The organism is Nostoc sp. 2RC, from assembly GCF_014222165.1.
Lineage (GTDB): Bacteria > Cyanobacteriota > Cyanobacteriia > Cyanobacteriales > Nostocaceae > Nostoc > Nostoc linckia.
Map to the genome: position 1 here is coordinate 1 of NZ_JACKZU010000024.1, position 40,672 is coordinate 40,672.

33 protein-coding genes are annotated in these 40,672 nt (G+C 39.8%); 15 read left to right on the forward strand and 18 right to left on the reverse strand.

Translation table 11 applies throughout. The annotated features are described in order from the left end of the window. The first annotated feature begins 684 nt into the window (after positions 1–684). The gene (locus GNE10_RS04820; protein WP_185563903.1) at positions 685–3,252 is read left to right on the forward strand and encodes an NACHT domain-containing NTPase; all 2,568 of its coding nucleotides are present in this window, start codon (positions 685–687) and stop codon (positions 3,250–3,252) included. 48 nt (positions 3,253–3,300) lie between these two features. Here the strand turns inward: GNE10_RS04820 and GNE10_RS04825 are convergent, their stop codons facing one another. The 10 genes from GNE10_RS04825 to GNE10_RS04870 all read right to left on the reverse strand — a co-directional run bounded on the left by GNE10_RS04825 (position 3,301) and on the right by GNE10_RS04870 (position 13,223). Beyond that, the gene (locus tag GNE10_RS04825; RefSeq protein ID WP_260446804.1) at positions 3,301–3,642 is read right to left on the reverse strand and encodes a hypothetical protein; all 342 of its coding nucleotides are present in this window, start codon (positions 3,640–3,642) and stop codon (positions 3,301–3,303) included. An 87-nt stretch (positions 3,643–3,729) separates the two neighbouring features. After that, positions 3,730–3,858: a hypothetical protein gene (locus tag GNE10_RS36475; protein ID WP_397324819.1), complete on the reverse strand. Its 129-nt coding sequence runs from the start codon at positions 3,856–3,858 to the stop codon at positions 3,730–3,732. Positions 3,859–4,032: 174 nt separating this feature from the next. Continuing rightward, a complete protein-coding gene (gene infC, locus GNE10_RS04835) occupies positions 4,033–4,524 on the reverse strand; it encodes a translation initiation factor IF-3 (protein WP_185563923.1) in 492 nt (163 codons plus the stop codon). A 346-nt stretch (positions 4,525–4,870) separates the two neighbouring features. Then, positions 4,871–6,868, reverse strand: a complete 1,998-nt coding sequence (locus GNE10_RS04840) for a GAF domain-containing protein (protein WP_185563904.1) — start codon at positions 6,866–6,868, stop codon at positions 4,871–4,873. A 214-nt stretch (positions 6,869–7,082) separates the two neighbouring features. Further along, positions 7,083–8,291 (reverse strand): precorrin-6y C5,15-methyltransferase (decarboxylating) subunit CbiE, encoded by a 1,209-nt coding sequence (gene cbiE / locus GNE10_RS04845; RefSeq protein ID WP_185563905.1) that lies wholly within the window; start codon positions 8,289–8,291, stop codon positions 7,083–7,085. A gap of 39 nt (positions 8,292–8,330) precedes the next feature. Beyond that, positions 8,331–9,860 (reverse strand): tetratricopeptide repeat-containing serine protease family protein, encoded by a 1,530-nt coding sequence (locus GNE10_RS04850; RefSeq protein ID WP_260446805.1) that lies wholly within the window; start codon positions 9,858–9,860, stop codon positions 8,331–8,333. Positions 9,861–10,005: 145 nt separating this feature from the next. Further along, positions 10,006–10,731: a hypothetical protein gene (locus tag GNE10_RS04855; protein ID WP_185563906.1), complete on the reverse strand. Its 726-nt coding sequence runs from the start codon at positions 10,729–10,731 to the stop codon at positions 10,006–10,008. Between the two features lie 233 nt (positions 10,732–10,964). Continuing rightward, on the reverse strand, positions 10,965–11,813 hold the full coding sequence (locus GNE10_RS04860) for a serine protease (protein ID WP_185563907.1): 849 nt from the start codon (positions 11,811–11,813) through the stop codon (positions 10,965–10,967). 10 nt (positions 11,814–11,823) lie between these two features. After that, the gene (locus GNE10_RS04865; RefSeq protein ID WP_185563908.1) at positions 11,824–12,603 is read right to left on the reverse strand and encodes a serine protease; all 780 of its coding nucleotides are present in this window, start codon (positions 12,601–12,603) and stop codon (positions 11,824–11,826) included. Between the two features lie 71 nt (positions 12,604–12,674). Then, a complete protein-coding gene (locus tag GNE10_RS04870) occupies positions 12,675–13,223 on the reverse strand; it encodes a COP23 domain-containing protein (protein ID WP_185563909.1) in 549 nt (182 codons plus the stop codon). 210 nt (positions 13,224–13,433) lie between these two features. Between GNE10_RS04870 and GNE10_RS04875 the strand changes: the two genes are divergently transcribed. From GNE10_RS04875 to GNE10_RS04885, 3 genes are all read left to right on the forward strand, one after another. Continuing rightward, positions 13,434–14,696 (forward strand): proton extrusion protein PcxA, encoded by a 1,263-nt coding sequence (locus GNE10_RS04875; protein WP_185563910.1) that lies wholly within the window; start codon positions 13,434–13,436, stop codon positions 14,694–14,696. 435 nt (positions 14,697–15,131) lie between these two features. Then, positions 15,132–15,608 carry a hypothetical protein gene (locus GNE10_RS04880; RefSeq protein WP_099070104.1) on the forward strand — a complete coding sequence of 159 codons (477 nt, stop codon included), beginning with the start codon at positions 15,132–15,134 and terminating at the stop codon, positions 15,606–15,608. Between the two features lie 13 nt (positions 15,609–15,621). Continuing rightward, positions 15,622–16,494, forward strand: coding sequence for a polyphosphate kinase 2 family protein (locus GNE10_RS04885; protein ID WP_099070105.1), 873 nt, complete (start codon positions 15,622–15,624; stop codon positions 16,492–16,494). A gap of 104 nt (positions 16,495–16,598) precedes the next feature. Here GNE10_RS04885 and GNE10_RS04890 read toward each other — a convergent pair whose 3' ends face one another. Next, positions 16,599–17,858 (reverse strand): alkaline phosphatase PhoX, encoded by a 1,260-nt coding sequence (locus GNE10_RS04890; RefSeq protein WP_185563911.1) that lies wholly within the window; start codon positions 17,856–17,858, stop codon positions 16,599–16,601. A gap of 489 nt (positions 17,859–18,347) precedes the next feature. On the opposite strand from GNE10_RS04890, the gene GNE10_RS04895 reads away from it, so the two are divergent. The 3 genes from GNE10_RS04895 (at position 18,348) to GNE10_RS04905 (ending at position 21,075) form a co-directional block, all read left to right on the forward strand. After that, positions 18,348–19,520, forward strand: a complete 1,173-nt coding sequence (locus GNE10_RS04895; protein ID WP_185563912.1) for an RNA-guided endonuclease TnpB family protein — start codon at positions 18,348–18,350, stop codon at positions 19,518–19,520. A gap of 538 nt (positions 19,521–20,058) precedes the next feature. Next, positions 20,059–20,655 (forward strand): tRNA-(ms[2]io[6]A)-hydroxylase, encoded by a 597-nt coding sequence (locus tag GNE10_RS04900; protein WP_099070107.1) that lies wholly within the window; start codon positions 20,059–20,061, stop codon positions 20,653–20,655. Between the two features lie 15 nt (positions 20,656–20,670). After that, positions 20,671–21,075, forward strand: a complete 405-nt coding sequence (locus tag GNE10_RS04905; protein ID WP_099070108.1) for a VOC family protein — start codon at positions 20,671–20,673, stop codon at positions 21,073–21,075. Between the two features lie 196 nt (positions 21,076–21,271). Here GNE10_RS04905 and GNE10_RS04910 read toward each other — a convergent pair whose 3' ends face one another. Next, on the reverse strand, positions 21,272–22,126 hold the full coding sequence (locus tag GNE10_RS04910; protein ID WP_185563913.1) for a phosphate/phosphite/phosphonate ABC transporter substrate-binding protein: 855 nt from the start codon (positions 22,124–22,126) through the stop codon (positions 21,272–21,274). Between the two features lie 183 nt (positions 22,127–22,309). On the opposite strand from GNE10_RS04910, the gene GNE10_RS04915 reads away from it, so the two are divergent. Then, positions 22,310–23,224 (forward strand): DUF3365 domain-containing protein, encoded by a 915-nt coding sequence (locus GNE10_RS04915; RefSeq protein WP_185563914.1) that lies wholly within the window; start codon positions 22,310–22,312, stop codon positions 23,222–23,224. A 160-nt stretch (positions 23,225–23,384) separates the two neighbouring features. Here GNE10_RS04915 and GNE10_RS04920 read toward each other — a convergent pair whose 3' ends face one another. Beyond that, positions 23,385–24,770, reverse strand: coding sequence for a serine/threonine-protein kinase (locus GNE10_RS04920; RefSeq protein WP_185563915.1), 1,386 nt, complete (start codon positions 24,768–24,770; stop codon positions 23,385–23,387). Positions 24,771–25,410: 640 nt separating this feature from the next. Beyond that, entirely contained in the window at positions 25,411–25,629 is a 219-nt protein-coding gene (locus GNE10_RS04925; protein ID WP_185563916.1) for a DUF4278 domain-containing protein, read from the reverse strand. Positions 25,630–25,884: 255 nt separating this feature from the next. Between GNE10_RS04925 and GNE10_RS04930 the strand changes: the two genes are divergently transcribed. Together GNE10_RS04930 and GNE10_RS04935 are read left to right on the forward strand one after the other, a co-directional pair. After that, entirely contained in the window at positions 25,885–26,139 is a 255-nt protein-coding gene (locus tag GNE10_RS04930; protein ID WP_099070113.1) for a hypothetical protein, read from the forward strand. Between the two features lie 3 nt (positions 26,140–26,142). Then, positions 26,143–27,426, forward strand: coding sequence for a murein transglycosylase A (locus tag GNE10_RS04935; protein ID WP_185563925.1), 1,284 nt, complete (start codon positions 26,143–26,145; stop codon positions 27,424–27,426). Between the two features lie 268 nt (positions 27,427–27,694). Here the strand turns inward: GNE10_RS04935 and GNE10_RS04940 are convergent, their stop codons facing one another. Both GNE10_RS04940 and GNE10_RS04945 read right to left on the reverse strand, forming a co-directional pair. After that, entirely contained in the window at positions 27,695–28,564 is an 870-nt protein-coding gene (locus tag GNE10_RS04940) for a DUF5895 domain-containing protein (RefSeq protein WP_185563917.1), read from the reverse strand. Positions 28,565–28,885: 321 nt separating this feature from the next. Beyond that, positions 28,886–29,650, reverse strand: a complete 765-nt coding sequence (locus GNE10_RS04945) for a haloacid dehalogenase type II (protein ID WP_185563918.1) — start codon at positions 29,648–29,650, stop codon at positions 28,886–28,888. Between the two features lie 340 nt (positions 29,651–29,990). Between GNE10_RS04945 and GNE10_RS04950 the strand changes: the two genes are divergently transcribed. Together GNE10_RS04950 and GNE10_RS04955 are read left to right on the forward strand one after the other, a co-directional pair. Continuing rightward, complete coding sequence (locus GNE10_RS04950) at positions 29,991–31,748, forward strand: ScyA-related TPP-binding enzyme (protein ID WP_185563919.1); 1,758 nt, start codon at positions 29,991–29,993, stop codon at positions 31,746–31,748. Positions 31,749–31,761: 13 nt separating this feature from the next. Continuing rightward, complete coding sequence (locus GNE10_RS04955) at positions 31,762–32,898, forward strand: 3-oxoacyl-ACP synthase III family protein (RefSeq protein ID WP_185563920.1); 1,137 nt, start codon at positions 31,762–31,764, stop codon at positions 32,896–32,898. 13 nt (positions 32,899–32,911) lie between these two features. Here GNE10_RS04955 and GNE10_RS04960 read toward each other — a convergent pair whose 3' ends face one another. After that, positions 32,912–36,475, reverse strand: a complete 3,564-nt coding sequence (locus GNE10_RS04960; RefSeq protein ID WP_185563921.1) for an NB-ARC domain-containing protein — start codon at positions 36,473–36,475, stop codon at positions 32,912–32,914. 442 nt (positions 36,476–36,917) lie between these two features. On the opposite strand from GNE10_RS04960, the gene GNE10_RS04965 reads away from it, so the two are divergent. Then, a complete protein-coding gene (locus tag GNE10_RS04965) occupies positions 36,918–37,097 on the forward strand; it encodes a RepB family protein (RefSeq protein WP_099070119.1) in 180 nt (59 codons plus the stop codon). Between the two features lie 229 nt (positions 37,098–37,326). On the opposite strand, the gene GNE10_RS04970 is transcribed toward GNE10_RS04965, so the two are convergent. Further along, positions 37,327–37,473 (reverse strand): ribbon-helix-helix protein, CopG family, encoded by a 147-nt coding sequence (locus tag GNE10_RS04970; RefSeq protein ID WP_096538967.1) that lies wholly within the window; start codon positions 37,471–37,473, stop codon positions 37,327–37,329. A gap of 913 nt (positions 37,474–38,386) precedes the next feature. Between GNE10_RS04970 and GNE10_RS04975 the strand changes: the two genes are divergently transcribed. After that, positions 38,387–38,887, forward strand: coding sequence for a sterol desaturase family protein (locus GNE10_RS04975; protein WP_185563922.1), 501 nt, complete (start codon positions 38,387–38,389; stop codon positions 38,885–38,887). 588 nt (positions 38,888–39,475) lie between these two features. After that, positions 39,476–40,570: a phosphotransacetylase family protein gene (locus GNE10_RS04980; RefSeq protein WP_099070121.1), complete on the forward strand. Its 1,095-nt coding sequence runs from the start codon at positions 39,476–39,478 to the stop codon at positions 40,568–40,570. Positions 40,571–40,672: the final 102 nt, after the last annotated feature.

Here is a 40,672-nt window from a genome sequence, read left to right on the forward strand (position 1 = left end):
GTTTGTATCAACCTTAAGTGGACGCTACCACATTTTCATGCTTGGCGGTGAAATTTTTTTCATTGGGACTGCCTTCTGAACAATTGTTTTTGTTGAAATTGCCAACAAACAAGATGAAGAAATTGAGGTAAAAACTCAATACTGTTATTATGACCTTGATGGTTGCGATCGCAACCATGTACCCGAAAATAATTTTACTTATCAAGCATTTTTACGGATTTTAAAAGACCAGGAAATTGGCTGGCTTGCCTGGAGTTGGTGGAAGGACAATTGCACAGAACGCCAGATATCCCAAAATGGAAATTTTTCCAGTCTCACACTCTATGGCAACGATATTGTCAACAATTCTGTTTACGGCTTGAAGCTGACAGCTCAAAGAGCAAAATTTTAATCTTACAGCGGCCTTACTTTTTATATCATGTCCGGCAATCCTGGTAAACGGATAACCCCAGTATCGGCAATACAATTAACTGCGATCGCATTATCAGGAAATCCACCCCAAGAAATTACTGCTGAGTCTACATTAATATTGGAGTAGCATTAGCGCTAATCTGCAAAAAATCCGAAAAACTAGAACTTCAGTGAGTAGATAAGTGTATCTTTACCAAATAGAGAGATATACCCAATCATCTCTAGATAAAGGTTGTTAGGTACACCAATACCAATTTTATCGAGATCGTGCAGATGCAAAAGATTACGCAGGCTTTGATTAAATGGCTCCCTACTGGTGCTGGATTCGGTGTAACGGCTCATTTTCTCTTTAACCATCAATGGACGCAAGCTGTAATCTCAACGTTTATCACTGCTGGTTCATCTGTCTGGGTCAAGTTTAGCGGCAAATTCATGGAAGCCCTAGAAAAAAAGGCAGAAGAAAAAGGGGAACAAGCCGGACAATGGGTTGGCGAACAAGTAGACAATTTACCAGCCAAAGTTCGTAAGTTCACTTCAGGTTTTCAGGGAAACTATCAGCAAACCTTGGTCGATTTTTATCGGGACTATAAAACAGAGGGCTTCAGAATCGGTTTACCTGTGTTGGATTTAGAGGATGTATTTGTACCGCTAAAAGTCCAGACAGAAACGCCAGAAAATATCCCTGGAGCAATGGTATCACTGCAAAATTCCTTTAGGACTTCCAAAAGTCAGGAAATTTGGGATTTTTTAGCTGCCATCTCCAGAGAACCAGTTTATCGATGTATGGCTGTGATTGCCCCACCTGGATATGGAAAAACGACGCTACTTAAGCATTTAACTCTGACTTATGCCAAAAATGCTCATGGCAAGTATAAAGCACCAAAATTTGTACCAGTACTTTTGTATCTACGGGATGTGCGCGAACAGATTACAAGTCAGCAACCTCCGACTCTGCCACAATTAATTACTGACTATCTCAAAAATCAACCTGCTTTTGCAGAACTTAATCCACCACCTAATTGGTTTCAAGAGCAGTTAAAACTTGGCAATTGTTTAATAATGTTAGATGGACTAGATGAAGTTGCTGATGAAAAAGAGCGCATTTCTGTCAGCCAATGGGTGAGTCAGCAGATAATATCTTATCGGAGAACAGCCTTTATTCTTACATCCCGTCCTTATGGCTACACTAGTGCGCCAGTGGATGAAGTGGGAGTTATCTTACAAGTACTACCCTTCACCCTAGAGCAGATGAAGCAATTTATTTATAGCTGGTATCTGCAAACCGAAATTAGATGTCGGGCGGGAAGAAATAATTCAGTAGTGCGGGCAGAAGCTAAAACTAATGCAGATGATTTAATCGAACGCATTATCAACAATCGTGCCATAGCAGATATGGCTACAAATCCGCTGCTGATAACGATGATTGCCACAGTTCACTACAGCGGTAGTGCATTGCCAGGACGCAGGGTAGAACTATACCAAAAAATCTGTGAGTTGCTATTGGGAACGCGACAAGCTGCGAAAAAAATTAAAGCTCCTCTGACAGTGGAACAAAGTAAATCGGTGTTGCAAGTCTTGGCGCTCGATTTGATGCGACGAAAAACTCGTAGTTTTACAGTAGTAAAAGTGCAAAATTTAATTGGCAGCGAATTACAAAAAATAGTAGGCACGACGTTAACACCAGCAGGATTTTTAGAGCAAATTAAAGATGTAAGTGGATTATTAATAGAAAGAGAGCAAGGTATTTTAGAATTTGCTCATTTAAGTTTTCAAGAATATTTGGCGGCGGCTGAAGTGAAAGAATTGCAGCAAGAAAATATATTAATTACTAATTTTGATAATCCTTGGTGGGCTGAAACCATTCGCCTTTATGCAGCTCAAAGTGATGCCACAAGCTTAATTCAAGCAGCGCTAAAAAATCAAAGTGTTGCCTCATTAAGCCTTGCTTATGATTGCCTGAAAGAAAGCAAAAAAGTAGAATCAAACACACAGCGACAACTTGAACAAATCCTAGAAGCTGGATTGGCATCTAAAAATCCACAAATTGCTAAGATAGCTGCACAAGTAAGATTAGCACGCAGGCTGAAAAGTTTATTGAGGATTAATGACACTCAAGAAATCGATCAAAGCTACATTACTTATGCAGAGTATAAGCTGTTCATGACAAATAACTTTGGAGTGAGTGAAGCTAGCGCTGACCGTAGTTTATTACCCACTAATTTTAAATTTACTGATGCTACTAAACCTATTACTGGAATAAGTTTCCAAGCCGCAAATAGGTTTTGTGCATGGCTGAGCGTAAATTCTCCTTTAAGGCAGTCAACTGATAAGCTGACAAATTATAGATTGCCAACAGAGGACGAAGCGAGACAGTATCTTGCAAAAGATAATAAGGATCTTTCTTGTTGGACACAGGAAAACCGCAATGACGGAGTAGGAATTCGGATTGTTCAAGACCAATGGCCAGATCGATACATTCAACTTTTAGATTACTTAGCGGCGGGTCAGTGGCGTGAAGCAGACGAGGAAACCACACGAATGATGCTGAAGGTGGCTAACCGAGAAAGGGAAGGCTACCTTGATGTTGAATCTATTGAAAAATTTCCCTGCTCTGACCTTCGCACCATTGACCAACTTTGGGTGTCATACAGCGAAGGTCATTTTGGATTAAGTGTACAGAAGCGTATTTATGAGGAAGAGGGGAGAGACTGGGAAAAGATGTACGATCGCATAGGATGGCATGTAGGACTGTGGACGACTAGTGCCCCTGTGGGACACCTGCCTACATCGGATAGCGCATCGATCGGTCTCTTCTCTCGCGCAGAGACTTGTAAAGTGTAACATATAACGGTTCCAGTCCAAAAAAAATTTCTCCATAAAATTGGTTCTCTACGTATTCATAGGCTTTTCGGGGTTTTGATACCTGGCACGACCAACTTTTGGGCAATTCGCCAAGACAAACTTTTGCGCGATAGCCTGAATCTCTGGGTCTGACGCTTCCCATTGGTTCCAAGGTAAGCTCATTTGACCTGGTGAAGACTTCTTGTTACTCGGCTTACCTTTGAGCTTCATTCCAGCTAGCAGCCTACTACCCCAATAGTTTCGCTTTTCTGGCTTAAGTTGGGGCTTGTACTTGCGGCAAAACCCTCGATACTTAGCCGCGCACTCATCTAGCGTCTTCCCTAGCTGCAAAAATGCGGGGTGCCATTGAGTTAACCCGTCATTACTCAATCGGTCATGAGTACCATTATGTGCGGGACATCAATAAACACCTCAATACTCGACACAAATTTTGTTATTTTACAACTACCCATTGCGTCACACCTGCCATTCCTCGCCAGCCCAAAAATTTCCCAATAGGTTCCCCTGGTAGGCGTTATCTGGTAATCTTGGTAAACGGATAACCCCAGCATCGGCAATACAATCAACTGCGATCGCATTCAACACTGCAATTTTAGTTTTACTCCAAGATGCAGCGATACCTTAGACAATTTTTTCATGAATCCCATCCCTTCAGGCGGTAGAAGTCTCATAAAGCATCACTTCTCCCCAAAAAGCTGTGGTGCGCTGAAGCATAAAGCCTAAACGCACCACAGAATTTAAGATATTTAGAAAATTAATTTAGGCTGGAACAACTTGAGCTACCAAGGAGCGTTTATCAAGGGTGTGAACTTTACCTACTTCGCTCAGAGCATTTACAATTCGCTCTAGCATTTCTCCAGCCTGTTCGCGATATTGATTTTCGCGACCTCGTAAACGAATAACAAACTTCACTGAATCGCCTTTTTTCAACCAACCAACCGCTTGTTCGATGCGTAAATTATAATCAGCTACTCCCACATTGGGACGCAGCCGCACTTCTTTTACCGTTGGTCTGGCACTTTGTGTCTGACGCTTTTTCTTTTGATACTGAAACTTGCCATAGTTGAGGATCTTCGCTACTGGAGCTTCTTTGCCTTCGGAGACTACAACTAAGTCAAGTTCCACGCTCTGCGCTAGCTGTAGAGCTTCATAGGTATCAGTCAAACCACGATTGTTATTTTCATGGTCGATCAAGAACACTTGAGGTGACTTGATTTGCGAGTTAATTTGTTGCTTTTGGATTGCGATAATGTTTTCTCTCTATCTACTATTGTTCAATCTTTTGCTTTGCAAGCAATCAAATTCTAACACAAGCTTCATGTGAAGACATTGAAGCTTGTGTTAACCTTTCTTTCACAATAGACTTCTAAGAGAAGTGGGGAAAAGGGTAAGGGGTAAAGGGGAAAGGGCAAATAAAAACCCTTTTCCCTTTCCCCCCTATGAGCAAAAGTTACTTTTGCAAGAGGTATGATGTTAGATTTTACAACTAGGTACATCGGTGTGAATATTTATCGTTGCAATGAGGCATCTCTTTGCGTCCCCGTGTCCCCGTGTCCCCGCGTCAGTCTTAATGATAAGTCTTCAATGGAACATGATATTATTGATGACTGCTTAACATTTGCATAGGAATTTCAATTTGAAATTCAGTACCCTCACCTAATGCAGAAATACAATTGAGTTTCCCTTGGTGCTTTTCCACAACAATCTGATAACTAATTGATAACCCTAAACCAGTTCCTTGACCAACAGGTTTTGTAGTGAAAAAGGGATTAAAAATTTGTTCTTGAACCTCTGGCTTGATACCAGAGCCATTATCCTTAATACTAATCAAAATCCTTTGGTTATCTACAACTGAAGTTTTGATTTGAATGGTTGGAATCTTCATGGAAGACTGCCAACATTCCATATTCTCCTTGAGAACATAAATCGCATTATTGATAATATTCATAAAAACCTGATTCAATTGATTGACATAACAACTAACCTTGGGCAGTTGACCATACTCTTTAATTATCTGGATATCAGGCATTTTGTTGGGTAATGCCAACTGATGATTTAGAATCATCAATGTATTATCTATGCCTTCATGAATATCTACAGATTTAATTTTTGCTTCATCTAGTCGTGAGAAGTTCCGTAAGCCCAGAACGATGTCTGTAATTCGCTCAGCACCTGCTTTCATAGATCCCACTAACTTAGGTAAATCGTTACACAAATACTCTAAATCGATAGATTTTATTTTGGCTGCTACGGCAGGAGTTAATTCAGGATATTCATCACGATAAACTGCAATTAAATCTAATAAATCATCGATATACTGATTTGCATATTCAAGATTACCAGCAATAAAACTAACAGGATTGTTAATTTCATGGGCTACCCCTGCTACCATTTGCCCCAGACCAGACATTTTTTCACTATGAACTAGTTGAGCTTGTGCTTTTTGTAAATCGAGCAGAGCTTTGCTTAATTCTGATGTTCGTTCTGCAACTTTTATTTCTAATTCATCGTTTGCCTTTTGTAAAGCCATTGCGGCTCTGTAGGTTTCTGTAGCAATACTAGCAATATGGGTAGCGGTTTTGAGAATTTCTAAATGATGCCTAGTAGGATGACAGGGAAATTTATGAGATATGGCAAATGTTCCTAAAACTTCACCAGTTTGCGAAACAAAAGGTGATGACCAACAAGCTTTGATGTTGTGACTCAAAGCAAAATCTCGAAAATCAGCCCATAAAGGATCGTTAGCAATATCATTTACAAATACTGAATCTCCTCTATAAGCAGCAGTACCACAAGAACCAGAACATTCACCAATCATTAAACCATCAACACCCTTAGCAAATTCTTCTGGAAGAGTGGGTGCTGCTCCTCCCCTTAAGCGACGCTTGTCTTGGTCTACAACTAAAATAGAACAATACGCTCCAGGTAATTGTTGCTCTAGCAATACACAAAGATTGTTAAAAATTTCATATAAATTGACTCCAAAGGCTACTTGCTCTAAAACTTGACTTTGGGTGTAAACTAATGCTTCTGAACGCTTGCGTTCGATCGCTGTTGCTAAGATATGAGTTACAGATTGTAAAAAATGAACATCATCTGGAGAAAAATTCCTGGTCTCAGTAGCATATACTTCCAGAAAACCTAAAGGTTTACTCGCACCTTGAATTAGTACACTCAAACCAGTAACGCTGTCGGGAGGAGAAGAAATAATTAAATCTTCTGTCTGACAATCGGGTATGTTGCAATTAAGAATTTGCTGAGTATTTTCCAACCATTTTTGTTGTTGCTCAATATCTGTGATATTAATTTCACAAGAGTCCATTTCTAAAGCTTTATCCCCAATGCTAGCTACTTTCCGCAAAGCATTACTATCTGAAAGTATTTGCCAAATTCTACTGTATTTGACATTGAGTATTTGAGCTACTAAAGTAACTGTATTTTGGAATAAATCTGATAATTCAAGCCCGGAAAGCGCTTTTTGCCCGATTAAATTCACTGCTGCTTGATAGCTGAAATTCATCGATGCATGATCGTCATTCTGCCACTTATTGTTGGAATAAGTTGTTTTATTTGATGCCCCTAAGTGTAAATTCATAAATCCAATATCATTTTTATGTGTATCTCATAGTTCCCTAAAAAATTTGAGATCTCAACTTAATTGTCAAAACTTTAATGATAATGGAATTTTTATAAATCAAAGATAAAGTAGTGCCAAAGCATCTAAATTCATCTTGACAAAAATATTAGTTGATGTTTTCAAGAATGCAGAATTCTAAATCATCAAGTTTTTAAATGCCACATAAATGTTGTTATTTGATAACTACCCATTGTGTAACACCCGCCATTCCTCGCCAGCCCAAAAATTTACCAATGGGTTCCGCCCGCTGAATAGCAATACGAATTAAATCACCACCGACTCGTTGATGCCATTGAAATAAAGTTTGTTCGCCTTCTACCGTCACCACATTGACCACCAAACGTCCACCCGGTTTTAGTGCTTCCCAACAAACATCAAAAAGTCCCGTTGCTGTTACCCCGCCACCAATAAAAATCGCATCTGGTGTTGGCAAGTCTTTCAAAGCAGCAGGCGCTTTACCCGCGATGATTTGCAGATTTGGAGTACCGAGAGTGGCGGCATTATCAGCAATATATAATAATCTAGATGAGTTTTGCTCGATCGCCACCGCCCGACACCGTGGATGAGTTCGCATCCATTCAATGGAAATGGAACCGCAACCCGCCCCCACATCCCACAATAATTGTCCCGGTGTCGGTGCTAAAGCTGCTAAAGTGATTGCCCTAACTTCACGTTTGGTTAATTGTCCATCGTGGTGGTAGGCATTATCTGGCAATCCTGGTAATCTTGGTAAAGGAATAACCCCAGCATCGGCAATACAATCTACTGCCATCGCATTCAACGCTGCAATTTCAGTTTCACTCCAAAATGCAGCCATACCCTCCACAATTCTTTCATGAACGCCGCCCATACGCTCCAAGACGGTGATTTTGCTGCCACCATAGCCGCGATTTGTCAAAATTTGGGCAACAACGGCGGGTGTGTCCTTTCCTTCGCTCAAAATCAACAGCTTAGCTCCCGGATAAATGTAAGATTGCAGCAGTGAGGATGGACGAGCATTTAAACTCAAGGTTTCCACCTCAGTTAAAGACCATCCCAACCTGGCACAGGCGAGGCTAAAAGTTGAAGGTGCGGGGATAATGGTGATTTCGGAAATGGGAATTCGCCTCGTTAAAGTAACACCAATGCCGTAACACATAGGATCGCCACTTGCTAGTACGCAAATCGACTCACCGCGACGCTTGATGATTTCCTCTACAGAAGTGGCGATGGGAGATGCCCAGATTATTTTCTCACGTTGGTCATCCGAAGGCAGCATTGCTAAATGGCGATCGCCTCCCACAATTACTTTAGCTTGGGCGATGACCGAAAGAGCGATGGCACTTAATCCCTGCAACCCATCTTCTCCAATACCGATAATAGAAAGCCATTTCTCTGTCATGCTAGTTCATGATTAATATTTTTCAGCCAGAATTATTTGTTACTGCTGAAGCTGTTTAATTAACTCCAGCATTTTTTGGTATTGCTCTGTGTTTCCCTGTTCTAGAAAGAGATTAGCTGCTTTTTGTAAATCAGCGATGGCACCTTGTTTATCTCCCAATTGATAACGGACAATCCCCCGTCCACTGTAGGCTGGAGCAAAGTCGGCATTGAGTCGCAAAGCTGTAGTAAAATCAGCGATCGCTCCCTTTTTGTCTCCCAATTCAAAGCGGGCAATTGCGCGTGCGGCGTAGGGTGGGGTCAGGTTGGGATTAATTTTTAATGCTTGATTAAAATCTGCGATCGCTTTTTGTTTATCTCCCAATTGATAATAGGAAATACCCCGTCCACCGTAGGCTTCGGCGTAGTTGGGATTAATTTTTAATGCTTGGTTAAAATCTGCAATGGCGTTTTTGCTATCATCCAAACTATTACGAGCAATCCCTCGGTTATTGTAGGCCAACAGATAGTTAGGATTAATTTCTATAGCTCGATTATAATCGGCGATCGCACTTTTTTTATCTCCCAAAGCAGAACGAGCTAAACCCCGATTATTGTAAGCATCGGCATCTTTAGAGTTAATTTTCAAGGCTTGGTTAAAGTCATCAATTGCGCCTTGAAAGTCTCCTAAATTATAGCGGGCAAGACCGCGATTATTGTAAGCATCGAGATATTTGGGATTGAGTTTAATTGCTGTAGTATAGTTGGCGATCGCACCTTTAAAATCTCCTTTGTCGTAGTTATCGCCAGCTTGAATATAAAAATCGTCTGCTTTCGGCGTTTTTGGTGTTGAGATGCTGGGAGGAGTAACACCTAAATCTATCCCAGCTTGAGTTGATAATCTCAAAAAAGTATTAATGGGAATGCCTAAATTAAAACCTGATTTCACATAAGCAACTGTGGAATTTATCTTCGATGTTTCGATATCTGCTTCATCTCCTCTCCCATGAATGCCAATCAATTCACCTTTGTCATTTAACACCGGGCCGCCACTCATACCTGGTAAAGTGACATTGTTGTAAACTAGGGCATAACCATCACGCAAAGGCTGAGAGGCATTAGCAGTAATTCTTCCATCAGTGAAGTTGTAAATTGTGTTGGAAATTGCTGCTGTGGCTTGGGGAAAACCAGCCACATAAGCAGTGGTGCCTTCTGTGATTGTATTTGAGTTGCCGATTTTAGCCACGGTATAACTTTGAGGGCTGGTAAATTGGGCAATGGCCAAATCTACTTCTGGCAGTTTTTTCACAGTGTCATAATTTAGTTGATGGCGTTGATTATCTGGGGTGACGATTTCATATTTAGCTTTAGTTTCAATTACATGTTTAGCTGTAATAACTGTGTAAATATTACCTTCTTTTTGAATAATTATCCCAGTGCCAGAACTATTTTTATTATCAATTAATACTGTGATTCCTTTGGCAATTTTACCCACTTCAGTTGATGATAAAGCCATTGCCGATTGCGGTTGCACAAAGGTGATTGTGACTCCGATAATTGCTGGAGTAAGTAAATAATCAAGTTGCATCATTTAATTTTTTTATTTTAATTTTTGTTTTTATAAGGTTTCCAAGTCTCATGAAGTACAGACCAATTTATTCACTGTTCCCTGTTCCCTGTTACCCAAAACGAAAAAACTTTGTACCTCACGAGCATGAGAACGGCTATACCTAGCTCTATTTTGGCGCAGTACAAGAATTATTAAAACTATATGCTTCCTGCCAACGTTGAACATTTTTTTTGCCGATAGGAAATACTTTAGTATCACCATTCACAAAAGTTAAACGACCTTTAACTTCTTTTGCAGGTGCAGTCCTGAGCATATTAGCTGCATCAGCATTAATAGCAAATGAAGTATCTGTCATATACCAAGTGCTGGAACGTTCATAATTTGTATTGTTTTCGTATACACTATATGTGTATTTTCCTGAAAATCCTCTGGGCTTGATATTTGGACTGGGAGTTAGTTGGAGAATTTGACCATCAATTCCTAATTCTATGAGTTGGGGAACAAGTTCGTCTAAATCGGCTTGACCATTAAAAGGAGCTGATTGAACAATTATTTTCACAAAGCACCCTTCAATTTTGCTACCCCATAAGGAAACTACAACAAACCTTCCAGGGCGGGGACTATCAAAGGGACTTTTAAATATACCTCCAGATTTATCTTCTCCGTGGCGCTCAATTACTACTTTTCCTAAAAGCGAATTGACAAGACTATCTTGAATATTGACAACTGCATCAAAAGGCAATTTATCACCAGCCCAAGACATTCCATTCACAGTATTGAGTTCATCTTCTCCAATTGAAGTTTCGGCAATGACACTTTCTTGACCAAGATTAAGCAATGCCGCAACCAGCAATAAACTCAAAAAGCTTGATTTGAAAATTCTTTGAAACATAGTAATTACACACAAAGTATATAATTTATTTTATACAGCATATTTACCGAAAAGTGAAGTACACAAAGATTCACCCTTCAGGTCTGTTTCATATCATGTCCGCATAATTAGTTATGATTCCCACAGCCATTGCACCGCACCCCTTAACCCCCTCCCTTAGCAAGATACAGCTAGCACCCGATGTAGAGACGTAGCATTGCTACGTCTCCACTAATTGCGTATTTTGAGTGTATTTAACAACGTTTACCAGGACAACCATACCCTGTAGTTCCCGCAGAACCATTAATTGTGGGAGGTCGTCCTGTAATGGGAGGAGTAGACGGTTCTGCAAATCTTGTTGGTGCAACTCGTGTAACTGGTGAATTTTGGATTGTCAGTCCCAAATTCTTGCCTATTTGGGAGTTAGTCAAGATTTTGATGGGAATTCCTAGATTAAAACCTGATTTGATAATAATGTTGGGATTTCGATCGGAGATTTGAAAGTTCTCGGTCATATCGGCTCTTCCGTGGATTCCCACTAGTTCGCCTTTATCATTTAATACTGGGCCACCACTCATCCCTGGCAAGGTATTATTGGTGTAAACTAAGGCATAACCGTCGCGCTGGGGTGCATTAGAAGAAATTTGCCCGGTGAGGAAACTGTAACTTGAATTAGAAATTGCTGCTGTGGTTTGTGGGAACCCAGCTACATAAACTGCTGTACCTTCTGTTGCTTCGTCTGAGTTGCCGATTTTAGCAACAGCGTAACTCTGGGTGCTGGTAAACTGCACAATGGCTAAATCTACATCTGGAAATTTTTTGACGGTGTTGTAGTTGAGTGGATAACGTTGAGCATCTGGGGTGATAATTTCATATTTGGCTTCAGTTTCAATTACATGTCTAGCGGTCAGAACAGTGTAAGTATTGCCGTCTTTTTTGAGAATTACGCCACTACCTGGGCCACTTTTTTTGTAAATCTGCACCGTTATTGCTTTGGCAAGCTTCCCGACTTCTACTGTGGATAAGGCTATGGTGGTTTGTGGTTGCACAAATGCCATCGTCACCCCTATAATTGCTGTTGCTAATCCACCATCCAGCCTCATTATCTGACCTCTAATCAGCATTATTTAATAAGGAAAAATCTAGAGTTTTTGTAGATTTTGGTGTTAGCTGCACAATCTTTTCCATTGACACAGCCCAACTCAGGCGAATAATCATTTTATGTAATTGCTCATCTGTCTTGGAGCCGTCCTGAAAAACAGAAGGGACATCCCACACAGGATAAGCGTGCATTCCATTTACACCCACAACCTTGCCCTGACGATTCAACAGCGGCCCTCCACTCATGCCCTTTTCAAGATTATTCGTGTACCCTAACTGATAGCCTCCTTCTAAAGGTTTGGGTAGCACCAATAAAACTTTACCTGTAGTCAAGGCAAAATTTTTTACTAGAGAACTGTCTTCTGTGGCAGGAAACCCGCCACTAAACACTTCATCGCCCACTAGTGGAGAAGAACCAACAGATGCTACAGCATAGATTTTGCCTTTACTGTGAAATTTCAATAAAGCTAAATCGTTGTTGCCAAAGTTTAAGCCTTTAGGTAAATCTGCTGCATAGATTTTACCATCTGGTGTTTGAATGCGATAGGGGCGATCGCCTGCTTCTAATACATGAGCATTGGTCAAAACTGTATAACTAAAATTTTGTTTTTTCAGTATAATTCCTGAACCTAAAAAATCTGCTGCTAAAATTTTGACAGTGATAGACTGGGCTTTTTGGTAAAGTTTCTGGCTTTGATATTGAGCAGAAACACTGAGAAACGGTGTCGATGCTGACAATGCCATCGATACACTGCCAATCCAAATAACCAATCTCAATTTACGCCAATTCATGTCGGTTTCCAGGTAATATGAAATTGCTGGCGTAGGCATAGCCCGTTGGAGACATGAATATTATCTGAATCTTAATTTGACTCACTGTTTAGCTCATCTGTAGCGTTGTTCAGATACTCATCAAAAATAATATTTACGGTGTCTTCACTAGTTTCATTCAATACATTTCCAGCTACCAATCCCCGACGATTCAATAGCCTTCGCATAGTCAGTTTAGCATTACTACCGCGCTTGAGAGTGAATAACAAAGTGCTATTTGTACAAGCAGCATTTTGGTTAGGAGCCGCGCATACAACTGTTTCTCCTCTGAGCGTTCCAGTTTTGATGTACTTTAGCGTACCATTATCATAGCTCCTTTGAAATCTCCGAGATACCTCCTGACAACGGCGTTCATTTGTCCACTCTTTGGGGAAATAATCTTGAGAAACCCATCTAATCATTGGCACTTTTCTGCCATCTTGGGTACGTGCAAATGTGATGGGTACACCATTACTCTTGGCACAGTAAAATGTTGTACCACTAGCATAGCTAGGCTGATTGATGGTTGCAGTTGTAGTAAATGCACTCAGCGCAGCTGTAACAATACCTATCAACCTTTGATTAAATAACTGGAATTTCATTATTTTACTTTTCATACCGATATGGTTGAGTTAAAAATCCGGGTCAATGGCCCTTTGATTGTATCTAACACATTAATAGGTGTACAATCAAAATAACAGATTTATCATCTAAGTGTTGGGTAATATTTAATAATGTTTTTCTTTCAGTTTTACCTATTATTAATGCTTATTTAAATCTGGTAAATTTTGTAAATTAATGATACGTATATAATGAAAAAGTCATTCGCAATCAGAGCAGAATTACTTTATCAAAAGGTGAAACAATATTGGCGATCGCCCAACCGTTGGTTTGTAGATACACCAGAAAGGGCACTCATAGATGCTTACGAAGCAGCTCAGAGAATTAAAACAATTGAACTCGAACATTTTAATGGCAAAAAAATCTCTTCTGCTTCCGGAAAATACACTGAAAATGTCATGTCTTATTGGCAAATATACCTTGATAAAAATTTAGCTATTATCAAGATTAGACTGGCGGAATTCACACTCAGTCGGACAATTATCGACATCTCTAATTCTGCCTTATTAGAAAAATTGCAAGTAATTGATGAAATTGTAGAAAAATACGCCATTAAAAATCAACTCATTGATTCTCAATCACAAGAAATTCACAAAACCAAAACCAAAAATACTTCAGAATCAGTTGATATTAATGAAATTAAAAGTACATCTCCATTTGAGAAGACTGGAGTCTTTCCTGGGTCTATTGGTAGGAGTATCAATGTAATTAAAGGAGATTTTTCACCCCATGCAGAAGAAAATTTTGCCAGAAATTATCGATTATCGAGAAATAGGACAAGAATTGCCCTCAGATTTTTTCTGATTTTAATTCTTGTACCCCTTGTAACTCAGCATTTATCTAAAGAATTATTAGTAAATCCCATAGTAGAAAAAATTCGAGGTGAAAATATCAATCAAATCTTTATTAATTCTGACATGGAAGAAGAGGCTCTCCAAGAATTACGTAATTTTCAAGCAGAATTAAGATTTGAATATTTACTGCATCAAGCGCCACAATTATCATCCCAAGAGGTACAAAAAAAACTCAAAGAAAAAGCATCTGAGATAGCTGAAGAATTTAGGATCAAAAGTAATAGCAGTATTAGTAATGTTTTTGCTGATTTAATATCCTTAATTTCTTTTGCTTTAGTTATCAATTTTAGTAAAAAAGAAATTGTAGTTGTTAAGTCATTTATAGATAATATTGTCTACGGACTGAGCGATAGTGCTAAAGCCTTTTTAATTATTTTGTTTACAGATATATTCGTAGGATTCCACTCACCACATGGATGGGAAATTCTTTTAGAAACATTGGCAGAACATTTAGGTTTGCCAGCCAATACCAGCGCTATATATTTATTTATTGCTACATTTCCTGTAATTTTAAATACTATCTTTAAATATTGGATATTCCGGTATCTGAGTCGCCTATCTCCTTCAGCATTAGCTACATTAAAAGAGATGGATGAATAACTATAGCAGTCTGATTTGATTAATAGACTTCTTGTATAAGTCGGGAAAAGGGGCAAGGGAAAGGGGGAAAGGTTTGGTATTTTCCCTTTCCCCAATAAAGATGTATCCCTTTGACCACAAGAGTCCAAAAAGCAATTGATTGCAAGAGGTCTAATGAACTGAACTGTATAAGCAGGGAATAGAGTTCTGCGCCGCTTAGACTTCTCTTGGGGTCGCCGTGTCGCCGCGTCAGTCCATTATTCATTCACCAGTCGGACTCCAATACCAACTGACTCCTGACTTCTGAATTCTGTTTTGAGAACTCAGAATTTAAAATTAACCAGACTTGGATATCCAAGGTCAATAATTTGAATAAAATGTAGTAATCCAGATGACAAGCCTTTATCTTGAGATATGGGGTTGTTCTCTTGTCCCCTTGTCCTTGTGAGGCCTGGTATGGATTTTGAAAGCAAAGCTAAAACTTCAACTACAACAAATAATGTAGATTTTGCTCAACCAACTACCACTCGTAAGTCACTAGAATTACTGCGAGACACTGAGGCTTTGTTTCGTCGCCCAACTGTAGCAACACTAGTACCAATCTTACCACCAAAACTCAGCGATAGATTGCAAACAGCTTCGTCTTTAGCAGATGACTCTTTTAAAGAACTGTCAGAAATTGACCTAGACAATATTAGTGATTTGGAACTGCGGCCTGCACGAATTTTTCTCGGCTTAAGCTTTATCGGTTTTAGTGCGTTGATGATATTAGTACTTTTATTGTACTTAAATACTTTACATCCAGAACTGAATGCAATAGAGCAGATTCGACAATATTGGTATGAATATGTTTGGTTTGTTAGTTTAGGGATCGCAGGAATGTTTATGTTGGGTCGTGAAGCCATGCGTCCGATTCCAAAACGCCGAAAATGAGGAGACTTTATACATGAATTATGATGCTTTTATTGTTCCACCAGGTTCCAAGATTTCCTTGAAAAAAAACTATGACCCAGCTTATAAAAGCGATTTGTATCAAAAAGTAGATGCTCTAACTAAATTAAAAGCAGATATTGAACGACTAGCAAATTACCAAAATATTCTCTATGCTCAAAATACTTATGCTTTGTTAATTATTTTTCAGGCTATGGATGCTGCTGGAAAAGACAGCACAATTAAACATGTGATGTCTGGCGTTAACCCCCAAGGATTCCAAGTATTTAGTTTTAAGGGGCCGAGTGCCGAAGAATTAGACCATGACTACCTATGGCGAACAATGAAAGCTTTGCCAGAAAGAGGCCGAATTGGTATATTTAACCGTTCTTATTATGAAGAAGCTTTAGTGGTTCGCGTCCATCCAGAAATGCTCAAAAAGCAACAACTACCGAAATTTCCGGAGGGAAATCAGATATGGAAACAGCGCTTTCAAGATATTAACAACTTTGAAAAATATCTAGTAAATAACGGTGTAATTATTTTAAAGTTTTTTTTAAACGTCTCCAAATCAGAGCAAAAAAAGCGATTTTTGCAAAGAATTGAATCACCGGAAAAACATTGGAAATTTTCCGCTAGCGATGTTCGAGAAAGAGCTTTTTGGAATGATTACATGGATGCTTATGAAGAAGTTTTTAATCACACTAGTACAAAATGGGCACCTTGGTATATTATTCCTGCCGATCGCAAATGGTTTACTCGCTTAATAGTTGCCAATATCATCTGCACAAAACTAGAAGAACTAAATCTAAAATATCCGATAGTCACAGAGGAACATAAACAACAACTTTTAGAAGCAAAACGCATTTTAGAACAAGAAGATTCCTAAATCAAGGAAACTCCAAAAAATCAATTATTTTGGTTCTATTCGTTGACCGTCAACAGTCAACCGTCAACAGTCAACAGTCTTCTATGAATTATGTTGAATTGGTATTACCAGGGGCCCCAAATAGCAAAGGTTATTCCTGGGGTTTGTACGTTGACAAACATTGTCTGACCATCCAGAGAGAAGCAAACCCCAGCGAATTCTGATGTGTTGAGGGCATTCCTGGCAAATTTGTAAAGGCTACCACTGGGAGTAATGCCGAGAATGTAATCCGTTCCATCCCCATCTTCACAAAGAAAGATGTCCCGGTTAGGGAAAATCACAATATTATCTGGATTATCTAGCACACCAGAATTGTTGGGTTCAATATAAAGTTCAACAGTATTATTAGTGGGCGAATAACGCCATATCTGCCCATCTCCAGAACTACCCCCACTCTTGCAAGTGAAGTAGACATAACCACCGCCATAAAAAATGCCTTCCCCACCTGAAAATCTGGCAGCACCTTTGTTATAACCTTCTGTTCTCACAGTATCAGTGGTGGGATCGGGATTGGTAATCTGTACCCATTCCACCGCCTTGGGGGTATTTTTTGGAAAACCTGTAGCTGTGTTAATTCCAGACGACCCTGTAATCTTTAGGGCGTATAGTAAACCGCCTGCACTCAAGTTGTTGCTTTGGTTGGGAATAAAGCGGTAGAACAACCCGTTCCCCTGGTCTTCAGTCATGTAGATATACCCTGTGTTGGGGTCTACAGCAGCAGCTTCGTGATTAAAACGCCCCATTGCGGTGAGTGGGACGGGAATAACAAAAGTAGTTGCACTACTGGGAACTTCAAACACATAGCCATGCTTCTTGCTGTTATTGGTTTCAAAGGTTTCTTCACAGCTTAGCCAAGACCCTGAAGGCGTAGGGCCACCGGCACAATTGCGAATGGTTCCCGCTAGAACTCCCCGATGTTCTATCAAGGTGCGGGAAGAACTAACAACCAATTTAGTGCAACCGCCTCTGGCATTTGTGTTGTACTTCCTGCTATTGGGAGCGCCCAAACCATTGCTAGAGGAAGGAGTGAGTTCGTGGTTGCGAATTAGAATCGTATTTCCATTAGCTCCGGCAAAAGCACCCATACCATCATGACCACCGGGTACTTGGTAACCATCATTCATCGTTTGGCCTGTTTCTGACAGCCTGCGGTAAGTGAATCCAGCTGGCAAATCTAATACTCCGTTGGGATCGGGCACTAAACTGCCGTAGGGGCCTGCTGCGATCGCTGGTTTAGCATAAAAGGCTTGTAAAGGAGATAGCAGGACGGCCCCTGTAGCTGATGCCCCTGCCAAGGTAAAAAACTTACGTCTTGATAGATTCAATGTATGCTTCCTAAAGATTTTCTATGAGGCTTTAGCCAGCCTCAATTATCTGGGATGAGCAGTTTATTTGAATTTAATAAGAGGTTAAAAACAGTTTATTTAATGGATTAAATTTATTTAGAAAATATTTAGCTTAAACAAAAAGAAGCCTCATATCCGACCCGAAGGGCGGTGTGGGATGAATTTTTGGGCGATGACGAATTGACCCATAACCAATTCAATCCGCAGGATTGACAGGACGGGGGGTCGATGTTAGCGAAGCGGTAGCAACGAAGGAGCGTCGGAATCGCCATTTTTAACTTTGAGGGAGTCAATAAAGTCTTCAATTACATGAGTCATAGTTTTGTCGTTTTGACTCGCATATAATCGTAATTTATTTAATCTGCGCTCAGATATCCTTAAATTTAATGTTTTATTTTTCATTAATACCAGTACAACGTCCTTACATTTATGTAACCCTAAATATAGGTCGAAAACAAGGATAAAGTAATGAAAACGTCATATCAGTACAAAATCAAACCCACTAAAGAGCAAGCACAAAAAATAGATAAAACTTTGGAAATGTTACGTTGCCAGTATAATTATTTGCTTGCTCAAAGGTTTGACTGGTATGAGTTTAATCGCTGTTCTATCGATAGATGTCCGCTAATTTGCCACTTACCAGAATTAAAGGAACAACCTAACTACTACAACCAAAAAGCGTCTTTGGTGCAACTCAAAATAAATAGACCCTGGCACAAAGAGATTCACTCCCAAGTATTACAGGAAGTCCCTAAAAAAGTTGAATTAGCTTTTGACAGATGGTTAAAAGGTGACGTTAACGGGAAGAAGTCTGGTAGACCTAGATTCAAAGTTAGAGGACAATATAAAACTTTTACTTATACTCAATTTAAACAGCATCACTTTGTTAACAACAAAATTACGCTGTCAAAGATTGGAGAAGTTAAGGTAATTTTCCATAGACCAATACCAGATTGCTTTGACATTAAGACTGTATCTGTTACAAAGAAATCAGATGGTTACTATGTGACCCTGAGCCTTGATGATAAAACAGTCCCCACAGTTAAACCTGATTTCAATCCTGATAATATCGTTGGTATTGATGTTGGATTAATTGATTTCTATGTGGCTTCCGATGGTTTTAGAATTGCTGCACCAAAACATTTACGTAAAGCTGAACGTAGATTAAAGTCAACACAGCGTAAAGTGTCAAGATGTAAAAAAGGTTCTAATCGTCGTAAAAAAGCTATTCAAAAACTAGGTAAACAGCACAAAAAAGTTGCAGATACTAGAAAAGATTTTCACTTTAAAACAGCCAAATCACTACTTGATAGATATGATGTAGTTGCTGTTGAAAATTTGAATATTAAAGGACTAGCTAAAACAAGACTGGCTAAAAGCGTCAATGATGCCGGATGGGGACAGTTTATAACAATACTTTCAAACAAAGCCGAAAATGCTGGTTTGAAAGTAATAACTGTTAAACCAAATGGTACTAGTCAAGAGTGTTCTAACTGTGGTCACATAGTTAAAAAGCCATTATCTCAAAGAATGCACAATTGTCCTGTTTGTCATACTAGTTTGTGCAGGGACTTGAATGCAGCTATAAACATAAAGAACCGTGGGGCACACGGTCTTAAAGCTCAGTTAATGTCCTCATAGAGGAGTCGCTGAGAAGCCTACACTTGCCCGAAGGGAAGTGTAGGAGATGTCACTGGTCTTTTTTCATTAGTTCTGAGAGTTTTAAGTAAGGAACCGCAAAGTACGCAAAGTACGCAAAGAAAGAGAAAGATTTTCTTCCTTTGCGCTCTTTGCGTCCTTTGTGGTAGCCTGCGGCAAGCCGCTACGCGTCTACGTTTTTTTTACCTTCAAAATTAATACGATAGACCACTAGCTTGGTGAAAATAAAATATGATTTTTAGATAAGTTCTTAATAGCTTTATTGGATAAATAAATCAAGAAGAATTAAGAATTGCAAAACTTCAAAAATAGTAAAGTTAGTCTACTGCCAGCGCCAAGTTGATACACAAAAAAATCAAAATATTAGAAACGAGATAGTGGAAACTGCGAAATTTTAATACATCCTGTTGACAATCCTCTAATTTTAGTTATGGTAATTTCCCTATTCCCTTGGAAAATTCTGCTGTAAAATCAGTTTGCTGGGGTACTCAGCAAAATTGCAATTTTAGATTTTTGTGATGTGCTTAGTCAGTTACCAACTATCAACGCCCTAAAACAGCCCACAAGTTCTGCTTGGATCGAACAAGCGATCGCTAACTTAGATATCATCTTACTCGACCACTCCCACTGCGAACGCAAAGCCGCAGGCGTGGCCTTGAACTTTATGTTCCGCTACCCTTCCAATACTAAAATGGTACGGGAACTAACAGCGATCGCCCGCGAAGAATTAGAACACTTCGAGCTAGTTAACCAATGGCTAGAACGGCGGAATATTCCCCTAGCTCCCCTACCACCACCACCTTATGGAGCGGGTTTAAAAGCTGCTGTACGTCCTCAAGAACCCCAACGATTTTTAGATTCCTTACTAGTCACTGGCTTAATCGAAGCTCGCAGTCACGAACGTCTGGGATTATTGGCTGCTTACTGTCCAGAGCCAGAATTAGCAAAATTTTATCGCGGTCTCATGGCGTCCGAAGCGCGCCACTACGGTATATATTGGGTTTTAGCTGCTACTTACTTCGACAAAGAAATTGTCATGCAACGCCTTGATGAATTAGCAATTGTTGAAAGTGAGCTGCTGGCGACTTTGCATCCAGAACCTAGAATTCACAGTTAGTAGACCAAGGTCACTATGAAGCTTCAGCTAACACACTTGAGATTGCTTGTCTCCAACTACAAAGATTCTTTTTTGTTCTACCGAGATCTGCTAAAGTTTGATGTCGATTGGGGCGATGAAAATAGCGGATATGCTGAATTGAACACCGGACATCTCAAACTCGGTTTATTCAAACAGGAATTAATGGCTCAAGTAGTCCCAAGAATCGATCAACCTTCCTACGTTGTCAATCGAGATAAAATTGTCTTGATTTTCGCAGTGGATAACGTGGATGAGGTCTATGAACAAGTTAAAAATGGTAATGCGATCGTTGTCACTCCACCCACAGACCGTCCAGATTGGGGAATCCGCACAGCCCATTTTCGCGATCCTGATGGAAATTTAATCGAAGTTTATAACAATTTGGGAATTGTTAGTTAAAAATAACTCACAACATTTTAGATTTTAAATTTTGGATTTTGGATTACAAATTCAAACAAAATTTAAATATTTGACGGATAGTTTAGTACATAAATAAGCTGCTTGGAAAACCTCTATATCCAAAGCCTTTATTGCTCTATTGCCCCTTGCCCATTGCCTATTCCCTATTCCCTATTCCCTATATTGACTTTTCTAATTAAAATAAACGCACAGGTTTAGTCTGCAAATTAGAAGCAATTGAACTCACTCGATCCACCACAGAAATCATATATTTATAATCCGGTACTTGTCCGTTGGGTACATAGCCAACTTCTTGAGCTAAACCTGAAGGTAAATCACTCATTACTTTGCGGATGAATTCTTGACGGTTACGCTCTACATTAGGCCCAATTAAAACCACACCCAGTGGTACGTAGTGGGGATCTTTAAATAGGACTCGGAATTCTGTCCCTCTCAACTGTGGAGCGTAAATACTCAAATCAGCTTCGGATACTGCACAAGCGCTGGCTTTACCTTGAGCTACTAATTCCAGCCCTGCTTTTGGTGTAGGTGCAAACAATATTTCAGATAAAATCGTACCATAAAGGTTGTAAAGGGGAAAATAATATCCAGTTGCTGAACCTAACTGACCTAAAGCTAGTGTTTGATTTTGTAGTTGTTTTAATTCAGAGATTGAACTGTCCTTGCGAACAACAAAAATTGAACGCAAATTACTAATACCTACTAAAGGAAATAAAGGAATATATTGGTAACGTGCGATGCTGATAGCTGCTAAACCTGGTGGCGCAAAGACCAAAGACCAAGCACGAGCCTGAAGGCGCTCAACTGCTTTGTTTTCATTAAAAGCAGGCTCTAATTGAATATATGAGCTTGTTTTTTCACCCAAATAATTATTAAATTTAGCATATTGATTAATTATTTGTTCGCCTCCACCATAGTTAATAACACCAATAGTTAACGGGCCTTGAAACTTTCGTCTTGGTTGACAACTAGCGAATGTCAAACCTAGCAAATGAAACAGAAATAAACGACGGGGAAATCGCGAAACCATCACTAAATTATGATTGAGAAAATAACTTGAGTTAGAGAACTAAATTTAAATAAACTTATTTCCAGCTTCAAGAGACGAAAATACGACAAAAAATTAATATTTATTAATTGGGCGATCGCCACTTTTTTAATAGGTATAAATAAATATTAAACAATCTTGTATGCCACCTTTGTTACTTAAGTTATGTTAAACAACATTACGTTAAAAAACTTAAAAATAGGGTCGAAATTTAATTTACTTTTAATATTAGTTTTCATCGTGAGTATTTTGGGAAGTGGACTTGCCTTATCCAGTGTACTTCAGGGAAGAGCGCAAAATGAAGTTACTTCCCAAGCGCAGATTCTCATTCAAATGGTGAATGCAGTTAGAAACTATACACAGGTTCGGATAGATCCCTTATTAGCACCTAGACTAGAAACCAATCCTACATTCATGCCTGAAATAGTGCCAACTTTTTCATCAAAAGAAGTTTTTGAGAATTTTCGCAAAAAAGCTGAATATAAAAACTTTTTTCATAAAGATGCAACACTTAATCCCACAAATTTAGCAGATAAAGCTGATACCTTTGAAACTCAACTTGTAGAGCGTTTTCGCAACGAACCAAACACCTTAGAAATTACTGGCTTTCGCACCTTGTCAGAACAGGAAGTGTTTTACATTGCGCGACCACTCAAAATTACACAGCAGCAATGTTTACGATGTCATTCTACACCAGATCAGGCCCCTAAAAGCCAATTGGCAACTTATGGCTCAGAAAATGGTTTTGGCTGGAAACTCAATGACATTGTCTCTGCTCAAATAATTTCTGTGCCTTCAGAAGAAATTTTTGCCAATGCCAAACGTACTTGGATATTGATTATGGGGCTTTTGATTACTATCTTTGCAATTATAATTTTCTTGATTAATTTTTTAATTAAAAAAGCCGTAATTCAACGAATCAAAAGAATTGAAAAAATTGCACAAAGAGTTAGCACTGGTGACATGACTGCTGATTTTGAAGAGATATCTAATGATGAAATTGGTGGATTAGCAGAAGCATTTAATCGTATGAAATCCAGCTTAAGAATAGCTATGGATATGTTGAATAATCAGAGTTAAAGAGTTGTGGACAGGGGAAAAGGTTAAAGGGAAAAGGTTAAAGGTTAAAGCAGGGATCTTTCTTTTCCCCTTTGCCCTTTGCCCTTTGCCCTTTGCCCCTTGCCCTTTGCCCTTTGCCCCTTGCCCTTTCTCCTTTCCCCTTGCCCTTTATTTGCCCAATTTAAGAAAGTAAACGTTGCTCAAATTGCAAGGCTTTTTGAGCTTCAGGAATTTTTGAGGCTAAAATTTTTACTAGTTCTGTGCGAGAAATTTGTCCAGAAGATTTAAGAGCTTTTTGGACTAGAAATTTTGCGATTGGGCCGATTAAATCAGCTAATTCGCGTTCGCATTTTTCGATAAATTTGTCGTTAATAGCTTCTTCTTGATTTGGGGAATTATTTGAACTAATGGATGAATATTCAGATTTAACAGTTAATTCTTGGATTAAAGTAGGTTTCTCGAATAAAAATGTTGTTTTGTTATGAAAATCAACAAGTTGATTCCCTCGCAAATAAACTTTCAATTGACTAATTAATTCTTCGTAATTGGCTGCTGAAGTTGTAACTTGTTGCAGTAATCTTGGGGCAACAGGGCCGACTAATTCCAAAAGAATTTTTTCTAAGCGTTTGTAATTTTCTGGAGACAAGATAGCAGCAGCCGAATAGCCAATTGAGTTTTGTTGAGCAAGTGAAGTTTGAGGGGGTTGTGTAAAATGTGGAGGTTGGGGCGATCGCACTTCTACTTTGCGATGGAGATGCTCAAGTATGCGTAGAACTTCAGCCGCAGACTGATAGCGTTGTTTAAAGTGGTGTAGCACCATCTTAGATATAATCAAAGCCAACTCAGAACTGATATTAGTCTGATGCTGCCAAGAAATTTCTCCTGTATCTGAATCTTCCTCAAAGTTTGTCGGATGTAAACCCGTCAACGCTTGGATAGCAATAATACCCAACGAATAAATATCACTGTTGGGGCGTGGCTTACCTTGTCCCTGTTCTGTAGACATGTAACCTGGAGTGCCAATAATAATACTAGCCCCAGAATGCCCTGAAACAGTCAGGAGTTGAGTTTGCATTTGTTTGACTGCACCAAAGTCAATCAGCACTAACTTACCATCTTGTTGCCGCCTAATTATATTGTCTGGCTTGATATCCCGATGAATAACGTTATGGCTGTGAATAAATTGCAGAATATCCAATATTTGTTTGAGGAGTTGAATTACTTCATCTTCTGTCCAACGTCCGTTGGGAGGTAGTTCTGCTTTGAGAGTATGCCCTTCAATGAAATCTTGCACCAAGAAAAACTCTTGGTTGTGTTCAAAATACGCTAAAAGCCGAGGAATTTGGTCATGGGTTCCCAGTTGTTCTAGTGTTTCCGCCTCACTGGTAAATAGCCGTCTGGCAGTTTGGAGAAATTCAAGACTGGGAGTGACTGGCTTGAGGTGTTTGACTACACATTTCGGAAAACCCGGCCTGTGGGTATCTTGGGCAATGTAGGTTTGACCAAACCCTCCTCCACCTAAAACTTGAAGGACTTGGTAACGTCCGTCTAATAACTGTCCTAACATTGTGTTACTTGCTTAAGTCCTCAAATTTATCTTGGCACAACTACCAGCTCTAGAAAAATTTTTTGAACAAGTAAGTAATCAACCTTAAAAAATGTAGGATAGATTTTTTGCGATTCCTTCGCTATACTACGTTCAGTTTGTAATTAAATTTGACGTTTAATTATGTTGAATTACTTAAATACAAATTCAAAAATTCAAAATTCAACAATTATGACTCTATCTAAGTTTGGGGCTTTAAATATGTTGGCAAATTTTAGATAATTGGTGTAAATATAGCAATCATATTTCAATTACGAAGAATATCGGTGTTGACTGTTGACAGTCAACAACTCCAATACGTAATATTTCACAAATTATTTGGGATTGCTATATTTAATTATTGTTAAAATTCCAGAATTTTTTAAATATTTATTTTTCCTGAAAAATTATGTTTAAATTTGAGCCTAAGAGCTAATGGGGTAAACTTAAGTAAAGTACTTGTCTAATAACGGTTTCAGTAAATTAATTCCATACAACATTTATTTACTGAAACTCAGACTTAGCAATTAGTTTAGTATCCTTAAGATTTTTTTGACGAATTAGCTCTTAGTATCCAGAATTCTTTAGTACTTATTGGTTTCAAAACTAAAGTGAATTCTGTTTATGCAGTTTTATTTACAAAGTAACCGCTTCCCCTAAAGCTCAACTTATAAGCTAGCGGTGCTTGAGGAACTTCGTTGAATGTGGAATTTTCCTCAACAAGATAACTAACGCCACGATATGTCAAATTATGACCAGACGTAAGCGCTTGTTGTGTTTTTTTACTGCCAACTTGCCTGGGGTTATATTCATAACTCAAACCACGATAGTGAAGTTTCATAATTTTTGCCTCCTGAATAAATGTTATCCAATAATGTTGATGAATTATCAGAAGATAATTGGACAGTTATGCAAACTTTTTCAGGAACAGGTTAAAGCATTAGCCGTCTAAAGTGAAAAGTCATAGGGCATAGGGCATAGGGCATGGTGCATTTGCTTCCCCTGCCCCCTTCGCCATCTCCCGTATGCCTACCCTTTGCATTCTGGGGTAACGTGGTTAACAATGGGTTGAATGTTTTTTAAATGATTCAATCTTATGCCTAGAACTCCAAATGAGTACGCCGTATACCTTCTACTGGAAACTGGCCACCGTGAAGAAGTACGTTTTCCTACTATTCAAGAGTTTCAAAAGTGGTATAGTGGCGAACTTGTGCCCAAATCTGGTTCCAGTGACTTTATTAGCGTCCCGATCAAGAATATTCAGGGGGAGTATATGGTAGTACGCCCTTCTCGGATTGTCGCAATCCGGGTAGAACCTGTTTTTAGTTCCAGCGTTGAAAGATTCAACTAAATGATGAGAAAAACCCTTGCTTTACTTTCCATGAGTCTGGGAATCGCCTTTGTAAATCCTATGCTGTCGGGTATTGCTCAGGTTCCTAATTTACAGCCCTTGCCAATACCGACTACTCCCGAACTGCCACCTCTGCCAGCGCCAAGTACACCTGAGGTAACACCACCGCTAAAACCAGTTGCCATCGGAACTGATTGTACGCTGCGGCAGAGTTGCTTGGGTTGGGATGACCAAATTTGGGGTCAAACGGGTAAAACAGGCGTTGGCGCTTCGCCCACCGGAGGCGATCGCCTTGCTCTATTGGCTTCTATTGACAACAGTTTGCGTTACTTAGCAAAGGACGAGGCGATCAAAGCATATCAAAATTATCCTATTAAGGAAATTACGCTGGATCGCGTGCGCCGCAGTTTATTACGTTTTCGCCAACTAATTGTTAGTTCTAAGTCTCCAGCCCAATTACAAGCTGCTGTGCGGCGGGAGTTTGATTTTTACCAGTCTGTAGGCAATGATGGCAAGGGTACTGTTAAATTCACTGCCTACTACGAGCCTGTTTACACTGCTAGCCGTGTCAGGACTGCAACATATAAGTATCCTCTTTATCGGTTACCACCTGATTTCAACCAATGGGCTAAACCCCACCCCAAACGAATTGATTTGGAAGGAAAGGATGGTTTATTAGGCAAAAAAAGCCAACTGAGCGGTTTAGAAATACTTTGGTTTCGCGATCGCCTAGATGCATATATGATACATATTCAAGGTTCTGCCCAAATTAAATTAACTAATGGCAAAACAACCTCTGTTGGTTATGCCGGCGGAACTGATTACCCTTGGACTAGTATCGGCAAAGAACTAGCTAAAGATGGCAAACTCCCCTTAGAAGGATTGACAATGCCACGTTTGATTAGTTACTTCCGGCAAAAACCCCAGGAGTTGAATAATTATCTGCCACGGTGGGAAAGATTTATTTTCTTCCAAGAAACAGGAGGTAGACCAGCTACCGGCAGTATTCATGTGCCAGTCACAGCAGAACGTTCCATTGCCACAGATAAGTCTCTCATGCCTCCGGGAGCGCTAGCACTAATTTACAATTCATTCCCCTACCCCGCCACTGGCGGCAAACTCGAAAGGCGTGCTGTCAGCCGCTTTGTCCTCGATCAGGACACAGGAAGCGCCATCAAAGGCCCCGGACGAGTAGATTACTTTATGGGATCTGGGAAATTAGCAGGCGATCGTGCTGGCATCACAGGCGGTAATGGTTCACTATATTATTTATTGCTCAAAGAATAAAGTTAGGAGTTAGGAGTTAAAAGTGAGAAGTTAAGAGTTATAAGTTATGAGTTAGGATTTTGGAGTTTAGAGTTATTAATTCATAACTCCTAATTTTTCACTCCTCATATCAAGTTCGGATAATCACTTATTGTTAAAAATTCTCCCTTGTCTCCGCGTCTTTGCGTCCCCGCGTCAGTCCTAATGATAAGTCTTCACCCGAACATGATATCACTCCTCACTTCCAACTCCTCACTCCTCACTCCTAACTCCTAACTCCTAACTCTCCCTAATACGGCGGATAAGCAAAATCATCTTCATCAGCATATACGTAAGAACCAGAAACCCCTGCCATTGCCATTTTCGGGGTTTCTGATTTCACAGGTTCCTTGCCAAATTCTTTGTGTTCTTCAAAAATTTTGCAAATCATTGCAGACTCTACAGAATCCGAAGCAATTAAATATTGTGTTAAAGTTCCTACCGTTGGATGTTTGTAATCCACAGTTGAAGCTACTAAAACGGTATTTGGTTCAATGCCTCTTTCTTCACACTCAATAATCGGGCAAAAAATTCCGTGGGCGTGGAATAAAGGGCCTTTTGGTGACAAGGGTTGCTTGCGATATACAGCATAAGCCTTTTCCAGTTCTGCAAGGAATCCACTAACTATTTTCCCTTGTTGAAACTCGCAGTAAGTTTTGCTGAAACTAGCTCCAGCCGCGCCATTAAGTGTTAACTGTAGTGGTGATTGATGTAAAAACTTTTTATTCTCTCCCACTATAAAAATTAGATAACGAGTAAAAGTTTTAAATTTAAGTTTGTCTGCTAAAAAAGCATCATAGTTATCTTTGAGCGTACCCAGTTTGAGACCCGTTTCCCGGTCTTTCACAGATAACGGCCCCCGTCGCACTATAACCAAGCGTGGAGTCGTGCTGATAAAGACAGTTTCCACACCAGAGCTAAATTCATGCTCTACTTGCTGCCAATTTTCATCTGGTACAAAGCCCACAGCATTGGCATTGTCAAGTTTCAGCGCCAAACCGTAAGATTGCATACCATCTGCGCCATACCGAGGATTAATCATCTGACACCAGGGGATGACTTGAGAAGGCGGTGCATTAAATTTATCGTCTTCAAAGTCGAAATTAGCAGATGCTTTCATCGTTTTAGGCTATCAAAGTGTTTTCTTGAACAAGTTTATCGGCAGGAAGCTGATTTTGGTGAGACAGTTATGTGCTGTCTTCAAATTTAAAAACAACTAGGTTACAGTTAGTCCAACGCTATGGTGTAATTTAATGCCAAAAAGAGCTACCGAACGTCGCACCAAACTGCCATAGTAGTTTTTCCAGAGTAAGGCAGAATCAATCTATGTTGCAATCCCTGTTTCGTTTTTTAACAACAGGCATGGGGCATGGGGCATGGGGCATTGGGCATGTTGACTGTTGACTGATGACTGATAACTGATGACTAGTACAATCAGGATTTATTCTCTTGTCTCCCTTGTCCCCTTGTCTGCCCCCTCTCCCTCATCTCCCACACTCCCCACTCCCCACTCTCCCAAACTCAAAGCCGCGAGGGTCTTCAAATCAGGGACTTCTAAATCAGGTTGACTCAATGCTGATACAGTAGCACCTGTTCCTTGTTGCCCTGCTCGACGGTTTACCCAGATTGTCGATAGTCCTAAAGATTTGGCTGTAACAATATCGTGATAAACACTAGCCGCAACGTGTAATATCTCTTCCAAGGGTAGATTAATTCTCTCAATAGCAACTTTGAAGTTATTTAAGGAAGGTTTGTAACTTTTTACTTGTTGTGCCGTGATGATTTCATCGAATTCCACCTCCAAATGCTTTGCTGAAAAAGCGAATAAATCGTCATCTATATTTGATATGATTACCAGCCCGAACTTTTGCTTGAGAGTTTTAAGTGCCTCAACTGTATCTGGGAAAGGTTGCCAATACTGAATTGAATCAGGAAGTGAATTTATCTGGTCATTAGTTGGCTCAAATCCAATTTTTTCACCAAGTTTTTCGACCACTCTGTGCAAAACTTCTCGATACTTGATAAATTCTCCTTGTTGGATTTCTGCTTCTAACTGGGCAAAAAGTTCCAAAATTTGATTGTCATCTAAGTTTTGGTTGTGTGACAGCAGCACAGGCTTGAGGGCCCCTAAAATACCACTCTCCCAATCGATTAAGGTTCCATAACAATCGAAGGTTAAAGCTTTGTACCTATTGAAGTCAATCACTTTTTTATACCCCAGACTTTGATTAATTGGATTGAGTTTTCAAAAGCCAGAAAGCAGATAAATTTATCTAATTTTACCTATATCTTGCGTTTTTAAAGTCTTTAAACATTTCTCTTCTAGATAAGTCTGGTTTAAGTAGATACATCAGAAAATACCAAACTCTCGAAAGCTCGCTAAGTAGAACGGTACAATAAAACTAAACTATGTAAATAAAAATAAAGTATAGTAAAACCCTTATCAATAAAGCATTCCATACAATATTGGTAATAAATATTTAGTTAAGGCTACATATGTGAGATAATGCTACAAAACACAGAAAAATATTCCTAAGATAGTTTCTATGGATGCTAAATCTGAGGATATAAAAGCAGATACTAATACAGAACTAGACTCAACTGAACAGCAATCTCATAGTAAGCCACCCAGACCTTTTTTGGTAGCAGAAGCGGTAGTTAAAATTCTAGAAAATCTGGGAGTTGAGTATGCTTTTGGTGTTTCTGGAGGTGCGATCGCCCCACTATGGGCTGCACTACACCAAAGTTCTATTCAGATGTTGCATTTTCGACACGAGGCTGGAGCCGCTTTTGCGGCCACTGAGGCGTACTTTGCTAGCGATCGCCCAGTTGTAGTGTTCACTACCACAGGGCCAGGAATTACCAACGCTTTAACAGGATTGCTAGCTGCTCGTTGGGAGGGGGCTAAGGTGATTTTGGTCTCAGCTTCCACCTCCGCACCACAGCGGGGACGTTGGGCTATTCAGGAAACCAGTACATATACTATGCCTGGTGCAGGTATTTTTACTTCTGGTTCAGTATTTAATTACGCAACTACCCTTGAATCTAGCAACGAACTTCCAGAGATTTCTCAAAGGCTTGCCCTGGGACTAGCACAACCGGGAGGATTTGTAGCCCATTTGAGTATTCCTACAAACATCCAGACAAGTTCGCTAAACATATCTTTGCCACAAGTAAATCTGTCTCACGGTGTGGTAACAGTCACCCAAGAGACAATCGCCCAATGTGCCCAGTTGCTATCTGAAGGTTCTTTTGCGATTTGGTTGGGCTTTGGGGCACGAAACGCGGCAAAAGAAATTCGCCAGCTGGCTGAGAGGACTGGGGCTGCTGTTATGTGTTCGCCACGGGGCAAGGGTATCTTTCCAGAAGACCATCCTCAGTTCGTAGGTGTCACGGGCTTTGGTGGGCATGAGTCAGTTTTGAGATATATGCACGAGGAACGTCCAAGGCGCGTGCTAGTGCTGGGAACACGTCTTGGTGAATTTACCTCCTTTTGGAACCCTTCGATGATTCCTTGTCAGGGGTTTGTCCATGTTGATATCGATCCCCAAGTACCAGGAACAGCATATCCAGCTGCCAAAACTTTAGCCATCCAGTCCGATGTGGGAGTGTTTGTCAAAGCTTTACTCAAGTATTTTCCTGATGCTTCTGGAATCTCAAAAATTCAGTCTGTGCCCATACTTAAGCGCCATTTCATCAAGCCACATACCGAGAGTTTAGTACGACCAGAATTCCTCATGAATGTAATTCAACAAGTAATTGTTGATGGCAGTAATGCATTAGTGATGGCAGAATCGGGGAATTCGTTTGCCTGGGTGATTCATCTGCTGCAATTTAGTACGCCAAATCGTTACCGCATCAGTAATGGATTTGGGTCTATGGGGCATTTTGTCACGGGTGTAGTGGGTGCAGCTTTGGCCGGAAATACCAAGGCTGTTGCCATTGTGGGAGATGGAGCCATGTTGATGAATAGTGAGGTAAACACAGCTGTAAAATATCAAGTTCCCGCCGTGTGGATTGTACTCAATGATGGACGCTACAATATATGCCAACAAGGAATGGCATATCTAGGGTTCAATGATGCGGATGCAAGCATTCCCCAGGCAGATTTCGTCAAGATTGCTCAGGGAATGGGAGCAGAAGGTATTCGAGTAGAAAGCGAGTCCGATGTTCAAGCAGCCCTAGAAAAAGCGATCGCAGCAAAAGGCCCATTTGTCGTAGACGTAATTATCGATCCCAACCAAATACCACCATCTGAAAGTCGTAATCAGAGTTTGATTTTACAAGGCGCTACAAATTATTAAGAGTAGATGATATATGGTTTATTCTCCAGTCGGTATTCGTGCGATCGCTTTAAGCCTTCCAAGTATCAAACGCACAAATGACTATTACATAGAAAAATACCCACAGATAGTTACTCAAGCCGAGGAAAAAGGCTTTGCAAAGTTATTTTCGCTCACTGAGTCAACTGCAAGTAACGAATTTGAACAAGAAATGTTGCCTTATCTATCAGATCCCTTTCGCGGCACTGTTGAGCGATGGGTGCTTGGGCCTGATGAGTCTTCCCTGACACTAGAGTATCGTGCTGCAATGGACGCTCTCAATGCAGCTAAGCTGGCTCCTGAGGACGTTGAACTAATGATTGTTTCCTCAGTTTGGCCCGAACAAATTGGATTTGGCAATGCCGCTTTCCTTGCCCGTCAACTAGGTCTTCAAGGTGCTGCATGGAATCTTGATGCAACCTGTGGAAGTACTCCAGTTGCCCTTCAAACTGCCAGTGCTTTGGTGAAAGCAGGAGAATATCGCAATGTACTAGTAGTAATTTCTTGTACGTATTCTCGCTTTTTTGACGAGGATGATACATTCTCATGGTTTACTAGCGACGGTGCTGGCGCTTTCGTAGTTGGTGCATTAGAAGATAACCAGGGAATTCTTGGTACAAAGACCGTTCATACTGCTGCATTGAATGAAGTTCTGTTTGCTAAAGTCACAAAAGATGAGCAAAACAATCCACAAGTCCGTATGCAAATGGGTAAGGGTGCGAAAGCTTTAGCTACAACTGCTCCTGAGTTTCTTCGTCAATGTTGTGAGGGTGCTGTTGCGGCTGCTGGTATAACTCTTAAAGAAATAGATTTTTTTCTTTTTAATACACCTACAGCTTGGGTTACAAATTTCAGCACGCGCGTATTAGGTATCGATCCAAAGCGTACAATCAATCTTTACCCTCAATATGCAAATATTGGGCCGGTACTGACCGTAGCCAATTTATACCATGCTGTACAGTTGGGCAAAATTCAGGAAAACGATCTAGTTCTGATTTATGGTTCTGGAGCAGTGGGTGGTGCTTCAGCAAATGTCATGCGTTGGGGAAATGTTGCTTTGGGTTGCGATCCCTTCAAGAAAAATGACTTAACAGTGCAAGACCTTAAAAATACAAGCCTCCTTTGTTGTTAAAGTTGTCTGTAACTTATGACTCTATCGCTCCTAAAATTTTCAGCGTAGATTTCTGAGCTTCAGTTAAACCCAATACACCACTAATATTCATGCCCTCATAGGGCCCTTCGCTTTTGAGAGTTTTCAAACATTCACCTGTTTTGATATCCCAAAGCTTAGTTGTTTCATCTTCACTGCAACTGGCAACCAATTGACCGTCAGAACTAAAAACAACCGACCAGACCCATCTTGTATGTCCCAACAAAGTTCTTACGCATTCTCCTGTGGTAATATCCCACAGCTTCACAGTTTGGTCACCACCACTACTAGCAAGCATTCGTCCATCCACACTGAAGGCAACTGAGTATATGCAATTGGTATGCTCTTGTAAAGTTTTAAGGCATTTTCCTGTGGTAATATCCCACAGCTTCACTGTTTGATCTCCACTACCACTAGCAACTATGCAACCATTTGGACTAAAAGCAACTGCCCAAACCCAGTCAGTATGACCCTCAAAACTTTTAAGGCATTCACCAGTAGCCACATTCCACAGCTTTACTGTTTGGTCATGACAGGCACTAGCTAAGACATTATCGTTAGGACTAAAGGAGATTGACCATACTCTACCACTATGACCCTTAAAACTTTTAAGGCATTCACCAGTGGTCACATTCCACAGTTTTACTGTTTGGTCATCACTTGCACTGGCAAGAAAATGACCATCGTGACTGAAAGTAACTGATGTAATTCTGTTAGTGTGTTCTTGGAAAATTTTGAAACATTTACCAGTGCTACTATTCCATAACTTTATGCTTTGATCTTCACTGCCACTAGCAACAATGCTACTATCAGGACTAAAAGCAACTGACGTAACTCGATTACTATGTCCTCGTAGAGTTTTTATACATTTTCCACTAATAGTATCCCACATTTTGACTGTTTGGTCATTACCGCCACTAGCAAGAATGTTACCGTCTTGATTGAAAGTGACTGACCATACACCATTGTTATAACCTTGCAAAGTCTTAATACAACGACCAGTACTAATATCCCATAGCTTGACCGTGTGGTCATCACTGCTACTAGCAAGAATCTTACTGTTTGGACTAAAGCTTACTGACCATACCCTATTAGTATGTCCTCGTAGAGTTCTAAAGCAAACATTATTGTTAATATCCCACAGGTTGATTGTACGATCATCACTAGCACTGGCAAACATTGTACCATCTGAACTAAAAGCAACTGAGTTTACTAAGTTAGTGTGTTCTTCGAGTGTTTGAAGGCATTTGCCTGTGTTAACATCCCATACCTTTATCGTTTGGTCATGACAACCACTGATTATGATATTACTATTAGGACTGAAAGCAATTGAATATACCCTACGGGTGTGCTCTTGCAGTGTTTTAAGGCATTTGCCAGTGTTAATATCCCAGACTTTTATCGTTTGGTCTTCACTACCTGTAGCAAGTAAATGACTATTTCCACTCAAGGCGACTGACTGAATTCCACCACTGTGACCTTGGAGTGTCGAAAGACAGCTTTCAGTCTTGATATCCCAAATCTTTATCGTTTGGTCTTCACTACCACTTACTAACATTCGACTATTAACGCTAAAGGCGACTGACCTAACTCCAGAATTGTGACCGTGTAAAGTTTTAAGACACTGACCAGTGCTAGTATCCCACAGCTTAATAGTTTGGTCGTTACTACCACTGGCAAGAACACAACCATCATGACTAAAAGCAACTGACCAAACCCAACCACTATGTCCCTGGCAAGTAAGAAGTTGTTGACCATCTACACTATTGTAGAAACGAATTTCTCCATTGGTATCACCTGTAGCTAAAAGTTTTCCATCAGGGCTAAAAGTGACCGAAAAAATACCACCAAAGGTTTCTACAAAAACAGACTTAGCTAAATTTGCATACGCGAAATTTGTACTGTGTAAATTTATATTACGAAGGTCTGCTTGGCAAACCGTTAGATAAGAAAAATCATACCTACTTAGATCGGTTTCCAAATGAGAAAGTAGATTAAAAATATTACCGGCTGTATACCCTGGCTCTAAAGGAGATTGTTTTCGCAGAGTTATGAGAATTTTGGTTAATTGATTTTCAATAATTTTTTTACTTCTTAAATCATTAAGTAACCCATTTATAACTGGTTTGACGATCAGGCGAATTTGAGTATCTTTAACATAATCTTTACCCGTGGCCTTCATTAGAGCATGACGCCTGAATAAATCAATGTTTTCAGTGACAATCTCTTCACAAGCTTTTTCTATCAAGCTAGTAGTCACATATTCCATAACTACAGGTTGGAGGGTAAACAGCGATCGAGTTTTTTCGACCACAGGCCTAGCTCTCTCAATGAGCATAGGCGAAGCCTTCTCGATTAGCGATCGCCTCCCCAATGATTCTATAGCCTCTAGTAATTTTGCTTGTGGTATGGGTGATATAATATCATCCCGCAATTCTTTTAGTGTTATCGGCTCCTGATTAATCGCTAGCCAGTACATGATGTCCTTTTCTAAATCTGACAAGCGCTCAAATTGCTGCTCCAAAACATCACGAATGTCGCCAAAAACAGCCGTGTCTTGTTGTAAAAATTCAGTTACATTGCCATCAAAAATATCTTGAATTGTGGTGGCAACTATTTTCAAGGCTAATGGATTACCAGCATAGCGTTCAATCATTAATTTCCATTGATCTTCTGCCGCAGATAGTCCTTTGAGTTTTAAGATTTCTTGCCCTTCTGCTACTTTTAAACCACTTAATGCTAAGGAGCGAACAGGTAGGGTTTCTCCTTCCAGTAATGCTACTTCTTTTGGTTTTTCTCGACTAGTGAGCATTAAACAGCTTTGGTGAGTTGCTTCTCCTACCCGCCTGAAAAGTTCACCGTATTCCTCATATCCTTCTCGATAAACTCCAGCACGGCTACCACTACGGAGAATTGATTCTGCATTATCAAGTATCAGTAAACAACGATTATTTTGTAAATAATCAAGTAGGCGCGATAGCCGTTCGTTAAAGCTTTCTGGTAAATTAGCTTCTGTTTCTTGTTCGTCAGAGAGAAATTGAATTAAGTTACTGATAATAATTTTAACAGGTGGGGCTTCTCGTAGCGATCGCCAAATCACATACTCAAAGTTTTCTTGAATTTGTTGAGCAAACTTGACGGACAGTGCCGTTTTACCAATACCTCCTATTCCTAATAGTGTCACTAATCGACAATCTTCATCAAGAATCCATTGCTCTAAGGTACTCAGTTCTTCTCTACGTCCATAAAAAACTGATGTAAATATAGCTTCTCCCCAATCTAGACGATTATTTGAGCTAGAATAATCGCTTTTATCTATTTTTAATGAAAAAGCCGAAAATAGCTTCTCAATAGTCTGTTTGTCAACCCCTCCTTCACGATTCAATACTTTCGAGATCGTACCTGAATATAATCCAGACCGTGCGCTCATTTCTTCCAGAGTGTACCTGTTTCCAAAATTTTCCTTTGCCTCTGACTGATGCTTCGCTTCTTTTATTTTTTGCAAACCTTTAATAGTAAGTGCAACACCACGCTTGCGTCTCCAATTCTGTAAAGTCATGTATTAATTCACCGTTTACTTAATCACCTGTGACTAAAAAGAATTATCTACGAGGTTGCTGTAGATATTAAGTAAGATTTATAACCAATAAATAATCCCGTATTGTAGAGGATTTAAAAAAAGTGTAACGCCAAAATGTTCAGCGATCAAAGCTACATTGGGCAATCCAATGATTTATATAAGTCAATATCTATTCCTCTATAGACAATCTCATGTCTGGGGTATTGCTGACATCATCTGTTTAACTAAAAGCTTTTTGCATTTGGGTAATGCCAAATCAATTACGTGTGATGTTAGTTGCTTAATACATGAACTTTTCAGTAATTGGATTTGGACTCAAAGCTTAAGTTCAATCTTAAAATCTCGATTTTCACTGGTAAAGACCGTTGTGAATTGGCAATCTTGATAAAGAAAGTTTGTAAATATTTAGTCTATCAATACAATGAGTAATACTGCTGTAGAGAAATTTTCTAGTCTAGCAACATCCACAAAAAAAAGGACGGCCAAACGAATTACCGTAAACTTGGCATTAGATGAAGCCGAGAACCTTGAAAAGTATTGCGAACAAACTGGTAAAACAGTAACGGATGTGATTGAGGAACTCATTCGCTCGTTACCATAACCTGAAGTTTTCACACTAAGTTTCAAAGATTAAGAATCCAACAATAGCCAAGGTTAAAGTTGAAAAGTATTCTCTGACTTTAAATTGTGCAATCTCAGAAAGATATTTATGTCATTTTTTTTACACATGCACAAGCAGCTTCATAAAGGCGTACTGCACCAAGTGTAAGCGATCGCAGCACGCCATTGCTAAGCTGTTACACTTCACATCATCACTAACAAATTGTCAACTACTTCATTACTGGCAACGCTCGGATGAGTTCTCGAATCACATCCGTTGCTGGTCTACCAGTTTGTTCGCAATATTTTTCAAGATTCTTGGCTTCATTGGATGCCAAGTTCACAGTGATTCGCTTAACGGCCCATTTTTTATTCATGCTCAAACAGTTAAATCGTATATTGATAACTTCAAAACCTGATTTTACCTTTCCGACTAGGAAGTAACCTAAATCTCGGAAGTGGTAAGATACCGCTAAAATTACGATAATTTGTAAATATTCTAGTATTGCAGTTGTACTTTATCATCCAATCGCATTTTTAATCACCTAAGTTTTTGCGTTACACAGTGGGAAACCAGCGCTTTTTATGTAAAAAACAACGCTTCTTGTTCAGAGGGGATAAGAGAATTTAGATTTAGAGCCTGGGGGCGTTAGTTCTAAAAATTCAGACACAAAAGCCAGATACCATTATCTACTACATCATTAAAATATTTCAGTAGTATTAAATACTCTGCTGGCTGCGGTATTTAATTAATTATTCATATCCCCGATCTTGTTGTCTAACAATTTGATCGTCAATCCGCTTTACTCATTTCAATAACCTTACTCTCCTTGGACAAAGAGTGTTTTATCGTTGTAGTCAGTTCCATAATTGAGGCTGAATTACAACTAATTTGCAATCAAAAATGTCCAAACAAGCCTTAACCTAAATTTGTACTAATTTTAACTCAATCTTTGCTCAAGCTGTATGCCTTAGTAAGAAGATTGTGTAGTAACTATGATAAAATACGGTATTCCCATCGGATTGCAGATGTATTATATCTATTGACACAAAAGTAAAAGCCAAATTCAAGGCTCTTACCATTAATTTTTTAGTGTGTTCAGGATTGTAGATTGATGAAACTGCAACATCCTGAATTTCACACACTTTCAGTTAACCAAATTAACTGGAGCCGTAAATTCATAAGACACATAAATGCTTATTGCATAGTAGGAAACCACCCGTCTACGCAGACAGCATGAAATTTGCATATTTTCTGTGGAGTTTCGTTACTAAACCTGAGGAGTAAAAATGCTTGAGGCTATCGGTGTTGCTTGGTTATTACTATTATTTGGCGATTTCCTATCTACATTCTTTTACCACGTACCAGAGCATGTTTTCGGTAGCCTTCATTTAAAAACGCACCACTCCTGGAAAAAGGACTTTCGTCACTACGCTATATTGACTGTTAATCCGCAAGTTCTTTTAGATGGGATCTTGGGAGCTTTGCCTTATATACTCATAGCAGTAGTTCTCTGGCCTTTTTCCCCCACTGGCGTTATTATTGGACTACTGCTTGGTCAATTTCATGTATGGTGGAGACACATAAGCGTCTTGGGTTGGCAAACTCCAAAGCCTGTCAATATTTTGTGCCAAATTCTATTTATTACTACTCCAGAGAGACACTGGTTACATCATCACAAAACTAATTTGGGTTTTGGCGACATTTTTACCTTCTTTGAACAACCTGCACAAATTTGGTTGCGCTGGTTACGGCTGCTGAGGCTTCATTTCCGCTATTCTCGTATTTAACCGCAGCCAATTGCTTGACTAATAATTTTTTAGATCGGGCATAGGCCAAACACCGAGTGTTGACTGTTCACTGTTCACTGTCAACAGCTACTATTGAATATTTTTCAAAACTCAATAGGATTGCTACAGTTTAAAGCCCCTTAAGCCTTCGGTTTCGCTCAGGATTAAAGCCGAGCGAAGCCGAGGCTTTAATTTATATATAAAAAAAGATAAAAATATGTGAAACAAGATGGCGTAAGCCACGATGTTTCAATGCTTAAAAGGGAACAGGGAATAGGCAACAGGCAACAGTTCGCTCTTAAGCGCAATAGCAAACTAATTCCCCTTGACACTGGGATTGCTTCCCTACACACCGTTTTGATCGCAATGAGAATATCGGCGTTGCCTAAGTTCTAGAGCTGTAATAATCATTTTGCAAATTCCCTTCACATAATTTTCTATTGTGTATCCTCGTGTATTGCATCCAAGCTCCAAGGGCTATATTCTGAAAAATCCTAGTTTCTAGGAGCGAGAGGCTTTTGCCAGAACGAACTAGAATTAGGAAACACCTAGTGGGTTCTTCTGACTTTTGAAATTAGGAGTGCATGTGTGCCCAAATCCCCTAAATATTTGCTGATTGGATCAACCGAGACTTACAGCGGTAAATCTGCAACTGTTCTGGGTTTGTCTCATCAGCTACAGCAAAAAGGACTGAATATAGCTTACGGTAAACCGCTCGGTACGTGTTTGAATTCGTCTAGCGGAACTGTGATTGAAGAAGATGTTCAGTTCATCGCTCATAGCCTGAATCTGCCCGAAAACCGTGTTGCACCTATAATGCTGGCTTTGGATGAACTAAATGTGCAAAAACGCTTGCGTGGGGAGGACAAAACAAATTATCAGCAGTTGCTATTACAGCAATATTCGCAAATGTCGCCAGGAGATTTGGTATTGCTAGAAGGGCCTGGTGATTTGTCTGAAGGCAACTTGTTTGACTTATCTTTACTACAAGTGGCTGAGGTATTAGATGCTGGCGTCCTGTTAGTAGCCCGTTATAAATCGTTGCTTTCCATTGAGGCATTATTAGCTGTTAAGCAGCGTATGGGCGATCGCTTGATTGGTGTCGTCATCAATGATATCCCTGTGGCAGAACTAAAAGCGGTTGACACTCTGTTACGCCCATTTTTAGAACAGCGGGATATTCCAGTGCTGGGAACGCTACCAAACAGCGATTTACTCAAGAGTGTGAGTGTTGGCGAACTCGTGAAGCAATTAAATGCAGACGTTCTGTGTCGCAACGATCGCTTGGATTTGTTAGTAGAAAGTCTGGCAATTGGCGCGATGAATGTCAACTCGGCTGTGAAATATTTCCGCAAACGCCGGAATATGGCAGTGGTAACAGGAGGCGATCGTGTCGAAATTCAGCAGGCTGCTTTGGAAACTTCCACCCAATGTTTAATTCTCACTGGGCAACTACCACCACCACCATTCATTCTCAGTCGTGCTGAAGAACTAGAAATTCCGATTTTATCTGTTGACTTAGACACCCTTACCACAGTCGAAATTGTCGATCGCACTTTCGGTCAAGTCCGTCTCCACGAACCGATTAAGGTTCAGTATATTCGCCAACTGATGGTTGAGCATTTTGACATTGACCGCTTGTTATCTAAACTCGGTTTAACTCCCGCAACGGCATTGTCTTAGGGCATAGGGCAAAACCCTTCGGGTAGGGAAAAGGGAAAAGGGAAAAGGAATAAATTTAATCTTTCCCTTTCCCCCTTACCCCTTTCCCTTTCCCCATTCCTA

What these genes read in the sequence shown, in the direction of transcription:
- GNE10_RS04820 (WP_185563903.1), top strand. Translation starts at nt 685, where the DNA reads ATGCAAAAGATTACGCAGGCTTTGATTAAATGGCTCCCTACTGGTGCT.
- GNE10_RS04840 (WP_185563904.1), bottom strand. Translation starts at nt 6,868, where the DNA reads ATGAATTTACACTTAGGGGCATCAAATAAAACAACTTATTCCAACAAT.
- cbiE (WP_185563905.1), bottom strand. Translation starts at nt 8,291, where the DNA reads ATGACAGAGAAATGGCTTTCTATTATCGGTATTGGAGAAGATGGGTTG.
- GNE10_RS04850 (WP_260446805.1), bottom strand. Translation starts at nt 9,860, where the DNA reads ATGATGCAACTTGATTATTTACTTACTCCAGCAATTATCGGAGTCACA.
- GNE10_RS04855 (WP_185563906.1), bottom strand. Translation starts at nt 10,731, where the DNA reads ATGTTTCAAAGAATTTTCAAATCAAGCTTTTTGAGTTTATTGCTGGTT.
- GNE10_RS04860 (WP_185563907.1), bottom strand. Translation starts at nt 11,813, where the DNA reads ATGAGGCTGGATGGTGGATTAGCAACAGCAATTATAGGGGTGACGATG.
- GNE10_RS04865 (WP_185563908.1), bottom strand. Translation starts at nt 12,603, where the DNA reads ATGAATTGGCGTAAATTGAGATTGGTTATTTGGATTGGCAGTGTATCG.
- GNE10_RS04870 (WP_185563909.1), bottom strand. Translation starts at nt 13,223, where the DNA reads ATGAAATTCCAGTTATTTAATCAAAGGTTGATAGGTATTGTTACAGCT.
- GNE10_RS04875 (WP_185563910.1), top strand. Translation starts at nt 13,434, where the DNA reads ATGAAAAAGTCATTCGCAATCAGAGCAGAATTACTTTATCAAAAGGTG.
- GNE10_RS04880 (WP_099070104.1), top strand. Translation starts at nt 15,132, where the DNA reads ATGGATTTTGAAAGCAAAGCTAAAACTTCAACTACAACAAATAATGTA.
- GNE10_RS04885 (WP_099070105.1), top strand. Translation starts at nt 15,622, where the DNA reads ATGAATTATGATGCTTTTATTGTTCCACCAGGTTCCAAGATTTCCTTG.
- GNE10_RS04895 (WP_185563912.1), top strand. Translation starts at nt 18,348, where the DNA reads ATGAAAACGTCATATCAGTACAAAATCAAACCCACTAAAGAGCAAGCA.
- GNE10_RS04905 (WP_099070108.1), top strand. Translation starts at nt 20,671, where the DNA reads ATGAAGCTTCAGCTAACACACTTGAGATTGCTTGTCTCCAACTACAAA.
- GNE10_RS04910 (WP_185563913.1), bottom strand. Translation starts at nt 22,126, where the DNA reads ATGGTTTCGCGATTTCCCCGTCGTTTATTTCTGTTTCATTTGCTAGGT.
- GNE10_RS04915 (WP_185563914.1), top strand. Translation starts at nt 22,310, where the DNA reads ATGTTAAACAACATTACGTTAAAAAACTTAAAAATAGGGTCGAAATTT.
- GNE10_RS04920 (WP_185563915.1), bottom strand. Translation starts at nt 24,770, where the DNA reads ATGTTAGGACAGTTATTAGACGGACGTTACCAAGTCCTTCAAGTTTTA.
- GNE10_RS04925 (WP_185563916.1), bottom strand. Translation starts at nt 25,629, where the DNA reads ATGAAACTTCACTATCGTGGTTTGAGTTATGAATATAACCCCAGGCAA.
- GNE10_RS04930 (WP_099070113.1), top strand. Translation starts at nt 25,885, where the DNA reads ATGCCTAGAACTCCAAATGAGTACGCCGTATACCTTCTACTGGAAACT.
- GNE10_RS04935 (WP_185563925.1), top strand. Translation starts at nt 26,143, where the DNA reads ATGAGAAAAACCCTTGCTTTACTTTCCATGAGTCTGGGAATCGCCTTT.
- GNE10_RS04940 (WP_185563917.1), bottom strand. Translation starts at nt 28,564, where the DNA reads ATGAAAGCATCTGCTAATTTCGACTTTGAAGACGATAAATTTAATGCA.
- GNE10_RS04950 (WP_185563919.1), top strand. Translation starts at nt 29,991, where the DNA reads ATGGATGCTAAATCTGAGGATATAAAAGCAGATACTAATACAGAACTA.
- GNE10_RS04955 (WP_185563920.1), top strand. Translation starts at nt 31,762, where the DNA reads ATGGTTTATTCTCCAGTCGGTATTCGTGCGATCGCTTTAAGCCTTCCA.
- GNE10_RS04960 (WP_185563921.1), bottom strand. Translation starts at nt 36,475, where the DNA reads ATGACTTTACAGAATTGGAGACGCAAGCGTGGTGTTGCACTTACTATT.
- GNE10_RS04965 (WP_099070119.1), top strand. Translation starts at nt 36,918, where the DNA reads ATGAGTAATACTGCTGTAGAGAAATTTTCTAGTCTAGCAACATCCACA.
- GNE10_RS04970 (WP_096538967.1), bottom strand. Translation starts at nt 37,473, where the DNA reads ATGAATAAAAAATGGGCCGTTAAGCGAATCACTGTGAACTTGGCATCC.
- GNE10_RS04975 (WP_185563922.1), top strand. Translation starts at nt 38,387, where the DNA reads ATGCTTGAGGCTATCGGTGTTGCTTGGTTATTACTATTATTTGGCGAT.